At 60.9% G+C, this 57,671-nt stretch carries 49 protein-coding genes and 2 riboswitches (2 of these 51 only partly in view); of the genes, 28 read left to right on the top strand and 21 right to left on the bottom strand.

Annotated elements, in window-relative coordinates:
• Window positions 1–600, bottom strand: the 5' portion of a protein-coding gene (locus tag ACWKWE_RS01855; RefSeq protein ID WP_483849430.1) for a hypothetical protein. Its footprint begins 486 nt before the window's first position; 600 of the gene's 1,086 nt are visible here — the first part of the coding sequence; it begins with the start codon at window positions 598–600; the stop codon falls past the left edge of the window.
• A 71-nt stretch (window positions 601–671) separates the two neighbouring features.
• On the opposite strand from ACWKWE_RS01855, the gene ACWKWE_RS01850 reads away from it, so the two are divergent.
• Window positions 672–1,016, top strand: coding sequence for an MmcQ/YjbR family DNA-binding protein (locus tag ACWKWE_RS01850; RefSeq protein ID WP_483849429.1), 345 nt, complete (start codon window positions 672–674; stop codon window positions 1,014–1,016).
• Window positions 1,017–1,034: 18 nt separating this feature from the next.
• On the opposite strand, the gene ACWKWE_RS01845 is transcribed toward ACWKWE_RS01850, so the two are convergent.
• Both ACWKWE_RS01845 and ACWKWE_RS01840 read right to left on the bottom strand, forming a co-directional pair.
• Complete coding sequence (locus ACWKWE_RS01845) at window positions 1,035–1,469, bottom strand: DUF1294 domain-containing protein (protein ID WP_483849428.1); 435 nt, start codon at window positions 1,467–1,469, stop codon at window positions 1,035–1,037.
• A gap of 4 nt (window positions 1,470–1,473) precedes the next feature.
• Window positions 1,474–2,304, bottom strand: coding sequence for an undecaprenyl-diphosphate phosphatase (locus ACWKWE_RS01840; RefSeq protein ID WP_166598065.1), 831 nt, complete (start codon window positions 2,302–2,304; stop codon window positions 1,474–1,476).
• 336 nt (window positions 2,305–2,640) lie between these two features.
• Between ACWKWE_RS01840 and pnuC the strand changes: the two genes are divergently transcribed.
• Both pnuC and ACWKWE_RS01830 read left to right on the top strand, forming a co-directional pair.
• The gene (gene pnuC, locus ACWKWE_RS01835; RefSeq protein ID WP_483849427.1) at window positions 2,641–3,204 is read left to right on the top strand and encodes a nicotinamide riboside transporter PnuC; all 564 of its coding nucleotides are present in this window, start codon (window positions 2,641–2,643) and stop codon (window positions 3,202–3,204) included.
• Window positions 3,205–3,209: 5 nt separating this feature from the next.
• Window positions 3,210–3,734, top strand: coding sequence for an AAA family ATPase (locus tag ACWKWE_RS01830; protein WP_483849426.1), 525 nt, complete (start codon window positions 3,210–3,212; stop codon window positions 3,732–3,734).
• Window positions 3,735–3,988: 254 nt separating this feature from the next.
• Here the strand turns inward: ACWKWE_RS01830 and ACWKWE_RS01825 are convergent, their stop codons facing one another.
• Window positions 3,989–5,308 (bottom strand): sigma-54 dependent transcriptional regulator, encoded by a 1,320-nt coding sequence (locus ACWKWE_RS01825; RefSeq protein ID WP_483849425.1) that lies wholly within the window; start codon window positions 5,306–5,308, stop codon window positions 3,989–3,991.
• Window positions 5,309–5,696: 388 nt separating this feature from the next.
• Between ACWKWE_RS01825 and ACWKWE_RS01820 the strand changes: the two genes are divergently transcribed.
• Window positions 5,697–5,963 (top strand): hypothetical protein, encoded by a 267-nt coding sequence (locus tag ACWKWE_RS01820; protein WP_166598061.1) that lies wholly within the window; start codon window positions 5,697–5,699, stop codon window positions 5,961–5,963.
• 57 nt (window positions 5,964–6,020) lie between these two features.
• Here the strand turns inward: ACWKWE_RS01820 and ACWKWE_RS01815 are convergent, their stop codons facing one another.
• From ACWKWE_RS01815 to cobW, 4 genes are all read right to left on the bottom strand, one after another.
• Entirely contained in the window at window positions 6,021–6,683 is a 663-nt protein-coding gene (locus tag ACWKWE_RS01815) for a vWA domain-containing protein (RefSeq protein WP_166598111.1), read from the bottom strand.
• A 2-nt stretch (window positions 6,684–6,685) separates the two neighbouring features.
• On the bottom strand, window positions 6,686–7,696 hold the full coding sequence (locus tag ACWKWE_RS01810) for a magnesium chelatase ATPase subunit I (RefSeq protein ID WP_483849424.1): 1,011 nt from the start codon (window positions 7,694–7,696) through the stop codon (window positions 6,686–6,688).
• A gap of 183 nt (window positions 7,697–7,879) precedes the next feature.
• Window positions 7,880–11,653, bottom strand: coding sequence for a cobaltochelatase subunit CobN (gene cobN, locus ACWKWE_RS01805; protein WP_483849423.1), 3,774 nt, complete (start codon window positions 11,651–11,653; stop codon window positions 7,880–7,882).
• A gap of 2 nt (window positions 11,654–11,655) precedes the next feature.
• Window positions 11,656–12,726, bottom strand: a complete 1,071-nt coding sequence (cobW, locus tag ACWKWE_RS01800) for a cobalamin biosynthesis protein CobW (protein WP_401146752.1) — start codon at window positions 12,724–12,726, stop codon at window positions 11,656–11,658.
• A gap of 133 nt (window positions 12,727–12,859) precedes the next feature.
• Window positions 12,860–13,080, bottom strand: a riboswitch (cobalamin riboswitch).
• A 67-nt stretch (window positions 13,081–13,147) separates the two neighbouring features.
• A riboswitch (cobalamin riboswitch) is annotated at window positions 13,148–13,360 on the top strand.
• 97 nt (window positions 13,361–13,457) lie between these two features.
• On the opposite strand from cobW, the gene ACWKWE_RS01795 reads away from it, so the two are divergent.
• From ACWKWE_RS01795 to cobM, 4 genes are all read left to right on the top strand, one after another.
• A complete protein-coding gene (locus ACWKWE_RS01795) occupies window positions 13,458–13,643 on the top strand; it encodes a CbtB domain-containing protein (RefSeq protein WP_483849422.1) in 186 nt (61 codons plus the stop codon).
• An 11-nt stretch (window positions 13,644–13,654) separates the two neighbouring features.
• Complete coding sequence (locus ACWKWE_RS01790) at window positions 13,655–14,380, top strand: CbtA family protein (protein WP_483849421.1); 726 nt, start codon at window positions 13,655–13,657, stop codon at window positions 14,378–14,380.
• Window positions 14,380–14,781: a cobalamin biosynthesis protein gene (locus ACWKWE_RS01785; protein WP_166598055.1), complete on the top strand. Its 402-nt coding sequence runs from the start codon at window positions 14,380–14,382 to the stop codon at window positions 14,779–14,781. The genes ACWKWE_RS01790 and ACWKWE_RS01785 overlap by 1 nt, the downstream gene beginning before the upstream one ends.
• A 140-nt stretch (window positions 14,782–14,921) precedes the next feature.
• Entirely contained in the window at window positions 14,922–15,668 is a 747-nt protein-coding gene (gene cobM, locus ACWKWE_RS01780; RefSeq protein WP_483849420.1) for a precorrin-4 C(11)-methyltransferase, read from the top strand.
• 696 nt (window positions 15,669–16,364) lie between these two features.
• On the opposite strand, the gene nfuA is transcribed toward cobM, so the two are convergent.
• The 3 genes from nfuA to ACWKWE_RS01765 all read right to left on the bottom strand — a co-directional run bounded on the left by nfuA (window position 16,365) and on the right by ACWKWE_RS01765 (window position 20,775).
• Complete coding sequence (nfuA, locus tag ACWKWE_RS01775; protein WP_120126365.1) at window positions 16,365–16,958, bottom strand: Fe-S biogenesis protein NfuA; 594 nt, start codon at window positions 16,956–16,958, stop codon at window positions 16,365–16,367.
• A 121-nt stretch (window positions 16,959–17,079) separates the two neighbouring features.
• Window positions 17,080–18,102, bottom strand: coding sequence for an acyltransferase family protein (locus ACWKWE_RS01770; protein ID WP_166595538.1), 1,023 nt, complete (start codon window positions 18,100–18,102; stop codon window positions 17,080–17,082).
• Between the two features lie 357 nt (window positions 18,103–18,459).
• Complete coding sequence (locus ACWKWE_RS01765) at window positions 18,460–20,775, bottom strand: fatty acid cis/trans isomerase (protein ID WP_483849419.1); 2,316 nt, start codon at window positions 20,773–20,775, stop codon at window positions 18,460–18,462.
• A 173-nt stretch (window positions 20,776–20,948) separates the two neighbouring features.
• Here ACWKWE_RS01765 and metH point away from each other — a divergent pair, with 173 nt between their 5' ends.
• On the top strand, window positions 20,949–24,659 hold the full coding sequence (gene metH / locus ACWKWE_RS01760) for a methionine synthase (protein ID WP_483849418.1): 3,711 nt from the start codon (window positions 20,949–20,951) through the stop codon (window positions 24,657–24,659).
• A gap of 90 nt (window positions 24,660–24,749) precedes the next feature.
• Window positions 24,750–24,992, top strand: coding sequence for a DUF2970 domain-containing protein (locus tag ACWKWE_RS01755; RefSeq protein WP_166595535.1), 243 nt, complete (start codon window positions 24,750–24,752; stop codon window positions 24,990–24,992).
• 9 nt (window positions 24,993–25,001) lie between these two features.
• Here the strand turns inward: ACWKWE_RS01755 and ACWKWE_RS01750 are convergent, their stop codons facing one another.
• Window positions 25,002–26,090, bottom strand: a complete 1,089-nt coding sequence (locus ACWKWE_RS01750; RefSeq protein WP_483849417.1) for an ABC transporter substrate-binding protein — start codon at window positions 26,088–26,090, stop codon at window positions 25,002–25,004.
• 555 nt (window positions 26,091–26,645) lie between these two features.
• Between ACWKWE_RS01750 and ACWKWE_RS01745 the strand changes: the two genes are divergently transcribed.
• Together ACWKWE_RS01745 and ACWKWE_RS01740 are read left to right on the top strand one after the other, a co-directional pair.
• Window positions 26,646–28,304, top strand: a complete 1,659-nt coding sequence (locus ACWKWE_RS01745; RefSeq protein ID WP_166595533.1) for a nitrite/sulfite reductase — start codon at window positions 26,646–26,648, stop codon at window positions 28,302–28,304.
• Window positions 28,288–28,782, top strand: coding sequence for a DUF934 domain-containing protein (locus ACWKWE_RS01740; RefSeq protein WP_166595532.1), 495 nt, complete (start codon window positions 28,288–28,290; stop codon window positions 28,780–28,782). The genes ACWKWE_RS01745 and ACWKWE_RS01740 overlap by 17 nt, the downstream gene beginning before the upstream one ends.
• Before the next feature lie 215 nt (window positions 28,783–28,997).
• Here the strand turns inward: ACWKWE_RS01740 and sohB are convergent, their stop codons facing one another.
• Window positions 28,998–30,020, bottom strand: coding sequence for a protease SohB (sohB, locus tag ACWKWE_RS01735; RefSeq protein WP_166595531.1), 1,023 nt, complete (start codon window positions 30,018–30,020; stop codon window positions 28,998–29,000).
• A gap of 204 nt (window positions 30,021–30,224) precedes the next feature.
• Here sohB and ACWKWE_RS01730 point away from each other — a divergent pair, with 204 nt between their 5' ends.
• The 6 genes from ACWKWE_RS01730 (at window position 30,225) to ACWKWE_RS01705 (ending at window position 35,891) form a co-directional block, all read left to right on the top strand.
• Complete coding sequence (locus ACWKWE_RS01730) at window positions 30,225–30,935, top strand: histidine phosphatase family protein (protein ID WP_483849416.1); 711 nt, start codon at window positions 30,225–30,227, stop codon at window positions 30,933–30,935.
• Window positions 30,936–30,992: 57 nt separating this feature from the next.
• Window positions 30,993–31,307, top strand: a complete 315-nt coding sequence (locus tag ACWKWE_RS01725; protein WP_166595529.1) for an SCP2 sterol-binding domain-containing protein — start codon at window positions 30,993–30,995, stop codon at window positions 31,305–31,307.
• Between the two features lie 219 nt (window positions 31,308–31,526).
• A complete protein-coding gene (locus tag ACWKWE_RS01720) occupies window positions 31,527–32,594 on the top strand; it encodes a phosphotransferase family protein (protein WP_483849415.1) in 1,068 nt (355 codons plus the stop codon).
• A gap of 39 nt (window positions 32,595–32,633) precedes the next feature.
• Window positions 32,634–33,401, top strand: a complete 768-nt coding sequence (locus ACWKWE_RS01715) for an SDR family oxidoreductase (RefSeq protein WP_166595527.1) — start codon at window positions 32,634–32,636, stop codon at window positions 33,399–33,401.
• Between the two features lie 386 nt (window positions 33,402–33,787).
• Window positions 33,788–34,927 (top strand): Gfo/Idh/MocA family protein, encoded by a 1,140-nt coding sequence (locus ACWKWE_RS01710; protein ID WP_483849414.1) that lies wholly within the window; start codon window positions 33,788–33,790, stop codon window positions 34,925–34,927.
• 190 nt (window positions 34,928–35,117) lie between these two features.
• The gene (locus tag ACWKWE_RS01705) at window positions 35,118–35,891 is read left to right on the top strand and encodes a TSUP family transporter (RefSeq protein ID WP_483849413.1); all 774 of its coding nucleotides are present in this window, start codon (window positions 35,118–35,120) and stop codon (window positions 35,889–35,891) included.
• Here ACWKWE_RS01705 and nudC read toward each other — a convergent pair.
• A complete protein-coding gene (gene nudC, locus ACWKWE_RS01700) occupies window positions 35,847–36,701 on the bottom strand; it encodes an NAD(+) diphosphatase (RefSeq protein WP_483849412.1) in 855 nt (284 codons plus the stop codon). The two genes, ACWKWE_RS01705 and nudC, sit on opposite strands and share 45 nt — an antisense overlap.
• Before the next feature lie 102 nt (window positions 36,702–36,803).
• Window positions 36,804–37,616, bottom strand: coding sequence for a crotonase/enoyl-CoA hydratase family protein (locus ACWKWE_RS01695; protein WP_166595567.1), 813 nt, complete (start codon window positions 37,614–37,616; stop codon window positions 36,804–36,806).
• 297 nt (window positions 37,617–37,913) lie between these two features.
• Here ACWKWE_RS01695 and ACWKWE_RS01690 point away from each other — a divergent pair, with 297 nt between their 5' ends.
• A complete protein-coding gene (locus ACWKWE_RS01690) occupies window positions 37,914–39,398 on the top strand; it encodes an ATPase domain-containing protein (protein ID WP_483849411.1) in 1,485 nt (494 codons plus the stop codon).
• On the top strand, window positions 39,395–41,425 hold the full coding sequence (locus ACWKWE_RS01685; protein ID WP_483849410.1) for a response regulator: 2,031 nt from the start codon (window positions 39,395–39,397) through the stop codon (window positions 41,423–41,425). Before ACWKWE_RS01690 ends, ACWKWE_RS01685 begins: the two co-directional genes overlap by 4 nt.
• 94 nt (window positions 41,426–41,519) lie before the next feature.
• On the opposite strand, the gene ACWKWE_RS01680 is transcribed toward ACWKWE_RS01685, so the two are convergent.
• From ACWKWE_RS01680 to ACWKWE_RS01660, 5 genes are all read right to left on the bottom strand, one after another.
• A complete protein-coding gene (locus tag ACWKWE_RS01680; RefSeq protein WP_166595521.1) occupies window positions 41,520–41,897 on the bottom strand; it encodes a response regulator in 378 nt (125 codons plus the stop codon).
• Between the two features lie 167 nt (window positions 41,898–42,064).
• Window positions 42,065–43,246 (bottom strand): hybrid sensor histidine kinase/response regulator, encoded by a 1,182-nt coding sequence (locus tag ACWKWE_RS01675; RefSeq protein WP_166595520.1) that lies wholly within the window; start codon window positions 43,244–43,246, stop codon window positions 42,065–42,067.
• Window positions 43,240–43,857: a chemotaxis protein CheB gene (locus ACWKWE_RS01670; RefSeq protein WP_166595519.1), complete on the bottom strand. Its 618-nt coding sequence runs from the start codon at window positions 43,855–43,857 to the stop codon at window positions 43,240–43,242. Before ACWKWE_RS01670 ends, ACWKWE_RS01675 begins: the two co-directional genes overlap by 7 nt.
• Window positions 43,854–44,675 (bottom strand): CheR family methyltransferase, encoded by an 822-nt coding sequence (locus ACWKWE_RS01665; protein ID WP_166595518.1) that lies wholly within the window; start codon window positions 44,673–44,675, stop codon window positions 43,854–43,856. Before ACWKWE_RS01665 ends, ACWKWE_RS01670 begins: the two co-directional genes overlap by 4 nt.
• A gap of 48 nt (window positions 44,676–44,723) precedes the next feature.
• Window positions 44,724–48,218 carry a response regulator gene (locus ACWKWE_RS01660; RefSeq protein WP_483849409.1) on the bottom strand — a complete coding sequence of 1,165 codons (3,495 nt, stop codon included), beginning with the start codon at window positions 48,216–48,218 and terminating at the stop codon, window positions 44,724–44,726.
• A 272-nt stretch (window positions 48,219–48,490) separates the two neighbouring features.
• On the opposite strand from ACWKWE_RS01660, the gene ACWKWE_RS01655 reads away from it, so the two are divergent.
• Together ACWKWE_RS01655 and ACWKWE_RS01650 are read left to right on the top strand one after the other, a co-directional pair.
• The gene (locus ACWKWE_RS01655) at window positions 48,491–48,853 is read left to right on the top strand and encodes a response regulator (RefSeq protein WP_166595516.1); all 363 of its coding nucleotides are present in this window, start codon (window positions 48,491–48,493) and stop codon (window positions 48,851–48,853) included.
• Between the two features lie 91 nt (window positions 48,854–48,944).
• The gene (locus ACWKWE_RS01650; protein ID WP_483849966.1) at window positions 48,945–50,147 is read left to right on the top strand and encodes a glycosyltransferase family 4 protein; all 1,203 of its coding nucleotides are present in this window, start codon (window positions 48,945–48,947) and stop codon (window positions 50,145–50,147) included.
• A 223-nt stretch (window positions 50,148–50,370) separates the two neighbouring features.
• Here the strand turns inward: ACWKWE_RS01650 and cobF are convergent, their stop codons facing one another.
• Window positions 50,371–51,132, bottom strand: coding sequence for a precorrin-6A synthase (deacetylating) (gene cobF / locus ACWKWE_RS01645; protein ID WP_483849408.1), 762 nt, complete (start codon window positions 51,130–51,132; stop codon window positions 50,371–50,373).
• Window positions 51,133–51,286: 154 nt separating this feature from the next.
• Between cobF and ACWKWE_RS01640 the strand changes: the two genes are divergently transcribed.
• The 6 genes from ACWKWE_RS01640 to ACWKWE_RS01615 all read left to right on the top strand — a co-directional run.
• Window positions 51,287–52,192 carry an AraC family transcriptional regulator gene (locus ACWKWE_RS01640; protein WP_483849407.1) on the top strand — a complete coding sequence of 302 codons (906 nt, stop codon included), beginning with the start codon at window positions 51,287–51,289 and terminating at the stop codon, window positions 52,190–52,192.
• 239 nt (window positions 52,193–52,431) lie between these two features.
• Window positions 52,432–53,757, top strand: a complete 1,326-nt coding sequence (locus ACWKWE_RS01635; protein ID WP_483849406.1) for an ABC transporter substrate-binding protein — start codon at window positions 52,432–52,434, stop codon at window positions 53,755–53,757.
• 77 nt (window positions 53,758–53,834) lie between these two features.
• Entirely contained in the window at window positions 53,835–54,767 is a 933-nt protein-coding gene (locus ACWKWE_RS01630; RefSeq protein ID WP_166595511.1) for a carbohydrate ABC transporter permease, read from the top strand.
• Window positions 54,768–54,777: 10 nt separating this feature from the next.
• Window positions 54,778–55,611 carry a carbohydrate ABC transporter permease gene (locus ACWKWE_RS01625; protein ID WP_166595510.1) on the top strand — a complete coding sequence of 278 codons (834 nt, stop codon included), beginning with the start codon at window positions 54,778–54,780 and terminating at the stop codon, window positions 55,609–55,611.
• A 133-nt stretch (window positions 55,612–55,744) separates the two neighbouring features.
• Window positions 55,745–56,848, top strand: a complete 1,104-nt coding sequence (locus ACWKWE_RS01620; protein ID WP_166595509.1) for an ABC transporter ATP-binding protein — start codon at window positions 55,745–55,747, stop codon at window positions 56,846–56,848.
• A 33-nt stretch (window positions 56,849–56,881) separates the two neighbouring features.
• Window positions 56,882–57,671, top strand: partial view of a mannitol dehydrogenase family protein gene (locus ACWKWE_RS01615; protein ID WP_483849405.1) — the 5' portion only. 728 nt of this gene lie beyond the right edge of the window; the window shows 790 of its 1,518 coding nt (coding positions 1–790); it begins with the start codon at window positions 56,882–56,884; its stop codon lies off the right edge, out of view.

Raw genomic sequence — 57,671 nt, 5'->3', positions numbered from 1 at the left:
AAGCTGACCATAAACGCCGACCCCTTCGGCCGGGTACAGCGCGGGGTCCGCAAGGCGCAGGAGCGCGACCTTGTGTTCGGCGGGCACCAGCCCGGACTGGGCGACGTAGGTGATGAACTCCAACAGATCGCCCTGATCCATGTGAGCAATGCCCACCCCACCTACGCCATAGCTCATGAGGTGCTTGCCGGTGTTGGCGCTGGTCTGTGACTTCCAGTCATTCTGCACCGGGTCGGGGGGCAGGCCCGAGGGATCGTCGATCCCCCATTGTGCGACGCCAAGGGTCAAGGCAATCAGCCCTAATCCTTGTTGCGCCGTGGAATTCTGAGGGTTGTCGCGATAATCGAGCATCAGCGTTTTGACGAACCCGACGTCCAGGGTTTCCCCCTGAATGTTGTCGTCCGCCGACGGCGACCAGCCCCCTCGTTCGAGAATGTGTTCGATGGCCGCATCCGGCAGCCCGGCAGCTTGAGCGTGGCCGTCGCCCCCCGCCAGCAGCTCCGGCCATGTCGTCCAGTTAAAACCCACTGCGGCACTGGCCGCGCCCGGCAGGCACAGCGCTGCGCCACCCATCAGAAACCCACGACGTGTAAGAGGCATTGCGGTATCCCCCAAATTCACACTGATTCTGTTAAAACGTGCACCGGCAGAAGTTTTTCTACAGGAAGCCTATGGATATCGAAGACGTTTCCGCCTTTTGCCTGGCATTGCCCGGCGCAAGGGAGGACTACAAATGGGGTGGCGTGCGGGTGTTCTCCATCGCCGAGACCAAGATGTTCGCGGTCATGGGGCTGGCGGGGAACGACCTGGCGTTCAAGGTCGGCCCGGACCTGTTTTTGGGTTACGTCGACCGACCCGGCGTGCGCCCTGCGCCCTACCTCGCACGCGCGTACTGGATCACCCTGTCGCATCCCTACCCCATGGGTGATGAAGAATTGCGTGAATTATTGACCCGCTCTCACCAATTGGTGGTGAGCAAATTGCCGAAACGGCGGCAGGTCGCGCTCAAGCTCTGAACGCCCTCGACCGCGTTGTCAGTACAGGTGCCGGACCAAAAAACGTCCGCCCATCAGCACCCGGTCGACCCAGAACAATTCGTGCAGCAGCACGATCAGCCAGAACACCGCCTGATAGGACACTTTGCGTGTCTTGTGGCGGAACAGTTGCTGTGCGATCAATGCGCCCGGCCAACCGCCCAGCAGCTCGACGCCGTGCAGGACTTTCTCCGGTGTCCGCTGGCCTTGAGTGCGGGCCTGTTTCTTGTCGTAGCCGTACAACGCAACCGCCAGCAGGCTCATGAGCGAATAGACCGCCAGCGGCCACCACGATCCGCCGCGCACGCCCGACACGATCAGGCCGTACAGCGGCAAGGCGCACAGCACGGCCAGGACCGGCAGCTTGAATTTCAGCCCGCGAACCGGGCCGTTGTCGTTGCGACGGGAGACGTCGGGTTTGACGCGTTGGTTCACCGCATCAGCCCTGCACGCTGGACCAATCGACCCAACCGAATACCCAGGTCGCCAGAATCAGCAAACCAAACGCGATCCGGTACCAGGCAAACACCGCATAACTGTGGGTCGCGATGAACTTCAGCAAGGCACGCACCGCGATCATCGCGAAGATGAACGAGGTGATGAATCCGACGGCGAATACCGCGAAGTCATCGGGCTGGAACAGGTTGCGGTATTTGTAACCGGAGTACAGCGACGCGGCGATCATCGTCGGCATGGCGAGGAAGAACGAAAACTCCGTCGCCGTTTTGCGCGACAGGCCGAACAGCAGGCCACCGATGATCGTCGAGCCGGAACGCGAGGTGCCGGGAATCATCGCCAGACACTGTGCGAAACCCACCTTGAGCGCGTCGGACCATGTCATTTCATCAACGGTTTCAGCGTGCACTTCGTGCTGGCGGCGTTCAGCCCACAGCATGATGAAACCACCAATGACCAACGCCGCCGCCACCGTAATGGGGTTGAACAGGTATTCATGGATCAGGTCGGAAAACAGCACACCCAGTACCACCGCCGGCAGTACGCCGATGATCAGATTCACGGTGAAACGGCGGGCCTGGGGCTGGGTCGGCAGGCCGGTGACGACCTGGAAAATCTTGTGCCGAAACTCCCACATCACCGCCAGGATCGCCCCCAGCTGGATGATGATGTTGAAGGCCATTGCCCGTTCGCCGCCGAAGCCGATCAGGTCGGCGACGATGATCTGGTGCCCGGTGCTGGAGATCGGCAAGAACTCCGTCAACCCTTCCACGACACCCAGTATTAACGCCTGTGCGGCGGTCCAAAGATCCATCATTCCCCCAGAGTGGAGCCTGCTCGTGGCAGGGCTCTCTTGATATGTTTCCAGCACTGTTCAGGACACGATAAACGGTCCGATGTAAAAACAGCATCAACAGTCAAGATCGCGGCTCGAACACGCGAGCGGCGCGATCCTAACAGACCTTCACGACGAACGCTCTAGCCCGGATACGGGTGCGCAATCTTTCATGTGGAGGGGCAGTAAAGTGCATCTGACCGGTTGCTGGCGGGTCTTTGCCCGCCTTGAAATCTGCGCGCCACAACGGTCCTCAAACCGCTTACAATCGCAGGCCTTTTTTCTCTCTTCCCCTTTCCCTTCGCAGGAGTCTCCATGTCCGGGCTTGAACTGTTCGCCGCAGCACTCGGTGTCATTGCCGTCTGGCTGACAGTCAAACAAAACCCCTGGTGCTGGCCGATCGGGCTGGTGATGGTGCTGCTGTACGTCTGGATCTTCTTCGACGTGAAGCTGTATTCCGACATGCTGTTGCAGGGTGTCTATGCCGTGTTGCAATTGTATGGCTGGTGGCAATGGACCCGTCGCGGCGCCGTCGCCGAAGGCCGCCAGGTGACGGCACTGGGCGGCAGCGCGTTGGCCCTGAGCCTGGCCATCGGCGCGGTGGTCAGCCTTGCATTGGGGGCCGCGATGGCGCACTTCACCGACGCGGCGCAGCCGTGGCTCGACGCCGCCCTCACCGGCTTCAGCCTGGTGGCGCAGGTGTGGATGGCCCAGAAGCGCGTGCAATGCTGGCCGCTGTGGATCGTGCTGGATGTCATTTTCGTCGGGCTGTTCCTTTATAAGGCGCTGTACCTGACAGCAGCGTTGTACGCCCTGTTCACCCTGCTGGCCGTGCAAGGGTGGCGCGACTGGCGAGCCGACCCGGCGCTGGTGCGCTGATCATCATGAAAGTTCTGGTATTGGCAGGCCCCGAATCCAGCGGCAAAAGCTGGCTGGCCGATCATCTTCAACAGCGCTTCGGCGGCGAACTGGTGGGCGAATACGTGCGCCAGTTCATCGATGAGGAACAACGTGAGACCTGTTACGCCGACATCCCGGCGATCGCACGGGGTCAACTGGCGCAGGAAGACGCCGCCCGGGCACGTGCGCCTGAACTGCTGATTCTCGACACGCATTTGCTGAGCAACATCCTGTGGAGTCGCACGTTGTTCGGCGACTGCCCGCCATGGCTGGAACAGGCCCTGCTTGACCGGCACTACGACCTGCATCTGCTGCTCTCCCCCGAAGGCGTGGAATGGATCGGCGACGGCCAGCGTTGCCAGCCCTCGCTGGCCGAGCGTCAGGCATTCTTCGACGCCAGCCGGGAATGGCTGGACCGGCACGGCCAACGCTATGAAGTGATCGGCGGCAGTTGGAGCTACCGCAGGGACAGGGCGGTTGCGGCGTTGGAGCGGTTGTTGAACGGCTGATTCCGGTGGTGGCAGCAACCTGAGTTACCAAGTCGAACACCCTCCCACAGGACTTCGTGATCACCTTCACATCCGCGCCCGACGCGATCCCTACTGTGGGAGCGAATTCATTCGCGAACGGGCCGTACATTCAACACAGATGCGTCGTCCGTACCACCGCTTTCGCGAATGAATTCGCTCCTACAGATGATCCCCGTCACGCCAAGGCCTTCGGGCGTAACGGGGCTTGATTCCAACCCCTACTGTCAGGCCACTCACCGAATCTGATGCTTATGCAGCAACCGGTAAAACGTCGGCCGTGAAATCCCCAGGACTTTCGCCGCCACGCTGAGGTTGTCGCTGTGGCGTGTCAGCACGTCACACAGCGCCTGACGCTCCGCCCGGCATTTGTATTCGTCCAGCGTGCCCATGCTGGAGCTGATTTCCTCTTCCCCCAGCAACCCGAGGTCGAACGCTTCGATCTGCCGCCCTTCCGCCAGCACCAGCCCGCGTCGCACGCGGTTTTCCAGCTCGCGAACGTTGCCGGGCCAATCATGCTTGCCCATGGCGACCAAGGCGTCCTGGCTGAAATTACGCGGACGTCGACCGGTTTCCTGGCTGTAGAAATGCGCAAAATGGTTGGCCAGCAACGCCAGATCACCATGCCGCTCCCGCAGCGGCGCCGTGCCGACTTGCAGCACATTCAGCCGGTAATACAGGTCTTCACGAAACCGCTTCTTGCGAATGGCGGCCTCAAGGTCCACATGGGTCGCGGCGAGAATCCGCACGTCCACCGGAATCCGCTCGCCTCCCGTTTCGACATGACGCTCCTGCAAAAAACGCAGCAGATTGGCCTGGACGTCCAGCGGCAGGTCACCGATCTCGTCGAGAAACAGAGTTCCCCCATTCGCGGCCTCGATCCGACCGGGCTTGCGTTGCACGTTGCCGTTGGGGCCTTCGGATTCGTAGCCAAACAGCTCCGCCTGCAATTGATGCTCGGCGATGGCGCCACAGTTGATCGAGATGAACGGCTGGAGCCGTCGCTGGGATTGCATGTGCAGCGTGCGCGCCACCAATTCCTTGCCGGTGCCGGTTTCGCCGCGGATCAACACCGGCGATTCAGTCGGCGCCAACTTGGTCAGCAGGCGACGCAGCTCGCGAATCGGCCGACTTTCCCCGAGCATTTCGTGCTCGGCCCCATTCCCGTATCGGGCGCCTTGAGCCCTGAGACGGGCCATGCCATAGGCGCGACCCAGGGTCACCTGCACGCGGGCGACGTCGAACGGCAAGGTGTGGAAATCAAAAAACCATTCGCAGACGAAATCCCCGATCAACTCCCGCCGCAGGTCATCGGCGGTCAGCACAGCGATCCATTCCGTATGGCTGCGGATAATCAGGTCCTTGATGAGCTGAGGCTGCTCGAAATGCTGAGGCATCAAGCGAATCAGGCCGACGTCGCATTGGCGGGACGCGGCGGACGCGAGGGTGCAACTGTCCACTTCCCAGCCGGCTGTACGTAAACCGGGAATCAGACGCAAACATTCCTCGCAGGGTTCGACAATTAACAGGCGGCGGATCGATGCCATTTCATGCATGGGAGATTCCTTGGCGCCAGGATTCAAATAACATTTCAGAATAAAAAAAGTTTTAGAAACAGTGTCTTGGCGACCTCGGTTGTTACATTAGCAAATATTTGACACTCGCTTGGATTGTTTATCTATAAGCCTAAGAACTAAACGCGATTAGCATTGGCGAAATGGCACTAAAAGGGGTATCAGCCGACTGAATCAGGCCTTTAACACCCGTAAACGCCACGAAACACGGACATGCGCCGAAAAATAAATCGGTTCTTATGAAATAATTTGAAAAAAAGCGGCTCATCGTGTGACTCACCCCCCCGCGAAGGTCATCAGTACAAGTACGCACCGCTTGGGACGCCCGCCAACGGTGATTGAACTGATACGGGCACTTTGAGGACTTTCCATGAACGCCCCTTTGCGCTTTAACGATGCTCTCTTGATCGCCGGTCACGCCTTCGAACCTTTCCGTTGCGTCGCCTGGGCACCACAGGACGGTAACGGCGAGTTGAGCCTGACCGTGGTTGATCGCACCAGCACCCGTATTGGCCGCAAACAGATTCCAAGCAGCGCCTACTCCGATCCGAAGCAACTGGCGCAATTTCTTGAACAGGCCCGTGCAGAAATCAGCGACGAAGGCTACTGCCTCGAACCCTGGACCATGCCCGCCTGATCATCGGACGCGGCACTATACGGGCCGCCCTTTAGCTGCTTTTTATAGGGAGCAGCTTCAAGCGTCCGTCAATGCATCGATATGCCGGTATTCGGCGTTCAATTGACGGGCGAGTTCGACGGCCCTTCCCAGCCGGATGGGCCCACGCTCGATGTCGATCAACAGGCTCGGGCAGTGGAAGCCCGTGAGAGGCGGAATGTCCTTCACGCGGCCATCTGTCAGGATCAGCACCCGTTGCGATTCGCCCGGATGACGTTGCTGGCGTTTGCCCAGCCACTGCCCTGCCTCTTCGATGGCCTCGAACAGCGGCGTCCCACCCCCCGCCCCCAACGTTTCCAGCCACGGCTGCAACGCCGAGCCTGCTTTCAGGCCGTGATGCTGCCAGCGCGCCTGCGCACCGCCGGCGGTCAACAACGCCAACCTCGCCCGCTGGCGATACGCGTCATCGAACAGCTGCGCGAGAACGCCTTTGGCGAGGCTCAACGCTTGATGGCGTCGGGTCGAGGCCGAGGCGTCGACGATCACCAGCCACAGGGTCTGTTCACGCCGGGTTCGCGGCTGGCGAACCAGATCGGCGCGGCGCTGGGGGCGGCCTTTCAACAGCGTCGGCAGCCAGGCAATGGCGCCGTCGGTCCCGGAACGGGCAGCACCGCTTTTACCGCCGTTGAGTCGACCCGGTCGGGGGCTGGCATCCGCCCCCGTCTTAAGGCGAGGGCGAATGCCTAGGGCTTTTTTGGCCAGCTGGGCACTTCCCGGCGAGCACCGGTGGCGACAGTCTGGGCGGGCAGTTCACCCCATTGGCCGTCGCCCTGCTCTTTTTGCGTGTGGGGTGCGTGCGCGGGCGCGTCCGGTTGCGAGGCCGCTGGCGACTGGGGTGGCGGAGCCTCACGACGTCGATGGCGCAAGGCGAATTCGGCCACGGCATCGATGTCTTCGTCCGTAATGGCCGAAGCGCCCCGCCATGCCGCATGGGCACGGGCAGCGCGCAGCCAGACGAGGTCCGCCCGCAGCCCATCGACCCCCGCCGCGAAACAGCGCTCGGTGATAGCAGCGAGGCTGACGTCGTCCAGTTCGATGCCCGACAACAGGCCTCGGGCGTTTTCGCAACGGTCTTTGAGCTGTTGCTGTTGGGTTGCCCATTGCTGACAAAACGCTTCAGAGTCCGCGTCGAAGTCCAGCCGACGGCGAATGATCTGGCCACGCTGCTCGGGCAAGGTCTGGCCGCTCAACGCGACGTTCAGGCCGAAGCGGTCGAGCAGCTGTGGACGCAATTCACCTTCTTCCGGGTTCATGGTGCCGATCAGCACGAAGCGCGCCGGGTGACGATGGGAAATACCGTCGCGCTCGACCTGATTAATTCCGCTGGCCGCCACGTCCAGCAGCAGGTCGACCAGATGATCCGGCAACAGGTTGACTTCATCGACATAGAGCACGCCGCCATCAGCCTTGGCCAAGACCCCCGGCGAAAACCGCGCCCGCCCTTCCCCCAGCGCCGCGTCCAGGTCCAGCGTGCCCACCAGCCGCTCCTCGGTCGCACCCAACGGCAGCGTGACGAACTGACCGCTGGCCAACAGGTCAGCGAGCCCACGGGCCAGGGTGGACTTGGCCATACCCCGCGGCCCCTCGATCAACACCCCGCCGATTTTCGGGTCGATGGCGGTCAGGCACAGCGCCAGTTTCAGCGCGTCGGCGCCCACGACGGCGGCCAGGGGGAAATGAGGGGTGTCGGTCATGGTTGGGCTCTGGTCTGATTACAAATAGTCGGTGCGCTAGAAATACCCTGTGGGAATTCATTCGCGATGCGGTCGATCGACCGACACACATGTGGCGAATACACCGACGCCTCGCGAATGAATTCGCTCCCACAGTTTCTGTCCGCGCCCTGCCCCGACCGCTGCGGCGCACAGACGAAAACATCATGTCTCTTCAATATCCAACAACAGGTTTTCCAGCGCCGCGCGGTACTCGCCCGGTTCCTGCCACAACCCGCGCTGCTGAGCTTCCAGCATCCGCTCGGTCATGTCCCGCAGGGCATCGGGGTTGTGCTGCTGGATGAAGTCCCGCGTCGAGGCGTCGAGCAGGTAGGCGTCGGCCAGCAGCGCGTATTGGTGATCGTCGATCAGCTCGGTCGTCGCATCGAACGCGAACAGGAAATCCACGGTCGCCGCCATTTCGAACGCGCCTTTATAGCCGTGCCGTTTGACGCCTTCGATCCATTTCGGATTCGCCGCCCGCGAACGCACCACCCGGTTCAGCTCTTCTTTCAAGGTACGGATTTTCGGCAGGTCTGGCTGGCTGTGGTCGCCGTGGTAGCTCGCCACCTTGTCGCCGCTGAGGCTTTCCACCGCTGCCAGCATGCCGCCCTGAAACTGGTAATAGTCGTTGGAGTCGAGCAGGTCGTGCTCGCGGTTGTCCTGATTCTGCACCACGGCTTGGACCTGGCTCAGGCGTTTGGCGAAGTCGTTGCGCGCGGGGGTTCCTTCATCGGCGGCGCCATAGGCATAGCCGCCCCAGTTCAGGTACACCTCAGCCAAGTCTTGCCGCGTTTGCCACAGGCGGCCGTCAATGGCGTTCTGTACACCCGCGCCATAGGCCCCCGGCTTGGCACCAAAGATGCGCCAGCCAGCCTGTTTCGCCGCCTGTTCGACGCTCAAGCCTTCGCGCTCCAGTTGCTCGCGCTCCTGACGAACGCGGGCGGCAAGCGGATTCATGTCGTCGGGCTCATCCAGCGCGGCGACGGCTTGCACGGCGGCATCAAACAAGCGAATGAGATTGGCGAAAGCATCGCGGAAGAATCCCGACACCCTCAGCGTGACATCCACCCGTGGCCGGTCCAGCAAACTCAGGGGCAAAATCTCGAAATCGTCAACCCGCTGACTCCCCGCCGCCCACACCGGACGCACGCCCATCAGCGCCATGGCCTGGGCAATGTCGTCGCCTCCGGTGCGCATGGTCGCCGTGCCCCAGACCGACAAGCCCAGCTGACGTAAATAGTCACCATTGTCTTGTAAGTGCCTTTCCAGCAAGAGATTTGCTGATTGAAAGCCGATGCGCCACGCGGTCATGGTCGGCAGGTTGCGCACGTCCACCGAGAAGAAATTACGCCCTGTCGGCAGCACGTCCAGCCGCCCGCGACTCGGCGCGCCACTGGGGCCTGCCGGGACAAAACGGCCACTCAGCGCATCCAGCAAGCCTTGAAGTTCAGCAGGCCCACAGCTGTCGAGACGCGGTATTACGACCTGTGCAATTGCATTAACAACTTCGGTTAATTCGTTGTTTTTAAAAGAATAAACTTCTTGAATACCGCTCGTGATCTGCTCAATCAAACACGCTGCATACAGCTCCAGCCGCTCCCGTGTATCCCCTACCGTGCGCCACGGATCATCACTGACTTCATGTAAAACCTGAGGTGTCGGCCCCGCCCACGGCGCACCCAACTCGCAGTCCAACGGGTCAAAACCCAGCGCCAGCGCGTTGCTCAAGGTCCGCAGTAGACTGGCATTCGCCCCCCGGCCATCGCCACGGGGCACCCGCAGGATCGCCACCAAGGTATCAATACGCAGTCGCCCGCTCGGGGATTCGCCAAACACGTGCAGCCCGTCGCGGATCTGCGATTCCTTCAGATCACACAGGTACGTGTCCAGCCGGGGCAACCAGATCGCGGCATCGGCATCGCTGTCGAGGTCTTCGCTCAGCGCCAGTTCCCGGTCGATGTGGGTTTCGCGCACCAGCCTGAGAATATCCTTTTGCAGCTCACGGGCGCGGCGCGGATCGAGCATTTGCGCTTCGTAATACTCGTCCGCGAGCAATTCCAGATTGCGTAATGGGCCGTAGGTTTCGGCGCGGGTCAGGGGCGGCATCAGGTGGTCGATGATGACGGCCTGCGTGCGACGCTTGGCTTGGGCCCCCTCACCCGGGTCGTTGACGATGAACGGATAAATGTTCGGCATCGGCCCGAGGATCGCGTCCGGCCAGCACTGTTCGGACAGGCCGACGCCCTTGCCCGGCAGCCATTCGAGATTGCCGTGCTTGCCGACGTGAATGACCGCGTGTGCGCCATACGCCTTGCGCAGCCAGAAATAGAAGGCCAGGTAGCCGTGGGGCGGAACGAGGTCCGGATCGTGATAAACCGCGCTGTGATCGACGTTGTAGCCCCGAGCCGGCTGAATGCCGACAAAGGTCAGGCCGAAACGCAGCCCGGCGATCATCATTCGGCCGTTGCGACACATCGGGTCGCTCTGCGGTGAACCCCAGCGCTCGATCACGGCGTCGCGATTGGCCTCAGGTAGCGCATCAAAGGCGGCCAGGTAGTCGTCCATTGCCATGCTCTGGTGGCAAGGGCGCTGATCGAGACTGTCCGGGTCGTTGGTGACACCGCCCAGCAAGGCATGAATCAGCGCGGTGCCCGATGCCGGCAAGCCTTCGACGGGATAGCCCTCGTCTTGCAGGGCCTTTAGGATGTTCAGCGCTGCTGCCGGGGTGTCCAGGCCGACGCCATTACCGATGCGCCCGTCGCGGGTCGGGTAGTTGGCCAGAATGAGCGCCACACGCTTGTCGGCGTTGGCCGTGCGCGCCAGCAACACCCAGCGTCGCGCCAGTTCGGCGACAAAATCCATGCGTTCGGGTTGGGCGCGGTAGCAGACCACATCGGACTGACTGCGCTCGCTGTGCCAGGCCAGGTCCTTGAAGCTGATGGGCCGACTGATGATGCGCCCGTCCAGTTCTGGCAGCGCGATGTGCATGGCCAGATCCCGAGCGCCGAGGCCCTGTTCGCTGGCTTGCCATGCGGGTTCGTTGTCCTGGGCGCAGATCGCCTGAATCACCGGAATGTTGCGGCGAAACGGTCGCAGGTGCGGGGCTTCCGGGCTGGATTGGGCGAAACCGGTGGTGTTGAGGATGACTTCGCACTCGGTCTCGTCGAGCCAGTCCTGCACGGCGCTGAGGCACGCCGGTTCCTTCAGGCTGGCCACCGCAATGGGCAACGGGTTAAGGCCCTGGGCCAACAGCCGCTCACAGAACACATCGATGAACCCGGTGTTGGCCGCCTGCAAGTGCGAGCGATAGAACAGCACCGCCGCCACCGGTTGATCGACGTGCCAGTCGGCTTGCCAGTCAGCGAGGTCGGCGCTGGCCTTGCGCGGGTGATAGATGGCCACCCGGGGCAGCGTCTGCGGCTCGTCCCAGACGTAATCGCGATCCAGCCAGCGATTGGCCAGGCAATTGAACAGCTGTAACGCGTTGTGTTTTCCGCCCTGGCGCAGGTAGTGCCAAAGCCGGTCGCGGTCCTCGGCAGGTTCGGTGCTGAGGTCGCTGAGCTCCGGGTCCGGGCGATCGTCGCCAGGCACCAGAATCAGCTTCACCCCGCCGTGCTTTCGAGAGGCCAGCTCCACCAGCCGCTCGACACCGTAGCGCCAGTAGCCGATGCCGCCGTGCAGCGAGATGAGGATGACCTTGGCGTGCTGCAACACCTCTTCGACGTACAGGTCGACCGAGGCGTGGTTTTGCACCTGCATGGGGTTGGCCAGGCGCAGGCTGGGGTAATCGTCCGGCAGTTGCTGCGCGGTTTCCGCGAGCAACGCCAGATGGGAGTCACCGCTGCACAGGATCACCAGATCGGCGGGGGTCTGGCCGAGGTCAGCGATGCTGTCGTCGGGGACGAAGCCGCCGGGCTGGGTGCGCAGCAGGTGCATGGTTAGCCTTTGATCTCAAGCGCGGCGCGCAGCTGGGCTTCCAGCACGGCAGCGTCCAGTTCCTGACCGATCAGCACGAAGTGGCTGACGCGCGCTTCATCGGCTTTCCACGCGCGGTCGAAGTGTTTGTCGAAACGTGTGCCGACGCCTTGCACCAGCAGGCGCATCGGCTTGCCCGGAATCGCCGCGAAGCCTTTGACGCGCAGGATGCCGTGCTGCACGACGGCCTGGGTCAGCGCGTCGAGCAACAGCGCTTCGTCGGCCTGGGGCAGCGAGATGGAAATAGAATCGAAAGCGTCGTGATCGTGGTCGTCGTGGTCATCGCCGTCGTGATGATCATGGTGGGTCTTGCGGCCATCGATGTGCAGCTCGGATTCGGCACCCAAGCCCAACAGCACGCTGATCGGCAGCTGGCCGTTACTGGCTTCGATGACTTTCACCGCAGGCGGCAGTTCTTCGGCGACTTCAGCGCGCACGGCGGCCAAGGCAGCAGCGTCGAGCATGTCGGCCTTATTGAGGATGACAAGGTCAGCGCTGGCCAGTTGGTCGGCGAACAGTTCGTGCAGCGGCGATTCGTGGTCCAGGTTCGGGTCGAGTTTGCGCTGGGCGTCGACCTGATCCGGGAAGGCGGCGAAGGTGCCGGCGATGACGGCCGGGCTGTCGACCACGGTGATCACGGCGTCAACGGTGCAGGCGTTGCGGATTTCCGGCCACTGGAAAGCCTGGACCAGCGGCTTTGGCAGCGCCAGGCCCGAGGTTTCGATGAGGATGTGGTCCAGATCGCCGCGACGAGCAACCAGTTCCTGCATCACCGGGAAGAATTCTTCCTGAACGGTGCAGCACAGGCAGCCGTTGGCCAGTTCGTAGACGCGGCCGTTGGCTTCTTCCTCGGTGCAACCGATGGTGCATTGCTTGAGGATTTCACCGTCGATGCCCAGCTCGCCGAATTCGTTGACGATCACCGCAATGCGACGGCCTTCAGCGTTGTCGAGCATGTGGCGCAGCAGCGTGGTTTTGCCCGAGCCGAGAAAGCCGGTGACGATGGTGACGGGAAGTTTGGCCAGTGTTTTCATGGTTGCCCTCAGGCGCAGCGGCGGGCAAACAGGACGAGAACCGCGTTGCCCTCGCAGAAGACAGGCCCGCCGTTCGATTCGCCACCGGATCACCCCGCCCGGTTGTGTTGAGAATGCGTCGGGCTGTCTGAAAAACAGGCCCGTGTTCGAGGCAGGTCTCCTGGCTCACGGCGGCGAATGGCTGGCAGTGTTGCCAGATCAGACGCATTCATCGCGCCTTCCCGCTCGCGCAGTGGCTGTGCAATGAACATGACCGTTTACAGTTGCGGGGGCAGCTGTGGCTTGCACCACATTCCCTTCTTAGCGCCGCGTCCGACTCAAGCAGAGCAGCGAACCTCAAGTGCGCAAGGCTACGCAGTGGCCGGGGGAAGGTCAACGAGGAAACGGCGCTGCGATTGACTGCCAACCGGCTCCGTGGTCTCCTACACGCCTTGTTACGGGTGCCCTTCACAGGGTGAAACGGGAAACCGGTGCGTGCAGACCTCTTGTCTGTGCAAGTCCGGCGCTGCCCCCGCAACGGTAAGCGAGCGAAGAATCAGATCCACTGTGCCATTGCGGCACGGGAAGGTGATTCTTGACGGCAGGTCCACTGCCCCTCGCAAGCCCGGAGACCGGCCCGACACATTCACATAACAAACCCGCGGTGGGCGGGCGCTGTTGAGTTGGCTACTGACGTCGGTCAGTGGTTTGCTTTGCGCCTTCCCTTCGCTGAGACCTCAGAGGGAAGCGCCATGTCGATCAGCACCACATCCCAATCCGCAAGCACTGCCAGCACCCAAAGCCAACGCCTCACTGCCGCCATCAGCGCGATGATCCTTGGCGCGTCCCTGGTCTACTTCGCCGGGTTCTCGCACATCGCCGCCGTGCACAACGCCGCCCACGACACCCGTCACAGTTCCGCCTTCCCTTGCCACTGAGACCTGCCGCCATGTTCAAGCGAATCGCTCAAACGGCCGGTTTCACCGGACTGCTCGCCGCCCTGCTGCTGACCTTGCTGCAAAGCTTCTGGGTCGCGCCGCTGATCCTCGAAGCGGAAACCTACGAACACGCCCCCGCCGCTGCAGAAGTGCATGAGCACGCGCATGGCGACGGCGCCATGGCGGCTCACGTTCATGATGAAGAAGCCTGGGAACCGGAAGACGGCTGGCAGCGCGTGCTGTCGACGACCGGCGGCAACCTGGTGGTCGCGGTCGGTTTCGCGCTGATGCTCGCGGCGCTGTACACACTGCGCACGCCAAACAGCGTTCGCGAAGGCGCGCTGTGGGGCCTGGCCGGTTTCGCGGTGTTTGTCCTCGCGCCGACCCTCGGTCTGCCGCCTGAATTACCGGGCACCGCCGCCGCCGACCTGACCCTGCGCCAGACCTGGTGGGTCAGCACCGCAGCGTCAACAGCCGTCGGCCTGGCGCTGATTGTCTTCGCCCGCCATTGGCTGCTGAAAGTGCTGGGCGCAGCGATTCTCGTCGTGCCCCACGTGATCGGCGCGCCGCAACCGGAGGTTCATTCGGCTTTGGCCCCTGAAGCGCTGGAGGCACAATTCAAGATCGCTTCTCTGCTGACCAACGCGGCGTTCTGGGTCGCGATGGGCCTGATCAGCGCGTGGCTGTTCCGTCGTCACAACACGCAACTGACCGCCACCGAGCTGAGCCACGCCTGATGAACCCGGGCACTCGTGTGATCGGCCTCGGCTGCCAGCGCGACTGCCCGGCGTCGGTGCTGCAAGGGTTGATTGAGGTCAGCCTGCTGGAACATCGCCTGTCGCTGTCCGACATCACCGCCCTTGCCTCTATCGACAGCAAAGCGTCAGAGGCGGGGTTGCTGGAACTGGCTGAACGGCTCGGCCTGCCGCTGGCGTTCTTCAGCGCCGAAGAACTGGCAGCGTTCGAGCCGCAGCTGAGTCATCATTCGCAGATCGCGTTCGACAGCACCGGCTGCTACGGCGTGGCCGAAAGCGCAGCACTGGCGATGGCGGCGCGGTTGGGCGGGTCGTCGGCGAGGTTGGTGATCGAACGGCGAAACAGCTCACGGGCCACGTTTGCGTTGGCGGCCAGCCCATGACGCATTTGGCGATGCAGTCTCTGTAGGAGCGAATTCATTCGCGAAGCGGTTCGGGCGCTAGAGATGTATTGGCTGTACCGACCCTTCGCGAATGAATTCGCTCCCACAGAGGATCAACCCCGCTATACGTTGGAGATTCAATGACCGTTTACTTCATCGGCGCAGGCCCCGGCGACCCTGACCTGATCACGGTCAAAGGCCAGCGCCTGATCCGCACATGCCCCGTCATCATCTACGCCGGATCGCTAGTGCCCGAGGCCGTTTTAGAAGGTCATCAAGCCGTTCAGGTGACCAACAGCGCCGAACTGCACCTCGAACAGATCATCGCCTTGATGAAATCTGCTCATGCACAAGGCCAAGACGTGGCCCGCGTCCACTCCGGCGACCCCAGCCTTTACGGCGCCATCGGTGAACAGATTCGTCACCTGCGCGAACTGGGCATCCCCTTCGAAATCATCCCCGGCGTCACTGCCACCGCCGCCTGCGCCGCGTTGCTCGGCACCGAACTGACCCTGCCGGACATCTCGCAAAGCGTCATCCTCACTCGCTACGGCGACAAAACCGCCATGCCTGAAGGCGAAGACCTGGGCGAACTCGCGCGACACACAGCCACCATGGCGATTCACCTGGGCGTGAACAACCTCGGCAAAATCGTCGCTGAACTCACCCCCCACTACGGCCAAGACTGTCCCATCGCCGTCGTACACCGCGCCAGCTGGCCTGACCAGGACTGGGTCACCGGCACCCTCGCCGACATCGAAGGCAAGGTCGCCGCCAAAGGCTTTCGACGCACAGCACTGATCCTCGTGGGACGTGTCCTTGGCAACGACACCTTCAGCGAATCATCCCTCTACCGCGCAGGGCATGCGCATGTGTACAGGCCGTGATATTTCAGCTGCGGGCTGTGAAACGGGGGTTGTCTGATCGTCCGCCTTCGCTGCCGTCGTAACCTCCGGCGTCTCCCACGGGTGTTGAGGCGTACCATAATCCTGCGGACAGATGCCAACTCTGTGGGAGCGAATTCATTCGCGAAAAGGGTTCAGGCGATGGAGATGGGTTGGATGTACCGGCCATTCGCGAATGAATTCGCTCCCACAGGGGGATTGGGGTTAGAACAGGAATCGCGTTGCTATCCAGAGCCGCGAAGAGCGTTAGCTCCAGCCAGAAAAGCTCTTTTGCGCGCCAGTCCAGACACCGCAGAACGCGACTTGGGTGCAGGCCGAACGCAGGCGGCGCGGAGTGGGTCGAGCGGCATGGATGCCGCGAGAGCGCCGCAAGGACATGGATGTCCGTTCGGCGCGGGCCCACGGAGCGTCGCCGGAGTGAGGGCACCCGAGGAACGAGGGCCAAACCAGGAGCAGGGCCTTTTTGGTTACTTTTTCGTGGTCCGACTTTCGGCTCTTGGAAAAAGTGACCCGCCGTAAGGGCGGAACCTCAGCCAGCCCCGACGGAAAAACCGGATATGCCCCCATACCCAAGCACACAACACACTCGCCCTTACCGTACCCAAACCCCAATCCCCCAAACGCCACGCATAAAAAAGCCCCGACCAAATCGGGGCTTCTGACTACCGCGAAGACCACTCAGTAGTAAGCATTCTCTTTCTGAGTATGGTCCGTCACATCACGCACACCCGACAACTCGGGAATCCGCTCCAGCAACGTACGCTCAATCCCTTCCTTCAACGTCACATCCGCCTGCCCACAGCCCTGGCAACCGCCACCGAACTGCAACACAGCAATGTTTGCCTCATCTTCCTCAACCACATCAATCAGCGTAACCTGCCCGCCGTGACTCGCCAGGCCCGGATTGATCTCCGTCTGCAAGTAATAATTGATGCGCTCGTTGATCGGACTGTCAGCATTGACCATCGGCACCTTCGCATTCGGCGCCTTGATCGTCAGCTGGCCACCCATGCGGTCGGTCGCATAATCGACCACCGCGTCGTCCAGAAACGCTTCGCTGAACGAGTCGATCCACGCCGTGAAGCTCTTCAGGCCAATGGCCTTGTCTTCCGGCTTCTCTTCGCCCGGCTTACAGTAGGCGATGCAGGTTTCAGCGTATTGGGTGCCAGGCTGGGTAATAAACACGCGGATGCCGATGCCGGGGGTGTTCTGCTTTTGCAGCAGATCGGCCAGGTAATCGTGGGCGGCATCGGTAATAGTAATAGCGGTCATGAAAATTCCTCGCAGACGTGGGACGGAGTTTACGCCATTCCACGGCAACTGACAAAGTCCTAGTAAATCGGTCAGGTAATGCACCTGCGAGCCATTTTCATCCCGCCCGTCACGCCGCCCTTCACGACAACGCAGCCGCCTCCTTGAGCGCCCGGCGACTGTCCAGCCAGCCCTTCATCCGGCGATACAAGCCCTTCTCGATCCACTCGTAACTGAGCCACGCACCCAACGCGATGACCGGCACGCACACCGCGAATGCTGCATACGGGTTCAGCCCGAAACGCTCGGTCGCCAGCCAGCCGCCGTACAGCACCAGCACGTGCAGCAGGTACACCGAATACGAACAATCGCCCATGGTTTTCAGCAAACGACTGCCGCGCAGGTAGGGTTCGAGGGAAATGCACGCCACAACGATGACCGCGCTCGGCAGGCCCCAATTGATGATGCGCACGTCTGGCGGCAACTGCTTGATCGTCAGCAGCGCCCCGCCAATCGCCATCAACGGCAACCACAGACGCTCGGTGATCCAGCCACGGCGGTAGATGACGCCAATGCCGATCCCGAGCAGAAATTCGTAGACGATGTCGTTGGCATAGAACCGGCTGATCAGGCCGGAGCGGCCCAGCACGTCGGTTACTGCAAACAGCGCGGCGGCGATGATCAGCGGACGCAAACGCTGCTGAAACAGGAAGACCATCGAAAACAGCACGTAGAACAGCATCTCGTAATTCAGCGTCCAACCCACGTTCAGCGTCGGATACAGCCCATAGCCGCCAGGGTTTTCCGAGGGGATGAACATCAGCGACAGAATGAAGCTTTGCCAGTCGACCACCTGGTGCGGCAGCAGCGGATGCGCGACGACGACCAGCAAGCCCATGACCAGCGTGTAGAGCCAATAAGCAGGGACGATGCGGATGATGCGGTTAAGCATGAAGCGGCGGACGGGAATGTCTTTGTCCACCGTCGAGAGGTAAATCACCAGACCGCTGATGACGAAGAAGATGTCGACGCCGACGGCGCCTTTTTCAGTGAAAAACCGGCCGACCGGGCCGCTGGGATGAAAGTCGAAGAAAATCTGCATGAAGTGGTGACACACAACGACCCACGCGGCGAGTGCGCGCAGGGCTTGAACCGAAATCAACATCTATAACCTCTTGCTTGCTCGGGTTTGACCCACGCCCCTGGACATTAAAAACGCCCACGATGAAGGAACGGCTTACGGGGTCCGACTGCGTCATTTGCAAAAAGGTTCGGCAGGACTGACGGGCTGCATAATGGCTGCAGGCCATGTTTTATAAGGGTTTTTGGGTTTCGCCCTGCACTCACGGGAACGGGGCGGAGGTTGCGTCATGCACAAAATTGTAGGAACGAATTCATTCCGGGCGCTCGGACGGATGACTGAGACAGGCGATACATCTCCATCGCCTGAAACATCGCCTCGCGAATGAATTCGCTCCCACAAGTGATCGCGGGGTGTCAGGTTCTGCCGACATTCCGCGTATCACAGATTCTCATACCGGTTCATGTCCAACACCCCCGCCTCACGCGGTTCGGTCTCCTGAATGTAGCGGTCCAGGTCATGGAAGTAGGTCCAGAACAGCGGATGGCTGCGGCGCACGCCCCACCGCTCGACGATCTTCTCGAAAGCTGTCTTGTGCTCGCGGGCCTGCTCCATTGCGTCGACGAACGCGTTCACTTCGTTGGCCGGGATGTTGAAGATGAAATTCGGGTAGCTGCTCAACACACCCGGGTAGATCGTCAGCGTGTCCAGCCCCGGCTGGTAGCGGTACGCTTCGCCGAGCAGGAACGCGACGTTGCTGTGGGCGCGGTTGCGCAGCAGGCTGTAGACGACGCGTTTGCCGTTTCCGTCCTGAATCCGCAGCATCGTCGCTTCCGGCAGTTGATCAATGACCCGCAACCCGGCCGCCGGACGCGACACCAAGCGGCTCAACGACTGCTCCACATCGCTGAACACCGGCCCTAGACCCGGACGCGAGCAATACGCGCCGGTGCAGCGGTTGATCGGATCAGGGGCAGCGTTCAACGTCCCTGCCCGCTCGATCAGCTTGCGTTCGAAGTCGCGCTTGGGATCTTTTTCGTCCAGCTTCAGGCCGGTCGGCGTGTCGTCGTCGATGGCCTGATAATCCAGCCACATCTTCACTTTGCCGCTGTCCTGATACCAACTTCCGAGAATGTCGTCGCGCTTGTCGGCCGGCATCAGACGCAGGAAGTTAACCTCGGCACCGTTGCGGATCAGATCGAAGTACAGACGGGTCTGCACCTGATGGGACACGTTGCCGTAGACGTCGAAGTTGACCACCAACTGGTAATAGGTGCGCTCCAGCAGCGGGTAGTCGAACAGCCAGACCGTGGTCGGCAGGTCGCCGATGAGGCCCTTGTTAACGGTGGCGCTGTCGAAGTGACGGAAAATCGTGAGCAAGGCATTGTCGTTGCCCGCCCACAGCGTCGCCCAGCCCGGTGGCGGCATGTGCGCGTAGGCGTCGCTGCGCAGGTCTTCATAGGCGTTGCGCTTGTTGCGGTAGTCGTGCCACAGGCTCAACACGCTGCCGACGTCGTCGTTCTGCCCCGGCATCGCCAGCAACGGCGTGGCCTTGCCGCGATACACCGCATCGGTGATGTAGCGGTCATGGGCCGGTTCCTGGAACAGCGCCCAGAAATGGTCGCGAATCACGTCGGTGGCGATCTGACCCCGACAGACAGGCCCGCGAATGAAGGTGCGCACGAAGTATTCGGCGTTATCCAGCATGAACTGGTAACGCGCCACGGCCGGGATTTCCTTGAACGTGTCGAAGGGGTTGGCCCGACGCTGAGGGCCATAGCCCGGCAGCTGCGTGGCGTGCCAGTCGCCGCTGTAAAACAGCTGCTTCACCCGCGCCAGTTTCTGCGGCCCCATCGGGTAGGTGATGTGGGTTTTGTGCACGATGACGCCCTGAATGGGCATCAGGCGGTAATAGAAGGTGGTGCCCGGATCGTCATCGGGGCGACGGGTAGCGATGAGGTCCACCGGCTGGCCGCTTGGCGTCCGTGAACGCACCCACTGGAAGAAATGCCCCTGCTCGCCGTCAGTGAAATAGACGTGGGCCAGGAACAGGTGCTCGTACAGCCAGCGGGCCACCAGCGCCTCGGTCGAACCGGGCCGGTTGAACAGGTTTTCCCACTCGGTGATTTCCGCCGCCTCGCCTGCGCTCGGCTGCACCGGGGTTTGCTCGACCGGCGCGCCCTGGGCTAGCCAGGTTTGCAACGTGGTGTACTGCGCGTCGCTCAGGCCGGTGACCGCCAGTGGCATGCCCTGCCCAGGGTGCGACTTGGCGTAGCCGTCGAACTCCTGAGGCAATGGGCACATGTTCTCGCGATTAAGCCCCAGCACGATGTCGTCCGGCAGCTTGGCATTGGGGACCAGCGGCGCGCTGTGGCCGAATTCGAGCATCTTCGACAGCAACGCCGCCTGATTGCTCTGACCGTCCAGCACCGAATAGAAGCCTTTCTTGCGCCAGGCGTCAGGGCCTTCGGCGTCGTAGAAAATCCGCGTCGGTGCAATCGCCTGACTGCGCTCGCCCTGATACACGGGCACCTTGGACGCCCCGCGCAACACCCCTTCCCCGCTGCCCAGGTTCAACTGGCAGGCCGCGTCGTTGCAAGCATGGCAGGCCACGCATTTCTCGGTGAAGATCGGCTGGATGTCCCGGCTGTAGGAAATGGCGGGATGGGGAACAGAAGACGGCGGAAGAGGTGATTGCGCGAACGCCGCACCGCATAACAGAAGGGCCAACACCGTGGCGAACACGCGATGCAACATGGAACGGACGTCCTGATAGAAAAAACCTGCGACGATTCTACCCGTGGCGAGCCGCCATCAACATGAGCAGAATTCATCTAAATCCTGCGACGGTTTAAAACCGTACAGGTTTGCTATTATTTCGCACCTTTCAGCGTCCCCTTTTTTTCGTATTTCTTCGTCCGGGTAAGCCAATGTCAGATCGCAACGCGCGTCTTCAAGCACTTCAACAAGCTCTCAAGGAACGCATTCTGATTCTCGATGGCGGCATGGGCACCATGATCCAGAGCTATCGGCTGGAGGAAGAAGACTACCGGGGCAAGCGCTTCGCTGACTGGCCGAGCGACGTCAAGGGCAACAACGACCTGCTGGTCCTGACCCGCCCGGACGTGATCGGCGCCATCGAGAAGGAATACCTCGACGCGGGCGCGGACATTCTCGAAACCAACACCTTCAACGCCACTCAAGTGTCCCAGGCCGACTACGGCATGGAAGCGCTGGTCTACGAGCTGAACGTCGAAGGCGCACGCCTGGCCCGCAAGGTCGCCGATGCCAAGACCCTGGAAACCCCGGACAAGCCGCGTTTCGTCGCGGGCGTGCTCGGCCCGACCAGCCGCACCTGCTCGCTGTCGCCCGACGTCAACAACCCCGGCTACCGCAACGTCACCTTCGATGAACTGGTGGAGAACTACACCGAGGCCACCAAAGGCCTGATCGAAGGCGGCGCGGACCTGATCCTCATCGAAACCATCTTCGACACCCTGAACGCCAAGGCCGCGATCTTTGCCGTGCAAGGCGTGTTCGATGAAATCGGCTTCGAACTGCCGATCATGATTTCCGGCACCATCACCGACGCCTCGGGCCGCACCCTGTCGGGCCAGACCACTGAAGCGTTCTGGAACTCGGTGCGCCACGCCAAGCCGATTTCCGTGGGCCTGAACTGCGCGTTGGGCGCCAGCGAACTGCGCCCGTACCTGGAAGAACTGTCGAACAAGGCCGAAACCCAGGTTTCCGCGCACCCGAACGCTGGTCTGCCAAACGAATTCGGCGAATACGACGAGTCGCCTGCCGAGATGGCCAAGGTGGTCGAAGAGTTCGCCCAGAGCGGTTTCCTCAACATCGTTGGCGGCTGCTGCGGCACTACCCCGGCGCACATCAAGGCCATCGCCAACGCGGTGTCCAAGTACCCGCCGCGTGTCATTCCGGAGATTCCAAAAGCCTGCCGCCTCTCGGGCCTGGAGCCGTTCACCATTGATCGCAGCTCGCTGTTCGTCAACGTCGGCGAGCGCACCAACATCACCGGTTCCGCCCGTTTCGCCCGCCTGATCCGTGAAGACAACTACACCGAAGCGCTCGAAGTCGCCCTGCAACAGGTCGAAGCCGGTGCCCAGGTGATCGACATCAACATGGACGAAGGCATGCTGGACTCGAAGAAGGCCATGGTGACCTTCCTCAACCTGATCGCAGGCGAGCCGGACATCTCCCGCGTGCCGATCATGATCGACTCCTCGAAATGGGAAGTGATCGAGGCTGGCCTGAAGTGCATTCAGGGCAAGGGCATCGTCAACTCGATCAGCATGAAAGAAGGCGTCGAGCAGTTCATCCATCACGCCAAGCTGTGCAAGCGCTATGGCGCCGCGGTGGTGGTGATGGCGTTCGACGAAGCCGGTCAGGCCGACACCGAAGCGCGCAAGAAAGAAATCTGCAAACGCTCCTACGACATTCTGGTCAACGAAGTCGGCTTCCCGCCGGAAGACATCATCTTCGACCCGAACATCTTCGCCATCGCCACCGGCATCGAAGAGCACAACAACTACGCGGTTGATTTCATCAATGCCTGCGCCTACATCCGCGACGAGCTGCCGTATGCGTTGACTTCGGGTGGCGTGTCCAACGTGTCGTTCTCGTTCCGGGGCAACAACCCGGTGCGCGAGGCTATTCACTCGGTGTTCCTGCTGCACGCGATCCGCAACGGCCTGACCATGGGCATCGTTAACGCTGGTCAGCTGGAAATCTACGACGAGATCCCGGTCAAGCTGCGTGAAGCGGTGGAAAACGTGGTCCTTAACGTCAATGAGGAAGGCACTGAAAAGCTGCTGGCCATCGCCGACGAGTTCAAGGGCGACGGTTCGGTGAAAGAAGCCGAAACCGAAGAGTGGCGCGGCTGGGAGGTCAACGAACGCCTCAAGCACGCGCTGGTCAAGGGCATCACCACCCACATCGTCGAAGACACCGAGCTGTCGCGCCAGTCGTTTGCACGGCCCATCGAAGTGATCGAAGGCCCGCTGATGGCGGGCATGAACGTGGTCGGCGACCTGTTCGGCTCGGGCAAGATGTTCCTGCCGCAGGTGGTGAAATCCGCCCGCGTGATGAAGCAGGCAGTCGCGCACCTGATCCCTTTCATCGAAGCCGAAAAAGGCGACAAGCCGGAAGCCAAAGGCAAGATTCTCATGGCCACGGTGAAAGGCGACGTGCACGACATCGGCAAGAACATCGTCGGGGTGGTGCTGGGCTGTAACGGCTACGACATCGTCGACCTCGGCGTGATGGTGCCAGCGGAAAAGATCCTGCAAGTGGCCAAGGAACAGAAGTGCGACATCATTGGCCTGTCCGGCCTAATCACCCCGTCGCTGGACGAAATGGTCCACGTCGCCCGTGAAATGCAGCGTCAGAACTTCAGCCTGCCGCTGATGATCGGCGGCGCGACCACGTCCAAGGCGCACACGGCGGTGAAGATCGAGCCGAAGTACAGCAATGACGCCGTGATTTACGTTACCGATGCTTCACGCGCCGTTGGCGTGGCGACGCAGTTGCTGTCGAAGGAGCTGAAAGCCGGCTTCATCGAAAAGACTCGCGCCGAATACGTCGAAGTCCGCGAACGCACCTCGGCCCGCAGCGCCCGCACCGAGCGCCTGAGCTACAGCGCGGCCATCGCCAAGAAGCCGCAGTTCGACTGGGCGGCCTACCAGCCACACACGCCGACCTTCACCGGGGTCAAGGTGCTGGAAGACATCGACCTGAACGTGCTGGTGGATTACATCGACTGGACGCCGTTCTTCATCTCTTGGGACTTGGCGGGCAAATACCCGCGCATCCTTACCGACGAAGTGGTCGGTGAAGCCGCGACCTCGCTGTTCAACGACGCTCAGGAACTGCTGCGCAAACTGATTGACGAGAAGCTGATTCGCAGCCGCGCGGTGTTCGGTTTCTGGCCTGCGAATCAGGTGGACCACGACGACATTCAGTTGCTCGACGACAACGGCGAGCCGCTCGCCAAGCTGCATCACCTGCGTCAGCAGATCATCAAGACCGACGGCAAGCCGAACTTCTCCCTGGCCGACTTCGTAGCGCCCAAAGACAGCGGCGTGACCGACTACGTGGGCGGTTTCATCACCACGGCGGGCATCGGCGCTGAAGAGGTGTCCAAGGCGTATCAGGACAAAGGCGACGACTACAACGCGATCATGGTCAAGGCACTGGCGGACCGTCTGGCCGAAGCCTGCGCGGAGTGGCTGCACCAGCAAGTGCGTAAAGAGTATTGGGGTTACGCCTCTGAAGAGCAGTTGGACAACGAAGACCTGATCAAAGAGAAATACGTCGGCATCCGCCCTGCCCCCGGTTATCCGGCGTGCCCGGACCATACCGAGAAAGGTGTGCTGTTCGACCTGCTCGACCCGACCCAAGGTGACGGTAAACCGGGCATCAGCGGTGTATTCCTGACCGAGCACTACGCGATGTTCCCGGCGGCAGCTGTCAGCGGCTGGTACTTCGCTCACCCGCAGGCGCAGTATTTTGCGGTGGGCAAGGTCGACAAGGATCAGGTCGAAAGCTACAACGCCCGCAAAGGCCAGGAAATGCGCGTGACCGAGCGCTGGCTGGCGCCGAACTTGGGGTATGACGAGTAACGTCGCTCCCGCGCAAGCCTGCTTCTGCCGAAGGCGTAGATACCGCAGCGCGGACCGTGAGCTATCCTCCTTGGATACAAGGAGGATGTCATGGAACCCTCATCCAACGATTCCCCTCAACACCCCGAAGATCCCAAACCACCCACCTTCTGGCAGATGCTGCACAGCGTCATGGCGGCAGCCTTTGGCGTCCAAAGCCACAAGAATCGGGCGCGGGACTTTACCCATGGCAAGCCCTCGCATTTCGTGATCATGGGCGTGGCATTCACGGCGATTTTCGCGTTGGTGTTGTTGGGTATCGTGCAACTGGTGCTGTATTTCGCGCTGAACTGATAGCGGCGCTCAGTTGGACGTTTCCAGCCGCACGAAGGGGTACGTCACGCTCGGCGGGCTGTGACCCCCGACAAACTCACGCACGTCAATGTCGTAATCGTCGCGGGCATTGGCCTGCATGAAGTGCACGCTGTCGCGACGCTCCCTGATCTGCATCGCGCGCACGATCCATGAGCCGATGGCCTGACGGGTTTTGGGGTCAGCATGATCGTAATCATTCAACAGCACCAGCGCCCAGCCGCCCAGCGTGAAATGCCCGCCCGCCACCACCGTCAGACGCCCTTCCAGCAAGGCTTGCAAGGCTGCCGTGGAGTCGTTGATGGTGCCGAGCCAGATGTCCTTGCCAGGCTGCTTGCCCGCCTCGCGAACAGCATCGATGACACCAAACGCCATTTGATCGCTCGCCGTCCAGATGAGGTGCACATTGGGGTAGCGCTTGAGCAGCACTTGCGCCTGTTCATACGCACGGTCCCGGCGCCAGCCCCCAAGGACGATCTGCCGAAGACGTATCTCCGGGTGTTCGGCCAAGGCGCGATAAAGGCCGCGCTCGCGCTGCAACGACACCGGCGTGCTGTTGGTGCCGGAAAACGCCAGCATGTCGATGGTCTGGCCGGGCAGCACCGGAGGATGCGAGTCAATCAAACGCTTGGCGACGAGATACCCGCCCTCCTCGTCGTTGGCCACCACACTGCCGAGGAAATCTGGGTAGCGACTGTGCAGGTCGCCGAGAATGGCCAGTTGGTCGTCTGTGAACGTGTTGTTCACTGCCAGCAGTTTCACGCCGCTGCCCACGGACAGACGCAGCACTTCCGGCGCCACATTCAGCTCATTGGAAAACACCAGATAATCCGGACGCGGGCTGCCCTGCAACGCGTTGCGCGCGAGGGTCAGCAAGGTGCGCGTATCGCGATCGGTGTAATAGACGGTCAGGTCCATGCCCAGGCGACTGGCAGCCGCCTCCATGAATCGGGAATAGCTGTTCCAGTAAGGATCAGGCGTCGAACCCGGATTGAGAAACACAACCGACGCGGCCCAGGCACCGCCCAGCCACAGCCAGCCCACGACGCCAATGAGGCAGCCACTGAAAAACCTGATCATGGACACCGAGCCTCAACGCCATAAAGTATGCAGACGACCTTGCACAGGTCTGCTTATACCTTATCGGCAGCGGCCGGGTAAGTTGTACCCCGCGTCAGCCCGGAGTCCGCGCTACTGGTGACTGACCCAGAAAACGGCGGCCCCCACGACGAGTACGATGAGAAAGAAAATCGCCCAGGCATCTACATGACTGTCGGACTTGGCAGTTTTAGGGTGGTGGTTGCTCATTGCATCGCCTCTTGTCGGTCTTATGGGTGATTGCAGATCCAGCCCGCCGGAGACGGTTGACCCCGGCTGTCTCGTGAGTAAAGTTGAGGCGTGTCCTTATCACAAGGGGGACTGTGGGCAACTGACGAAGCGCTTAGCACGTTCGGTTCTTTGCTTATATTCAAACATCACTTTTGCGCATATCCACAAACTGGTAACCTCCGCCCGGCCTCGTTGAGGCTGCGCGACCGTGCGCGCAGATTTGTCGGGACATCCTGAATGCAGGCGGCATCGCATCGCCTCTCAGATCATCCAGACAGCAGTGAACCGCCTGAGAACAGGACCACCATGTACGTATACGACGAGTACGATCAGCGGATCGTCGAGGACCGCGTCAAGCAGTTCCGCGACCAGACCCGCCGCTATCTGGCCGGCGAACTCAGCGAAGAAGAGTTCCGCCCGCTCCGCCTGCAAAACGGCCTCTACATCCAGCGCTTCGCCCCGATGCTGCGCGTGGCGGTGCCTTACGGACAACTGACTTCGCGTCAGACACGGATGCTGGCGAAAATCGCCCGCGACTACGACAAAGGCTACGCGCACATCAGCACCCGCCAGAACGTGCAGTTCAACTGGCCCGCGCTGGAAGACATTCCCGACATCCTCGCCGAACTGGCGACCGTGCAGATGCACGCGATCCAGACCAGCGGCAACTGCCTGCGCAACGTCACCACGGACCAATTCGCTGGCGTCGCTGCTGACGAACTGGTTGACCCGCGCCCATGGTGCGAGATCGTGCGTCAGTGGACGACCTTCCACCCGGAATTCGCCTACCTGCCGCGCAAGTTCAAGATCGCGATCAACGGTTCGACGTCCGACCGCGCTGCCATTGAAGTGCACGACATTGGCCTTGAGCCGATCAAGAACGCTGCGGGCGAGCTGGGCTTCCGTGTACTGGTCGGTGGTGGCCTCGGTCGTACGCCGGTGGTGGGTGCGTTCATCAACGAATTCCTGCCGTGGCAAGACCTGTTGAGCTACCTCGACGCCATCCTGCGTGTGTACAACCGCTATGGCCGTCGTGACAACAAGTACAAGGCCCGGATCAAGATTCTGGTCAAGGCCCTGACCCCGGAAGTCTTCGCTGAAAAGGTCGAGGCCGAAATGGCGCACCTGCGCGGCGGCCAGACCACCCTGACCGAAGCCGAAGTGCACCGCATCGCCAAGCACTTCGTCGACCCCGAGTACAAGGCCCTCGCTGACCACAGCGCGGAACTGGCTCAGCTCGACAAAGAGCACCCGGGTTTCGCCCGCTGGCGCACCCGTAACGTCCTGGCCCATAAAAAGCCGGGCTACGCGGCCGTGACCCTGTCGCTTAAACCCACCGGCGTGGCGCCGGGCGACGTCACCGACAAGCAGCTGGACGGCATCGCCGACCTGGCCGACCGCTACAGCTTCGGCCAACTGCGCACCTCTCACGAGCAGAACGTGATTCTGGCCGACGTCGAGCAGAGCCAACTGTTCGCGATGTGGGGCGAGCTGCGTGAGCAAGGCTTCGCGACCCCGAACATCGGCCTGCTGACCGACATCATCTGCTGCCCTGGCGGTGACTTCTGCTCGCTGGCCAACGCCAAGTCGATCCCGATCGCCGAATCCATCCAGCGCCGTTTTGACGACCTGGACTACCTGTTCGACATCGGTGAGCTGGACCTGAACATCTCCGGCTGCATGAACGCCTGCGGCCACCACCACGTCGGCCATATCGGCATTCTGGGCGTGGACAAGAAAGGCGAAGAGTTCTATCAGGTTTCTCTCGGCGGCAGTGCCAGCCGGGACGCAAGCCTGGGCAAGATTCTTGGCCCGTCGTTCGCACAGGACGCCATGCCGGACGTGATCGAGAAGCTGATCAACGTCTACGTCGAAAAACGCAACGAAGACGAGCGTTTCATCGACACGTACCAGCGTATCGGCATCGACCCTTTCAAGGAGCGCGTCTATGCAGCGAATCATTAAGAACAACGAAGTCATCGACGAGACCTGGCACCTGCTGCCGAAGGACACCACCCTCGACGGCCTGTCCAACTGCGACGACCTGATCGTGCCGCTGGCGCTGTGGCGTGACCACGGCCATGCGCTCAAAGCCCGCGATGGTGGCCTTGGCGTGTGGCTGGACGCCGACGAAGAAGCCGAGGAAATCGGTGAGGACGCCAGCCAGTTCCAGGTCATTGCCCTGAACTTTCCGGCATTCACCGACGGCCGCAGCTACTCCAATGCGCGTCTGCTGCGCGACCGCTACGGCTTTAAGGGCGAACTGCGGGCCATCGGCGACGTGTTGCGCGATCAGCTGTTCTACCTGCGCCGTTGCGGCTTCGATGCCTTCGCCATTCGCGCGGACAAAGACCCGTATGAGGCGCTGGAAAGCCTGAAAGACTTCTCCGTGACCTACCAGGCTGCCACTGACGAGCCACTGCCGCTGTTCCGTCGTCGTTGATTCGACGCTGAAAAGCGAGCAACAAAAAGCCCCGGTTTCGTGAGAAGCCGGGGCTTTTTTGGGGGCAGACGCAGCCTATCTGGAGGCATGTGAAGAATCTGTGGGAGCGAATTCATTCGCGATGCGAGGGTACATCCGACAGAGACGTGTCGGTCATCACGACCTCTCGCGAATGAATTCGCTCCCACAGGGTTAAACGAACGCCCGAACTTTCCTTACCAGAACCGCTGCTGCATCAACCGGCTCCACCAACCTGTCACCAGACGATCCACCGAGCCGCTGGCCGCCAGGCCCACGCGCTCCTGCAAACTCTTGCGCTCGGCATAGTGCAAATGGAACACGTCGGCGGTCTTGGCCTTGTCAGCCAGGTATTCGTCGCTGGTCTTCAATTCATCTACCAATTGCTTATCCTTGGCGGCCATGCCCAGCCAGACTTCACCGGTGGCCACTTCATCGATCTGCAATTGCGGGCGGTAGCTGGCGACGAAGTTCTTGAACAGCTCGTGAGTAATGTCCAAGTCTTGCTGGAATTTTTCGCGGCCCTTCTCGGTGTTTTCGCCAAACACCGTCAGCGTGCGTTTGTATTCACCGGCGGTCAGCACTTCGAAGTCGATGTCATGCTTCTTCAGCAAGCGATTGACGTTCGGCAGTTGCGCCACCACGCCAATGGACCCCAGCACCGCAAACGGCGCGCTGATGATGCGATTGCCGATACAGGCCATCATGTAACCGCCGCTGGCCGCGACCTTGTCGATGCAGATAGTCAGCGGAATGCCCGCTTGGCGAATCCGCGCCAGTTGCGACGACGCCAGACCGTAGCTGTGCACCATGCCGCCGCCACTTTCCAGACGCAGCACTACTTCGTCCTTGTCGGTGGCAAGGGTCAACAGTGCCGTGATCTCATGGCGCATGCTCTCGGTGGCCGAGGCCTTGATGTCACCGTCGAAATCCAGCACATAGACGCGTGGCTTGACCACCGGCTGTTTCTTGTCCTTCTTCTGCTCCTTGGCCTGGGCCTTGCGCAGCGCCTTCAGGCGGGCCTTGTCCAGCAACGAGCCTTCAAGGCGGTCGCGCAGGCCCTTGTAGAAATCATTGAGCTTAGTCACGTGCAACTGACCACCGCCGCCACGACGACCGCGCCCGCGCATGGACGCGATGACGACCAGCACCACGACAATCGCGACCACCACCGTGACGGTCTTTGCCAGAAAGCTGGCGTAATCGAACATGAACTCCACAGAAACTCCTTACCTGTACGTCTGATCCGGGACAGGATCGCGAATGAGCCCAGCATACCGGCGTGCCTTGCGCCGGACCAGTCGCGCAACCGTCAAAGATCATGACAATCGACCAATTCAAACAAGCGTATGTTTTTTCATTGACAGACCCTGCACCGTCCTCATAACCTCCCAACACTTTCAACGTACCGGGACGACGCGGACGTGGGCAGCATCTATCTGATACGACATGGCCAGGCTTCCTTTGGTGCGAACGATTATGACGTTCTGTCGCCGACCGGTTATCGCCAGGCCGAAGTCCTCGGCGCGCACTTGGCGCAGTTGGGTCTGACGTTTGATCGCTGTCTATCGGGCAACCTGTTTCGTCAACGCCACACCGCCGAAACGGCGCTGGCGCAAATGGACGCCGCAGGGCTTACCACGGCCCCGCTGGAAACCGATACTGCCTTCAACGAATTCGACGCCGAAGCGGTGATCCGCGCCCTGCTCCCCGCGATGTTGAGCGATGAGCCGCACGCGTTGGAGATCATGCGCAATGCGGCGCACAACCGCGCTGAGTTTCAGCGCCTGTTTGCGCTGATCGTCGGTCGCTGGCTCGGCGGCGAGCACGACACCCCGGCGCTGCAAAGCTGGTTGGCGTTCGTCGAACAGGTGAAGGCAGGCCTCGACCGGATTCTTGAGAGCGCCAGCCACAACGACCGCATCGCCGTGTTCACCTCAGGGGGCACCATCACCGCCCTGCTCCACCTGATCACCCAGATACCTGCAACCCAGGCATTCGAACTCAACTGGCAAATCGTCAACACCTCGCTCAACCACCTGAAATTCCGGGGTCGCGAGGTGTCCCTGGCTTCCTTCAACAGTCTTGCGCACCTGCAACTGATGAAGGCGCCGGAGCTCATCACCTACCGCTGAGCCCGGCCAATCGCACCCGCAAGGTGCCAGCAATCACTCATATAAAAGGATGACCCCATGACCTCCGTAGCCGACGCCGTACAAGCCATGAAAGCCAAGTTCAACCCGGAAGCCGCTGCGGGCCTGGACCTGGTGTTCGGTTTCCGTATCGACGAAACCAAGAACTTCTCGCTGATCGTCAAGGACAAGACCTGCGAGCTGCAGGAAGGCGAAAACCCTGACGCCCAAGTGACCCTGGTCATGGACGGCGAAACCCTGGAAGGCATCGTCAGCGGCGAGACCGACGGCATGCAGGCCTTCATGGGCGGCAAACTGCGCGCCGAAGGCGACATGATGCTGGCGATGAAATTGAGCGAGCTGTTCCCGTCATAAACCTCAGGTTTCACTACGAGCTGCGATGTGAATCCTGAAAACCGAAGCTTCCGGGCTTCGGTTTTTTTTGCTCCATGGTTTCCGGACACCCGGATCAAAGCGGCTGATTGACCCGTAACACGCTCGCCAATAAGGCCCGCCATGGCTTGTCCGGCAGGCGGCGCGCGCATTAGATTAGTCAATGATCATGACCCTCCAAAATAAACAACAGGGATAAGCATGGCGCTCACCGACCAGTCCACCCAGGTTCGATCCGGCGAAGAACTCGACGCCGCGCTGATCGATCCGTACCTCAAGGCCCATATTCCGGGCCTGAGCGGCACCGCGCAGATCAGCCAGTTTCCCGGTGGCGCGTCCAACCTGACCTACCTGCTGAAATACCCCGAGCAGGAACTCGTCTTGCGTCGCCCGCCGTTCGGCCACAAGGCGAAAAGCGCCCACGACATGGGCCGCGAATTCCGCATCCTCAACCAGCTCAAAGACGCCTTTCCGTACTGCCCCAAGGCTTACGTGCACTGCACCGACGAATCGGTGATTGGCGCCGAGTTCTACGTCATGGAGCGGGTCAAGGGCATCATTTTGCGCGCCGAACTGCCTGCCGAACTGAACTTCGACGCCGCGCAGACCGAAGCGCTGTGCAAAAGCTTCATCGACAAACTGGTGGACTTGCATCAGGTGGATTACACGGCGTGCGGCCTTGGCGATCTGGGCAAACCGCAGGGCTATGTCGAGCGGCAGATTCGTGGCTGGGCCGAGCGCTATGAAAAGGCCCGCACCCCGGATGCGCCGAGCTGGGAAAAAGTCGCGCGTTGGCTCGACGACAAGAAACCCGCCGATCACCCGACCTCAAGCCTGGTGCACAACGATTACCGCTTCGACAACGTGATCCTCGACCCCGATAACCCGATGCAGATCATCGGCGTGCTCGACTGGGAGCTGACCACGTTGGGCGACCCGCTGATGGACCTGGGCAACAGCCTGGCGTACTGGATTCAGGCCGATGATCCCGCCCCCGTCCAATTGATGCGCCGCCAGCCGAGCCATGCACCCGGCATGCTGACCCGGGAACAGTTCGTCGCGTATTACGCCGAACGCTCCGGGATTCGCATCGATAACTTCGACTTTTACTACACCTACGGGCTGTTCCGTCTGGCAGGCATCGTCCAGCAAATCTATTACCGGTTTTTCCACGGCCAGACTCAGGACAAACGTTTCGCCCAGTTCATTCACATGAACACGCTGCTGGAACGCATGGCCTTGCAGGTGATTGACCGCTCTAGCCTCTGATGGCGCTTAACCCTTTCGCGACAGGATAAGGAAGACAATATGTCCAAGACTCAACTGTTCGACCTCGACGGCAAGATCGCCTTCGTGTCCGGCGCCAGCCGTGGTATCGGCGAGGCCATCGCCAAACTGCTGGCCCAGCAAGGCGCCCACGTCATCGTCTCCAGTCGCAAGCTCGACGGTTGCCAGCACGTGGCTGACGCAATCATCGCCGACGGCGGCAAGGCCACGGCGATTGCCTGCCACATTGGCGAGATGGAACAGATCAGCGGGGTCTTTGCGCGCATTCGTGAAGAGTTCGGACGCCTCGACATTCTGGTCAACAACGCGGCCACCAACCCGCAATTCTGCAACGTGCTGGACACCGACCTCGGAGCCTTCCAGAAAACCGTGGACGTGAACATTCGCGGTTACTTCTTCATGTCGGTGGAAGCGGGCAAACTGATGCGCGAACACGGGGGTGGCAGCATCATCAACGTGGCGTCGATCAACGGGGTCTCACCGGGGGTGTTCCAGGGCATCTATTCGGTGACCAAGGCAGCCGTGATCAACATGACCAAGGTCTTCGCCAAGGAATGCGCGCAGTTCGGGATTCGCTGCAACGCGTTGCTGCCGGGCCTGACCGACACCAAGTTCGCCTCGGCGCTGGTGAGTAACGACGCCATTTTGAAAACCGCATTGGCGCAAATCCCCCTCAAGCGCGTGGCTGCCCCGAGCGAGATGGCCGGGACCGTGTTGTACCTGGCCAGCGATGCGTCGAGCTATACCACGGGCGTGGCGCTGAATGTCGATGGCGGGTTCCTGTCCTGACCATCGCCTTCGACCCTGTCCGTGATCCCCTGTAGGAGCGAATTCATTCGCGAATGGTCGTCCAGACGATACACCTACGTCGGATGAACCGCCTTCGCGAATGAATTCGCTCCCACAGTTAAGTCCGCGTCAGACCGCACATTTTGTGGCGATATCGAACGCCCTGTGGGAGCGAATTCATTCGCGAAAAGGTTGGGCAGGCGATGCATCCGTGGCGCATGTACCCGTTGATCGAGCGTCAGGCCAGGCGATTCGCGGCAGTGTCGAACTCCCAGACGGTCATCTCGTGAGGCGAATCTGAGGTGTATTTGATGGAATAAAGATTCCATCAAACCCCATCTGCGAATACATTTTCCGCACAACAACATTCCCTCAAGGACGCTGTCATGCGCGAATCGTCGCTTCCGGATCTGGGCGTAGGCTTGATCGGTACAGGTTTCATGGGGCGGGCACACGCTCTGGCCTTTCACAATGCCCGCACCACCTTCGACCTGCCCGTCAACCTCAAACTCGCCGCACTGGCCGACGCCGATGCCACCCGCGCCGAGCAGTGCGCACGGTCCTGGGGCTTCGACCGCAGCCATGCCGACTGGCAGCAGCTGATTAGCGACCCCGCCGTCGATCTCGTGGCGATCACCACGCCCAACCACCTGCATTTCCCCATGGCCATGGCCGCGCTCGAAGCCGGTAAAGCGGTGTATTGCGAGAAGCCGCTGGCGGTGAGTCTCGAGCAGGCCCGCGAGATGCACAGTGCGGCGCAGAAGGCCGGGGTCGTGACCCGCGTCGGCTACAACTACCAGCACAACCCGATCATCGGCTTGGCCCGCGAAATGATTCAGAGCGGCGAACTGGGGCAGATTGTCAGTTTTCAGGGGGAGTTCAGCGAAGACTTCATGGGTAACCCGCAACAGCCATGGTCATGGCGCTGCGAACAGGCCCACGCCGGTGGCGCGCTGGCGGACCTCGGCAGCCATTTGCTCGCGATGGCGCGTTACCTGTTGGGCGATGTCGAAGCCGTGAGCGCAGATTCGCAGACCGTCCACGCGCAACGGCCAGCAACACAAGGGAGTCAGGAACAGCGCCCCATTGCCATTGACGACCAGACCTATGCCTTGCTGCGCTTCGCCAATGGCGCACGGGGTACATTTGGCACGAGCTGGCTCAAGCATGGCTACAAGAACCATCTGAGTTTCGAGATCAGCGGCACGTTAGGCACACTGGCGTTCGATCAGGAGCGTCTCAATGAGCTGCGCCTGTACCGGGCAGGCGCACCGGGGCGGGATGGATTTCAGCGAATTCTTGCGGGCCCCACTCAACCCGGCTACGCAGCGTTCTGCCCTGCACCGGGGCATCAGTTGGGGTACAACGAATTGAAGACACTGGAAGTCCACGCGCTGATTCAAGCGCTGACGGGCAAAGGCAATGAAGGGCCGGATTTTGCCGAGGCGCTGGAGGTGGAGCGCCTGGCCACGGCGATTCGCGTGGCGGCGAAGGAGATGCGTTGGGTGAAGGTTTCGGATATTTGAAACGCCCGATGTAACGAACCAAACGCATACCCGACCTGTGTGAGCGAATGAATTCGCTCCCAGGGTTCTGCATTTCAGAGCCGATATTCGGGCGGACACAAAGGAATCGGCCTGCAACTCGCTTGGCTTACCGGTAGAATGCCGCGCTTCCGGGCAGCCATTCTGCCCGTCTGCCCAGTAAGCCCTGCCCATGCCGTTCGAACTTTCCGTAGATCCCACCACCCTCGTGGTGCTAGCCCTTGTCGCTTTCGTGGCCGGGTTCATCGATGCCATTGCCGGGGGCGGCGGCCTGCTGACCACCCCTGCTCTGCTCACCGTTGGCCTGCCGCCGCATCTGGTGTTGGGCACCAACAAGCTCAGCTCGACCTTCGGCTCGGCCACGGCCGGGTTCACCTTCTACCGCCGCAAGCTGTTTCACCCCAGACAGTGGACCCGCGCACTGATCGGCACGGCCGTCGGTGCTTTGGTGGGGGCCGTCATTGCCCACTACCTGCCGGCCGAGCTGCTGAATCAAATGTTGCCGGTGATCGTCTTCGGCTGCGGCCTGTACCTGTTATTCGGCGGTACGCCCAAGGCGCCTCTGGACAGCAATGCGCCGATCAAAACCAAGTGGCAGCTTCCCCAAGGCCTGGGGCTGGGTTTCTACGACGGCGTGGCCGGCCCCGGCACCGGCGCGTTCTGGACGGTGAGCACGTTGCTGATGTACCCGGTGGATTTGGTGAAAGCCAGCGGCGTGGCGCGCAGCATGAACTTCGTCAGCAACGCGGCGGCGCTGAGCATCTTCGCCATCAACGGCTCAGTGGACTGGGCCATCGGGCTGGTGATGGGATCGGCGCTGATGGTAGGAGCGTTTCTGGGGGCAAGAACGGCTATCCAGGGCGGCGCCAAATTCATCCGCCCTGTCTTTATCACCGTTGTGTTAGGACTGACTGTCCGCCTGGCCTGGCAGCACTGGTTCCACTAGGCCCAAACGCTTGGCCAGATAGAGATCAATCAGATACCGCGCAATGGAACGACTGGCCGGCAACGGCGGCATGTCGTGGATGCTGAACCATTGCGCGTCTTCGATTTCGTCAACCTGGGGCACGATCTCGCCGCTGTCGTATTCGGCGTGGAAGCCCAGCATCATCGAGTGCGGGAACGGCCAGCATTGGCTGCCCTTGTACTCGATGTTCTTGACCTTGATCTGCACCTCTTCCATGACTTCGCGACGCACGCAATCTTCGGCCGACTCACCGGGCTCCGCAAACCCCGCCAAAGTGCTGTAGACCCCCGTCACGAAGCGCGGCGAACGGGCGAGCAGAACTTCGTCGCCCCGGGTGATCAGCACGATCATGCTCGGCGAAATGCGTGGATAGGCGCGCAAATCGCACTGGGTGCAGTGCATCGCACGCTCGCCGGGAATCTGCACGTTCGGGCTGCCGCAGTTTCCGCAAAAGCGATGTTCTTTGGCCCAAGTGCTGATTTGCGCCGCATAGCCCAGCACCTGAAACAGGTCAGCATCGTCGCCCAGCATGAATTGGCGCAGCGTCTGCCAACGCGTGCCTTCCCACTCAACCGGGTGTTCAAGCGCGTAAACGTAGACCGGCTCGCCATCAAAATGGCCGATACCGTGCTCGCTGATCAATGGCAGTTCCTGGCGCTTGAGCCATTCCCGGGGAAACATCGCACCGTTGTCGTCGAGCAGAAAACCCTGATCACTGTGGATCACGGCCCACCCGCCGGCTGCCTGAGTATCGAGCACAGCGGTGGTCCAACGCCTGGGGCGCGTCATGAAAACACTCCTCTGGCCAGCAACCTGCGCCACCCGCAGCCCGATTCAGCGTAGAGAATCAGGGCCCAGAGGCGGCAGGTGCGTGCCTGTTGAAAATCACGGTCAATTGTCGAAAACCGGCTTCTGCTTGCCCATGTGGGCGACCATCGCCAGCTTCAAGTCTGCCGATTGCAACATGGCAGCGTTCCAGGTGGCAACGTATTCAAGCCCGTCATCGACACTGTGATCGCGCATATAGCCGATCATGCGCTTGCTGCCGCTGACGGCAATCGGGGATTTGGCGGCGATTTCGCGGGCGATGGTGAACACACCGTCCAATAATTGCGCCTGATCGACGTACGTGCGATTGACCAGGCCGATGCGCAGGGCTTCGTCGGCGTTGACGTTGCGTCCGGTGTAGGCCATTTCCCGCATCATGCCGTCGCCGATCAGACGCGGCAGGCGTTGCAGGGTGCCGACGTCCGCGGCCATGCCCATGTCGATCTCGCGAATGGAGAACAGCGCGTCGTCCGCCGCATAGCGCATGTCACAGGCGCTGATCAGGTCGATGGCGCCACCGATGCAGTAACCCTGAACGGCCGCCAGCACCGGCTTGCTGCAACGGTCCACCACACTGAAGGATTCCTGCATCTGCAGAATCTTGCGCCGCAGCAAGCGCGCGTTGCGACCCACGTCCTTGCCCAACTCGTTGGCGACCGAGGCGAGCATCATCAAATCGATGCCCGACGAGAAATGCTTGCCCGCGCCACTGAGGACCACCACGCGCACGTCATCGGTGTCTTCGACCCACTGGAAAATGTCGATGATTTCGCTCCAGAATGCCGCATTCATGGCGTTGATCTTTTCCGGGCGATTGATTTGCACGTGGGCGATATGGTCGGTCAACTCGACCTTGAAAGCGCTGTAGTCGGACACGGCGATGATCCTTGAATGGCCTGCGATGGGTGAAAGCTCCAGACGCCGGACTATATCAAGACGATCAGGACGCAACAGGCTTCGGTTGCGCCATTTGCCGGACTCGAAAGCGGGCGGCGCGGGCTCCCCGGCGTTGCGCAACATCATGCTGCCATCCAGAAAAAGTGAACCGCCAAGTACAGCCATGGTCCAGAGACATGGCAGCCAAGCACCGCAATCACGCAGTGTTTGCCGTTGCCCAGGGTCATCGATCACTGATCGACCCCCACTCTTTTTTAGGTCGCAAGAGGGCGATTCTTGACTACATCAAAAGCGGCAACCGGCATCGTGGGCCTGGACGACATCCTTTCGGGTGGTCTTTCGCGCAGCCATGTCTTTCTTCTCGAAGGAGAACCCGGAACCGGCAAGACCACCGTGGCGCTGCAATTTCTGTTGGCAGGCGCAATGGCGGGTGAACGCTGTCTTTACATTACGCTGTCCGAGACCGAGCGTGAGTTGCGCGAAGGCGCCCGCTCCCATGCCTGGGAACTTGATGAACACATTGAGGTGTTCGAGCTCACACCTCCGGAAGACCTGCTCAACGCCGAGCATCAGCAGAGCCTGCTGTACTCGTCAGACCTTGAGCTGGGCGAAGCCACCAAGCAGATTTTCGAAGTGGTCGAGCGCGTGCGGCCGTCGCGGGTGGTCATCGACAGCCTGTCTGAAATCCGTCTGCTGGCGCAAAGCTCGTTGCGTTACCGTCGGCAGATTCTGGCGATCAAGCACTACTTCGCCCGCTACGACGCGACGGTGATCCTGCTCGACGACTTGACCACCGAATCCCTGGACAAGACCGTGCACAGCGTGGCCCACGGTGTCATTCGCCTGGAAGAACTGACCCCGTCCTACGGCGCCGAGCGCCGCCGCCTGCGGGTGGTCAAGTATCGCGGGCAGAAGTACCGCGGTGGCTATCACGACTTCAACATCATGGCCGACGGCATCCACGTCTTCCCGCGCCTGGTCGCGGCCGAACACCGCAACAGCTACTTGAGTTCGCAGCTGAGCAGCGACATTCCCGAACTGGACGCCTTGCTGGGCGGCGGCATCGACAGTGGCTCCAGCACGTTGATTCTTGGGCCGGCCGGGACCGGCAAATCGCTGATCGCGCTGGTGTTCGCAGCGGCCGCCGTGGCCCGTGGTGAAAAAGTCGGGCTGTTCATTTTCGATGAAGAAATGGGCCTGCTTTTCGAACGCATGAGGAAGATGGGCATCGATCTGAAGGCCTTGCAAGCGACCGGAAACCTGCTGATCGAGCAGGTGGACGCCGCCGAACTCTCCCCGGGCGAGTTCTCCCACCGGGTGCGCCGCAGCGTGGACGAGAAAGGCATCCGCACGGTGGTGATCGACAGCCTCAACGGCTATCAGGCCGCGATGCCGGAAGAAAATGCGCTGGTGCTGCACATGCACGAGTTGCTGCTCTACCTCAATCGCCAAGGCGCCTCGACGTTCATGACGGTGGCCCAACACGGTCTGGTGGGTGACATGCGTGCGCCGGTAGACATTACCTACCTCGCCGACACCGTGATTTTGTTGCGTTATTTCGAAGCGCTTGGCAAAGTCCGTCGCGCCATTTCGATCATCAAGAAACGCACCGGCACCCATGAGTCGACCATTCGCGAATACCGCATCAGTGGCTCTGGCATGACCATCGGCGCACCGCTGGAAGCCTTTCAAGGCGTGCTGCGCGGCGTGCCCCATTACTATGGCGAGAGCAATCCGCTGTTACGGGACGAGGACGTGTGAGTACACCGGGACAGCTGTCGGAACGCGCCATCATCCTGGCCCCTCGGGGCCGGGACAGTCAGATCGCCTTGAGAATCCTGCAAGAAGCAGGATTCCCGGCGCTCATCACCCATGACCTGACCGGTCTGTGCAAGGAAATGATTTCCGGCGCAGGTCTGGCCATCATCGCCGACGAGGCGCTGCGCGGGGTCGACCTGAACCCCTTGCTGAGCCTGTTGAGCAATCAGGCGCCGTGGTCGGACCTGCCCATTGTGCTGCTCACCCACCACGGCGGGCCGGAACAAAACCCCTCTTCGCGCCTCGGCAAGCTGTTGGGCAACGTCACCTTTCTGGAGCGTCCGTTTCATCCGGCGACGCTGGTCAGTCTGGTCACCACTGCCGTGCGCGGACGCCGTCGCCAGTACGACGCCCGCAGCCGCATGGAAGACCTGCTGGAAAGCGAGCAACGCTTGCAACACGCGCTCAAGGCCGGACGCCTGGGCTCGTGGCAACTGGAAGCCGAGTTTCTCGAACTGGATTGTTCGGACATCAGCAAAAGTCACTTTGGGCGCGACGAACACGCGCCCTTCTCGTATCACGAGTGGCTGGAGTCGGTGTACGCCGCCGACCAGCCGCGCATGCAGTCGGCATTGCAGCGCAGCCTGGACACCGGCGACGACTTCATTATCGAATACCGTAACGTCTGGCCCGACGACTCGCTTCACTGGGTCGATGTGCGTGCCCGCGCCCTTCGCGCACGCAACGGCCGGGTCAGCCTGCTGGCAGGCGTGACGTCGGACATTACCGAGCGCAAGCTCGCCGAGACCCAGCTGCGCCAGCTCAATGAAACCCTCGAACAGCAAGTCGAAGAACGCACCTCCCAGCTGCGCCACAACGAGGAGGTGTTGCGCCAATCGCAGAAGATGGAGGCCGTTGGCCAGCTCACCGGCGGCATTGCCCACGACTTCAACAACATGCTCACCGGCATCATCGGCAGCCTTGAATTGTTGCGGCGCCGCATTGCCAAGGGCCGGATCGACGACCTCGACGGACTGATCGACCTGGGCGTGACCTCGGCCAACCGCGCCGCCGCCCTGACCCATCGTCTGCTGGCATTCTCCCGTCGCCAGTCACTGGATTCGAAGCCGGTGGAGATGAACGAGCTGGTCCACTCCATGGGCGAGTTGCTGCACCGCAGCGTCAACGAAAGCGTGCGTCTGGACATGTGCCTTGCCCCGGCCCTCTGGACCGCCGAGGCCGACCCCAACCAGCTCGAAAGCGCGCTGCTCAATCTGGTGCTCAACGCCCGGGATGCCATGCCCAACGGCGGCATGCTGATGATCGAGACCTTCAACCGCAAGCTCGACCGCACCTTCACCAACGCCTACGAAAACCTGCTGCCCGGTGATTACGTGGTCCTCAGCGTGACCGACACCGGCTGTGGCATGCCCGAAAACGTAATCAACCGGGCATTCGACCCGTTCTTCACCACCAAACCCATTGGCCAAGGCACCGGTTTGGGGTTGTCGATGATCTACGGCTTCACTAAACAGTCGCGGGGCCACGTGTCCATCGAAAGCCACGTGGGCCACGGCACCACGGTGCAGCTGTTTCTGCCGCGCTTTCATGGCGACAAAGACGCGGAAGACCTGAACGACGATCAGAAGGCCGTGGAAGCCCGCGAAGGCGAGACCATTCTCATCGTGGAAGACGACCCCGCCGTGCGCGCGCTGGTCAGCCAGGTGCTGAGTGAATTGGGCTACGGGTATCTGGAAGCCGCGGATGCGGTGGGCGCCGTGCCGATTCTCGAATCTGGCCAGCGCATCGACCTGATGATCAGCGACGTCGGCCTGCCTGGCATGAATGGCCGCCAATTGGCGGACATCGGACGGCAGTTGCGGCCTGAGCTCAGGGTGCTGTTCATCACCGGTTATGCGGAAAACGCCGGCACGCGAGCCGGGTTTCTGGAAGACGGGATGCAGATGATCACCAAGCCGTTTGCGTTTGATCAGTTGACGGCGAAGGTGCGGGAGATTATCGAGGGGTGATCGGTCACGCCTGTAGCAGCACCGCTTGCGAGCAGTGGCGACAATGGACTCGCCAGCGCCAGCAAGCCGGAATGCTACGAAAGGCGCGCCCCGCTCAATTCAACAAACTCTGAATCTTCGAGTGCAGCGTTTCCATGGTGAACGGCTTCGCCAGGATCGGCACCTTGCCGACGATGGGGCTGCCGGTCTCGATGATTTCCGCCGGGTAGCCGCTGATGAAAATAACTTTCAGCTCCGGTCGCAGCTTGACCGCAGGCTCGGCGATCATCACCCCGGACACACCGCCTGGCAGGCGGTAGTCGGTGATCATCAGGTCCAGGTGCGGCTTGGTGGCGAGGATTTCGAAGGCCTGTTCGCCGTTTTCCGCCTGCAACACCCGATAACCCTCCCCTGACAGATAGTCGGACAGCAGCATCAGGATCAGCGGCTCGTCTTCGACGATCAGTACGACATTTTCAGCATCAGAGCTCATTGGAACGCCTTCAATCTTATAAATAGCTGCCATTACGACCATGGCCCGCTCTGGAGGTTGCGCAGAAAAATCAGATATTTACCCGGACGGTCGTCGCGCTTTCAACGCAAGCGTCAACATCCCTCAACACATCGCTCTGGCCCGCGGCTGGCGGGCCGAACGGGCGTTTACAACGGCAGGCTGACGCGGAAGGTCGAGCCGCAGCCCTCTTCGCTTTCCACCGTGATCGTACCGTTGTGGGCCGCGACGATCTGATCGGAAATGAACAGGCCCAACCCCAGCCCATTGACCGCGTGGCTGGCCGAGACGCGCTCGAACTGCTGAAAGATGCGCTTCTGGTTTTCAACGCTGATGCCGATGCCCTGATCCTTGACCTCAACCCGCGCCTCGCCGCCCTCGCTGTACACCCGAACTTCGATGGGCTTGTGCGCGCCGTAACGCAGGGCGTTGGTGAGCAGATTGGCCATCACCTGCTCGATGCGGAATTCGTCCCAGATGCCGATCACCGGTGTGGCGGCGTGCAGCGTAACCACGCTTTCCGCGGCCGCGATCTGCGCCGAGTAGCTTTCCACCAGATTGACCACCAGCTCGGACAAGTCGAACGCGCTGGTGCGGATCGACAGTTTGCCGGTGCGAATGCGCGACACGTCGAGCATGTCTTCGATCAAGCGGATGAGGCTCTGAATCTGCCGCTCGTCACGCTCGACCATGGCTTTGAGCTTGTCCATGGTGAACGCCGACGCGTTGTCCTTGGCCAGGTGCAACTTGCGCAGCTGGGTTTCCAGGATCAGCCCGTTGAGCGGCGTGCGCACTTCGTGGGACACGATCGACATGAAGTCGTCGCGCATGCGAATCGCGTGTTCCAGTTCGTTCTGGGTGGATTTCAATTCGCGCAGCAGCGCTTCCTGCTCCTGTCGGCTGCGCTCCAGTTCCTCGACCTGCTGTTTCATCGCCTTGCGCTGGCGATACAGGTCGACGAAGACGTTGACCTTGCTCTTCACCGCGTGGATATCCAGCGGCTTGTGCAGGAAGTCCACCGCGCCGCTCTCGTACCCCTTGAACGCGTAGTTCAGTTCACGGCCGGCGGCGCTGACGAACACGATGGGAATGCTTTTGGTCTTTTCGGTGCCGCGCATCATCTCGGCCAGCTCGAACCCGTTCATGCCCGGCATCTGCACGTCGAGGATCGCCATGGCGAATTCATGCTCCAACAACAGCGACAACGCTTCGTCGGCGGACAGCGCCTTGAACACCTGGCGGTCTTCGCGCTTGATCAATGCTTCGAGCGCCAGGAGGTTTTCCGGCAGATCGTCGACGATCAGCAACTTGGCTTTTATTTCACTCAGCATGCAATTCGTTCCAGCTCGACAAGCAACAGGCCAATGTCGGGCAAAGGCAGGAGAAAGTCCGGTGTGTGCAGGGCCAGCGCAGCGTCGGGCATCGTTCGCGCCAACGCGTCGGCAGGGTCCTGGACCACGGTAAGACCACCGTATTCCTTGATTCGTGCCATTCCCTTGGCACCATCGTTGTTGGCACCGGTCAACAACACCCCGGCAAGCCGCGCATCATAAGCGTCCGCAGCGGATTCGAAGAGAATGTCGATGCTGGGGCGTGAGTGATACACCCGTTCTTCCTGGCTGAACGAAAACGTCTTGTCCGCTTCCACCGACAGGTGATAACCGGGCCCGGCGAAGTAAAGCGTGCCGGGCGCGATGCTTTCCTTGTCATCGGCTTCCTTGACCGGAATCGCCAATTGCGCCGCGAACACTTCGGCCAACAGGCTGCGGCGCTCATCGGGCAAATGCAGCACCGCAACGATGGGCAGCTTGAAGCCCTTACGCAGCGGCCTGAATATCTTCAACAGCGCCTCGACCCCACCCGCGGAAGCGCCGATGACAATGGCATCGACCCTGGGTAACGCTGGCCAGTCCGACTGGGCGCCCAAAAACGTCGTTCTCATGATTTTCGATAAATCCGCTCTTGTTTGACCAAGGGTTCGAATTGATCCTTGAAACCGGAAAACTCCAGGGTTTCCTTGCTGCCCAGCACCAGAAAGCCGCGATGACACAGGGATTCGTGAAACAGGCCGAACGCTCGGTCTTGCAGCTTCTTGTTGAAGTAGATCAGCACATTGCGGCAGGAGATCAGGTGCGTCTCGGAAAACACGCTGTCAGTGGCCAGGCTGTGGTCGGCGAAGGTCACGTTCTCCCGCAGGGTCTTGTCGAAAATCGCGTAATCGTAGGCGGCCGTGTAGTACTCGGAAAACAGCCGTTTGCCGCCCGCTTTCAGGTAATTCTCGTTGTAGCCGCGAACGTTCTCCATGGAGAAAATCCCCTGCTTGGCCTTTTCCAGCGAGCGAGGGTTGATGTCGGTGGCGTAGATGATCGTGCGGTCCAGCAAGCCTTCTTCGCGCAGCAGGATCGCCATCGAATACACCTCTTCCCCCGTGCTGCACCCGGCAATCCAGATTTTCAGCGAGGGATAGGTCTTGAGCAGCGGCACGACTTCCTGACGGATTGCCAGAAAGTGCGACGGGTCACGAAACATCTCGCTGACCGGGATCGTCAGGAATTGCAGCAGCTGCATGAACGCCGACGGGTCATGCAGCACGCGCTCCTGCAGCGCGGAAATGGTGTTCAACTCAAAATGACGCAACGCATGAGCGACGCGTCGTTTGACCGACGCGCCCGAGTAATCGCGAAAATCATAGCTGTACTTCAGGTAAATCGCCTCGATGAGCAAACGCAGCTCGATCTCGGTGTTTCGCTCATGGGCCATCGGTCAAACCTGGTCTTTCTACGGGCGTGGTCAATTGATCCGATCCATTCAGATACGTTCCATTTTCGGCAGCCACACGCGAATCAACGAGAACAGGCGATCAAGGTCAATCGGTTTGGCCAGGTAGTCGTTGGAGCCCGCTTGCAGGCAACGCTCCTGATCGTCCTTCATGGCCTTGGCGGTCACGGCGATGATGGGCAGCTTGCGCCAGCGCGGGTCCTTGCGAATCTGCGTAGTGGCCTCGAAGCCGTCCATCTCGGGCATCATCACGTCCATCAACACCAGGTCGATGTCATCCACCGTGTTGAGCTTTTCGATCGCCTCGAAGCCATTGCGGCCCACTTCGACGATGGCGCCCTTGTGTTCCAGGGCACTGGTCAGGGCGAAGATGTTGCGCACGTCGTCGTCTACCACCAGGATCTTGCGGCCTTCGAACACCCTGTCGCGGCTGCGGGCGGTCTTGAGCATCTTCTGCCGTTCGTTCGACAGCTGCGACTCGACCTTGTGCAGGAACAGCGTGACTTCGTCCAGCAGGCGCTCAGGGGAGCGCGCACCCTTGATGATGATGGTGCGCGAGTACTTGAGCAGCTCGGCTTCTTCGTCCCGGGTCAGGTTGCGCCCGGTGTAGACGATGACCGGCGGGAACGCACAGATTTCATCGGTGGACATGCGCTTGAGCAGGTCGTTGCCCAGCATGTCCGGCAGTTTCAGGTCGATGATCATGCAGTCGTAGGCGTTATCGCGCAGCAGTTCCAGCGCGTCCTGGGCAAAGCCGACGGCGGTGATTTCGATGTCGTCGTCGCCGATCAGACGGGCAATGCTGTCGCGTTGTAGGGCGTCGTCTTCCACCAGCAGCACACGCTTCACTTTCTGGGTGAGCTTGGCTTCCAGGCGGGCGAACACATCTTTCAACTCTTCGCGGGTGGTCGGCTTGACGGCGTAACCGATGGCGCCCATCTGCAATGCCGCTTCCTGTCGGTCTTCGACGGAAATCACGTGGACCGGAATGTGGCGGGTCGTCGGCATCTCTTTCAGGCGCTGCAGCACGGTCAGACCCGAATGGTCTGGCAGGCGCATGTCCAGCAGGATGGCGTCCGGCAGATAACTCGACGCCAGGTCAAAACCTTCGTCGGCAGCGTGAGCGACCAGGCAGTGGTAGCCCAGTTCGTGGGCCAGGTCGTAGAGGATATGGGCGAAGCGCACTTCGTCCTCGATGACCAGAATGCAGCGTTTGCTGAACGGCGCTTTGTCGCGGTCGTCGGCGAAGCGTGGCACGGCCTCGGCAGGCGGTGCGGACTTGGCGGCAATCGTGGGCGCTGGCACGGAAGCCGGTGCGGCGTGAGCGGCGGCTGGCGGCTCTTCGACGAATTGCCCGTGCTCGACGTATTCCTCCGGCAGCACCAGGGTAAAGATACTGCCCTGCCCCGGCTCACTGGTGACCGAGATCGACCCGCCCAACAGGCGCGCCAGATCCCGGGAAATCGACAGTCCCAGGCCGGTGCCGCCGTAGCGCCGGTTGGTGGTGCCGTCCGCCTGACGGAAGGCCTCGAAGATGCTTTCCTGCTGGTCCGGGGCGATGCCGATGCCGGAATCGCGCACCGTGAAGGCAATGCCTTCGCCTGGCTGACGGGACACGGTCAGGCTGACCGATCCGTGTTCGGTGAACTTGATGGCGTTGGACAGCAGGTTCTTGAGGATCTGCTCCAGACGCTGGCGGTCGGTGTACAGCGAGACCGGCGCCCCCGGCTGAACCTCAACAGTGAATTGCAGCTGTTTGTCGGCAGCAATTGGCTGGAAGGTCATGCGCAGGCTGTCCACCAGACGGCTGACGCTGCTGTTTTCCGGGCGCATGTCGAGCTTGCCGGCTTCGACCTTGGAGATGTCGAGGATGTCGTTGATCAGGTTCAGCAGATCGTTGCCGGCCGAGTAGATCGACTCAGCAAAGGTCACTTGCTCATCGGTGAGGTTGTCCTGCGGGTTCTCGGCCAGCAGTTTGGCGAGGATCAACGAACTGTTCAGCGGCGTGCGCAGTTCGTGGGACATGTTGGCCAGGAATTCGGATTTGTACTTGCTCGAACGCTGCAGTTCGTCGGCGCGGGCTTCCAGCTCGACCTGCGCGATATTCAGCTCCTCGTTGTTGCGGTCCAGCGCATCGCGTTGATCGGCCAGCGCTTTGCTCTGTTCAGCCAGTTGCTCGTTGGTCTGCTCCAGCTCGGCTTGCTGGGTTTCAAGGTGCGCCTGGGACTCCTTCAGAATCCGCGACTGCTCTTCCAGCTCTTCGTTGGCGGTGCGCAGCTCTTCTTGCTGCACTTGCAGTTCTTCGTTCAGCTGTTGGGTCTCGGCCAGCACTTCCTGTAGACGCTGGCGATAACGCGCGGCCTCGATGGACGTGCCGACGTTGTCGGCCACCAGTTCGAGGAATTCGACGTCGCGCTCGGTCAGCTCACGCAAGAAGCCCAGTTCGATCACGCCGTTGACCTGATCATCGTTGCTGGTCGGCACAACGATCACGCTGCGTGGCGAGCCTTCGCCCAGACCCGACGAGACCTTGAAATAGTCCATCGGCACGTCGTTAAGGGTGATGATCTCATCCTGTTCGGCGGACTTGCCGACAACGCCTTCGCCGCTGTAAATCGATTGTTCCTGCAATTCTTGCTGGCGAGAGAAGCCATGAGACGCCACGCGGACCAGTCCACCGTGCTCCTGACGCACGTAAACCGCCGCCACCACCGCGCCCAGGTATTGAGCGAAGAATTGCAACACGTTGCGCCCTAACAGGTTCAGGGTCAGTTGGCCAATCACCTGCTCGGCCAGTTCACTCTGACCGTTGCGCAGCCAGGCCACGTGGGCCAGGCGCTCGGCGTCCTCTTGTTGGGCCTTGAGGTTGGCGGCGTACGTGGAGGACAGCGCCGTCATGTCGCGACGACCGACCCACGCCAGAACACCGCTGACGATCAGAATGAACGCGATGTACAGCGAGACCGACAGGATGGTCGTGTGGGTCACGTCGGTGTTACGAGTCAGGCGAAGTTGGTGCTCGATGTTTGCCGCTTGATCGTATTGATCACGAATCTCATCGGTCAGCCGCTTGCCGCGCCGGTTCTGGATCGGCGTCGCGTAATCGCCACCGTTGCGCCGCAGGGTGATCATCTCTTGGGCGAACTGGTTCCAGGACTCCTGCATGGCTGCGAGCCGTTTGAACCGGTCGACCTGATCAGGGTTGTCAGCGACCAGTTCTTCCAGGCCATTCAGCTCGGAGATGATGCTGGGCTTGGCGACCTCGTAGGGGTCGAGGAAGCGCTCATCACCGGTCAGGAGGAAGCCGCGCATGCCGGTTTCCATGTCTACCGACAGCTTCAACGAACGGTTGATGTTGTTGATCACTCGGTCCGTGTGCTCGACCCACTGGATGACCGAAAGCAGATAAGTGATCAGAATGACGAAGAAAGCGGCGCTAAGGACCCCGACGGCCAGGGGTAAACTGACGTTGCGGCTTAAAAGTTTGCGGAAACGTTGCTCATCGACTGCAGAGGTTTGGATCATCGCAAGGGCCCAGGGCGGATTCGGCTAAACCACGGAGTTTGCCGCAATGTTCAGAAAAAGACTCCAGTTTCTGACATACACGGCTGAATTTTCTGACTTTAGTCAGAAGGCAAAAGTCGGCGTACTATACGTTCGAGTGATTCCCTCGCGCTATCACACTCAACTGAATTGTGTTTTTGGCGCCTGGAACTTGTCACAATCACTGGCTTTATTTTTTAGCAGACCGGGTGAAAGTCGCCCGGTCCGTCTCTCGCCATTTGAAGGAAATTTTCATGTCCGACCCAACCAGCACGATTCTGGTGGTTGAAGATGATGACATCGTCCGGATGTTGATCGTCGACGTTCTCGAAGAGCTTGAGTACATCGTGCTCGAAGCGGCCGATGGCAGCGAAGCGTTGGCCTTTCTGAAGGACAGCGGCAACGTCATTGATTTGATGATGACGGACAAGGGCCTGCCGGACATGGATGGCACCGAACTGGCAAAGCAGGCGGCCGTGCTGCGCCCGACGTTGCCGGTGCTGTTTGCCAGTGGCTATGCGGAAAACATCGACGTGCCGCCCGGGATGCACCTGATCGGCAAGCCGTTCTCCATCGATCAACTGCGTGACAAGGTCAACGGCATCCTTGGCAAGTGACCTTCCCTCCCCGGCCACGCGCGCCCTTCATGTCCTGATCATCGGTTACGTGTGGCCGGAGCCACGCTCCTCGGCCGCCAGCGGCCATGTCATGCAACTGATCGACTGCTTTCTCGAACAGGGCTGGCGCATCACGTTTGCCAGCGCGGCGACCGAGGGTGAACGCCGCGCTGACCTGGCGAGCCTGGGCATCGATGAAGTGGCCATCGCCGTGAACGACAGCCGCTTCGACAGCTTCGTCGCCGAACTTCAACCTGAGGTGGTGCTGTTCGATCAGTTCCTGATGGAGGAGCAGTTCGGCTGGCGAGTCGAGAAACACGCGCCCAACGCGCTGCGCGTGATGGAAACCTGCGATGTGCAGAGTTTGCGCCATGCCCGGCACCAGATGCTCAAGGACGTGATCAAGGCGGGCGAGGACTGTTCCGATGCCCTGCTGGCCGAGCCCGACGCCGAGATGTTCAAGCGCATGGCGGTGTCCGATCTGGCCCAGCGGGAAATCGCCTCGTTTTATCGCTGCGACCTGAATCTGGTGGTGTCGGAGGTCGAAATCGATCTGCTGACCCGGCATTTCCGGGTGCCCGCCGAATTGCTGCACCTCTGCCCGTTGATGCTCCGCGACGTGCCCTCCCGTGGCCGGGGTTATGACGAGCGCGAACACTTCCTGACCATCGGCAACTTCCGCCATGCGCCCAACTGGGATGCCGTTTTGTGGCTAAAGAACGCGATCTGGCCGTTGATTCGCCAACGCCTGCCAAGCGCGCAGCTGCATGTGTATGGCGCGTACACGCCGCCCAAGGCCACGGCATTGCACAATGCGGCGCAAGGGTTTCACATCAAGGATTGGGCCGAGGATGCGTTTGAGGTGATGTCAGCGGCGCGGGTGTCCCTCGCTCCGCTGCGGTTTGGAGCCGGCATCAAGGGCAAGGTGATGGATGCGATGGCCTGCGGCACGCCGACGGTGACCACCCCCATCGGGGCCGAGGGGATGCATGGCGAGCTGCCGTTTCCCGGTGCCGTGGCGTGGAATGCTAAAGGGTTGGCCGCTGAAGCGGTTCGACTGTATACCGATCGGGCCGCCTGGGATCAGGCGCAGTCAGCGGGCTGGCATGTGCTGCAGTCGCGCTTTCGGTTCGAGGAGCACTGCAAGACGCTGATTGAGCGCATCCAACAGTTGCTAGGCGATCTGCCAGCCCACCGTGCCGCCAACTTCACTGGCGCGATGCTCCGGCACCATCAGCACAAAAGCACGCAGTACATGTCGCAGTGGATCGAGGCGAAGAATCGCAGGGAGTGAGACACCCCCTTGTTAAGCGCAAGTTGTTACGCGCAAGCCTTCGATCAGGGTAGATCTCGCTTGGGCTCTCCCTGCGGCGTGCCGGGTCTGGATGCACCCCAGAGATTGACTGTGGGAGCGAATTCATTCGCGAATCGAGAGAACAGACTATACATCCCTGTCGCCTGCACGATCTGTTCGCGAATGAATTCGCTCTCACGTTAGAACTGTGCCCGTGGCAAAGTCAGCGCATGTGACGCCGCAGCAGATAGGTGTCCATGATCCACCCCTTCCTCGCCCTCGCCGCTTCCCGCGTCTGCTTGATCCGCTCGCTCACGTCTCTCAATGGCCCCGAAATCAGGACCTCGTCCTCGGTCCCAAGGTACGCGCCCCAGTAGATGTAAAGGTCCTGCGCGACGAAGCGCTCGAACGTGCAGTGGGCATCGAGCATCACCACCACGTTATCAATGTCATCACCTGATGCCTGGGCCAGCCGCCGCCCTGTGGTGATCTGAATGGGTTCGCCGATCCGGTTCAAGGGAATCCCATGCTGCGCCACCAGGGCCTGCATGCTGGTGATCCCCGGAATCACCTCGACACCGAACACCTCGTTCCCCCGCGCCAGCACCCGGTCGAGAATCCGCAGCGTGCTGTCGTACAGCCCAGGGTCGCCCCACACCAGAAACCCACCGGTCTCGCCCGCCTTCACCTCATCAGTGATCAAGCGCTCGAACAACGCCGCGCGCTGCTCATGCCAATGCTCGATGCCGTTCTGATACGAAACAGGATCGTCCTCACGGCGAGGGTCCTGCACCTGCACCAGTCGATACGCGTCACCCTCGATATAGCGCTCGCAAATCTCCCGCCGCAGGCGCAGCAACTCGTCATCGGCATAGCCCTTGTCGAGAATGAAAAACACCGCCGCCCGGTTCAACGCCTTGATCGCCTGAACCGTGATGTGCTCGGGATTGCCCGCGCCGATGCCGATGACGAGGATTTTTTTCATGGGGTAACAGTCCGGATTGGCGCTAGAGGCTGTGGCTCAGGATAGTGACCGGCCTGGGCTGTCGTTGCAAAGCGCGGCCTGTGCTCATGGCTGTATTCCTGAGGGCAAATAGTGCACATTACCCCCACGCACGTCCCCGAACCCCGGCAACCGCATGACCAAAACAACAAGAATCACCGATCCGTCCTATGAGTTGATGGACGATCACAATGGCCTGTCGATCATCTACCGCGAGCATGGTTTTCCGTGCCCGCTGGTGCGCTGGCATTTTCACAAGGAATACGAGCTGCACCTGATTGTGGCGAGTTCCGGCAAGGTGTTCGTCGGTGATTACATCGGCAATTTCTACCCCGGCACGCTGTTTCTCACCGGCCCCAACCTTCCGCACAACTGGATCAGCCAGGTCGAAGAAGACGAGGTCGTGCCCAAGCGCGACATGCTGGTGAACTTCACGGAAGAGTTGCTGGAGAGCGGCAACCAGGTGTTTGCCGAGCTGAAGACCCTGACGCCGCTGCTGGAGCGCGCGCAGTACGGGATCGAGTTTCGTGACAAGCGCACGATCCGTCAGGCGATGAAGCTGATGCAGAAGATTGCCGATTCCAGCGGCATGACCCGGCTGGGGCATTTCTTCATTCTGTTCGAACTGCTGGCGGCCAGTGACGATTTCCAGCTGCTGTCTGGAACGACGGCATCCCAACTGTCAGACGACCATGCCGTCGAGCGCACCAACAAGGCCGTGGACTACATTTTTACCCACTACGCCCGGGAACTGACCCTGGAAGAAGTAGCGGACTACCTCGGCATGAAACCCACCTATTTTTCTCGCGTGTTCAAACAGGCCACGGGGCGGACGTTCGTCGAGTTCGTCAATCGGCTGCGGATCAGCAAGTCTTGCGAGCTGCTGGCGGACGGCGACAAGCCGGTCACCGACGTGTGTTTCGAATCCGGTTTCAACAACATTTCCAACTTCAACCGACGCTTTCAGCAGCTCAAAGGCATGACGCCGTCGCACTATCGCCGTTTGGCCGTGCAGCGCCTGACCGAACAAAACCTGTACTGATTCGCCCCCTCTACGCCCCCGTCGACTACGCTGGAACTGCGCCGCACCCTGCCGGAACGCAGTTTTGGTGTATTGCTGCCTGAACTCTCAGTGCAAGAAAGTATCAGTTCAAGTGCGCCGCAGGATTTGTCATTGGCCGTGCGGACCGTTGTAATCAACTGACTTCCTCCAGACTCCGGAAGGAACAACAACAATAACCAGGCTTCTGTCGTTCATTGGGCGCAGAAGAGGAGAGATACATGAAGACCTCTGCAAACGTTCTGCTCGCTGGCACCTGTCTCACTCTCGGCTTGACCCTCTGCAACAGCGCAGCGGCGGGCGACGTCACCATCGCCACCGTCAACAACAGCGACATGATCCGCATGCAGCGGCTGTCCAAGACTTTCGAAGAACAGCATCCCGACATCAAACTGAAATGGGTCGTCCTCGAAGAGAACGTGCTGCGTCAACGCTTGACCACAGACATCGCCACCAAGGGCGGCCAGTTCGACGTGTTGACCATCGGCATGTACGAAGCCTCACTCTGGGGTGCCAAGGGCTGGCTCAAAGAGATGAATGATCTGCCAGCGTCCTACGCGCTGGATGACGTATTCCCATCGGTGCGTGACGGTCTGTCGGTCGATGGCAAGCTGTTCGCCCTGCCGTTCTACGCCGAAAGCTCGATCACCTACTACCGCAAAGACCTGTTTCAGGCCGCTGGCCTGACCATGCCGGAGCGTCCGACCTGGACCCAGATTTCCGAATTCGCCGACAAACTCACTGACAAATCGAAAGAACAGTACGGCATCTGCCTGCGTGGCAAGGCGGGCTGGGGTGAGAACATGGCGCTGATCAGCACCGTCGCCAACTCCTTTGGCGCGCGTTGGTTCGACGAGCAGTGGAAGCCACAGTTCGACCAGCCCGAGTGGAAAAACGCGCTGACCTTCTACACCAACGTGATGAAGAAAGACGGCCCTCCCGGCGCCTCCAGCAACGGTTTCAACGAAAACCTGGCGCTGTTCAACAGCGGCAAGTGCGCCATCTGGGTCGACGCCAGCGTCGCCGGTTCCTTCGTGACCGACAAATCCCAGAGCAAGGTCGCGGACAGCGTCGGCTTCACTTACGCGCCGCACGAAGTCACCGACAAAGGCTCGGCATGGCTGTACTCGTGGGCCCTGGCGATTCCAACCAGCGCCAAGAACGACAAGGACGCTCGCGCGTTTACCGAATGGGCAACGTCGAAAGAGTACGCGGCCCTCGTCGCGAAAACCGACGGCGTGTCCAACGTACCGCCAGGCACTCGCGCCTCGACCTACACCGACGATTACAAGAAAGCGGCGCCGTTCGCCAACATCACCCTGGAATCCCTCAAGGCCGTGACGCCAAAAACGCCGACCCTGAAGCCGGTTCCGTACGTGGGCATTCAACTGGTGACCATCCCCGAGTTCCAGCAGATCGGCACCAACGTCGGTCAGCAATTCTCGGCGGCACTGGTGGGTTCGACCACCGTGGACGCTGCGCTGACCCAGGCACAAAGCGCGACCGAGCGTGACATGAAGCGCGCGGGCTACCCGAAAAAGGGTTGATCCCGTCTGTTTCAAGGCAGCAGCGGGGATTTTCTCCCTGCTGCCCCGCTTAGCTACTGCCCCGGTTCGGAGTCATCATGAACACCTCAACCCTTCCCCCTCGCACGGCCACGGCTGGCGATAAAGACCAACAGAAAGGCAGCGTCACCAAGCCTGGCTGGTTTCTGGTCAGCCCTTCGGTGCTGTTGCTGCTGGTCTGGATGATCGTCCCGCTGGGCATGACCATCTATTTCTCGCTGATCCGCTACAACCTGCTCAACCCCGGCGAGAATGAATTCGTCGGCCTTGAGAACTTTCAATATTTCGTCACCGATTCGGGCTTCTTCCCCGGTGCGATGAACACCTTGTTGCTGGTCGGCAGTGTGCTGGCCATCAGCGTGATCCTCGGCGTGCTGATTTCTGCGCTGCTGGAAGCCACTGAATTCCTGGGTCGCGGCATCGTACGCGTGCTGCTGATCTCGCCGTTCTTCATCATGCCCACGGTCAGTGCGCTGATCTGGAAGAACCTGATCTTCCACCCGGTCTCGGGGATTCTCGCCGCGGTCTGGAAGCTGTTCGGCGCGCAGCCTGTGGACTGGCTCGCCAATTACCCGATGCTGTCGATCATCATCATCGTGTCGTGGCAGTGGCTGCCGTTCGCCATCCTGATCCTGATGACCGCCATGCAGTCGCTGGATCAGGAGCAGAAAGAAGCCGCGCGGCTTGATGGCGCTGGCCCCATTGCGATCTTCTGGCACCTGACCCTGCCCCACCTGGCGCGCCCCATCGCTGTCGTCGTGATGATTGAAACCATCTTCCTGCTGTCAGTGTTCGCGGAAATCTTCACCACCACCAACGGCGGTCCGGGCTTCGCTTCGACCAACCTCGCGTACCTGATCTACAACCAGGCGCTGTTGCAATTCGACGTGGGCATGGCATCGGCGGGCGGCTTGATTGCCGTGGTCATTGCCAACATTGCCGCCATCATCCTGATCCGGATGATCGGCAAAAACCTCACCGACAAGTCTTGAGGGCAAGGTCATGATGACGCTCAAACAATCCCGTCGCCTGCAAAGCGTGCTCCTCGGCACCTTGTCATGGGCGATCGCGGCGCTGATTTTCTTCCCGATCTTCTGGATGGTGCTCACAAGCTTCAAGACCGAGATCGACGCGTTCGCCACCCCGCCGCAGTTCTTTTTCACGCCGACGCTGGAGAATTACCTGCACATCCAGGAGCGTAGCGACTACTTCCACTTCGCCTGGAACTCGATCCTGATTTCCTTTAGCGCGACGATTCTCTGCCTGCTGATTTCGGTCCCGGCCGCCTACTCCATGGCGTTTTTCGAGACCAAACGCACCAAGAGCACGCTGCTGTGGATGCTCTCCACCAAGATGCTGCCACCGGTGGGTGTGCTGATGCCGATTTACCTGCTGGCCAAGACGTTCGGCCTGCTGGATTCGCGCCTGGCACTGATCGCGATCTACACGCTGATCAACCTGCCGATCGTGGTCTGGATGATTTACACCTACTTCAAAGACATTCCGGGCGAAATCCTCGAAGCCTCGCGGCTGGACGGCGCCACCACACGCCAGGAAATCTTCAAGGTGCTGATCCCGATCTGCAAAGGGGGCCTGGCCTCGACGGCGCTGCTGTCGCTGATCCTGTGCTGGAACGAGGCATTCTGGTCGCTGAACCTGACCTCATCGAACGCCGCGCCGCTCACCGCGCTGATCGCCTCATACTCAAGTCCCGAGGGGCTGTTCTGGGCCAAGTTGTCTGCGGTCTCGACCCTGGCCTGCGCGCCGATCCTGATCTTCGGCTGGATCAGCCAGAAACAACTGGTCCGTGGTTTGTCGTTTGGTGCAGTCAAGTAACAAGACCCCTGTAGGAGTGAGCTTGCTCGCGATCGCGGTATATCTGAAACGAATATATCGCCTGACATCACGCAATCGCGAGCAAGCTCACTCCTACAACTGATGAATTTGAAGAATAAAACTGGAGCCCCACATGGCTAACCTGACAATCAGAAATCTACAAAAAGGCTTCGACGGCCACCAGATCATCAAAGGCATCGACCTGGACGTCAAAGACCGCGAATTCGTGGTGTTCGTCGGCCCGTCGGGCTGCGGCAAATCCACCCTGCTGCGCCTGATCGCCGGTCTCGAAGACGTCACCAGCGGCAGCATCGAACTCGATGGCCGCGAGATCACCCAAGTCACCCCTGCCAAGCGCGACCTGGCGATGGTGTTCCAGACCTACGCCCTGTACCCGCACATGACCGTGGGCAAGAACCTCTCATTCGCGCTGGACCTGGCCGGTACGCCAAAAGCCGAAGTCGAGAAGAAAGTCGCCGAAGCTGCACGCATCCTGGAACTCGGGCCGCTGCTGGAACGCAAACCCAAGCAACTGTCCGGCGGTCAGCGCCAGCGTGTGGCCATCGGTCGCGCCATCGTGCGCAACCCGAAAATCTTCCTGTTCGACGAACCGCTCTCCAACCTCGACGCCGCGCTGCGCGTGCAGACCCGCCTGGAGTTGTCGCGCCTGCACAAAGAGTTGGAAGCGACCATGATCTACGTGACCCACGATCAGGTCGAAGCCATGACCCTGGCCGACAAGGTGGTCGTGTTGAACGGCGGCCGCGTGGAACAGGTCGGCTCCCCTCTTGAGCTGTATCACCACCCCGCCAACCTGTTCGTGGCAGGCTTTCTCGGCACGCCGAAAATGGGCTTCCTCAAGGGCAAGGTCAGCCGCGTGGATGCCAGCGGCTGTGAAGTCACCCTCGATGCCGGGACGAAGATCAATCTGCCGTTCACCAACGCCCAACAAAGTGTGGGCGACGCCGTGACCCTGGGCATTCGTCCGGAGCATCTGGAGCTGGCCAATGCGGGTGACTGCCAGTTGCAAGTCGTCGCCGACGTCAGCGAACGCCTGGGCAGCGACACCTATTGCCACGTCCGCACGCAATCCGGCGAAGCGCTGACCATGCGTATTCGCGGGGACCTCGCCAGCCAGTACGGCGAAACCCTGAACCTGCACCTGGACAGCGCCCACTGCCACCTGTTCGACGCACAGGGCCAGGTCATCCGTAAAGCCTTGCAGGCCGCTGCCTGAGCAGGCGGCCCTCACAGAATCGGGAATGCAGTCATGAAACTGAACAAACAGAACCTGTCGAACCTGGGTGATGGCGTCAACCTGCCCGCCTACGCCCTCGAAGACCGCCGTCAGGGCATCGCCCACATTGGCGTCGGCGGCTTTCACCGCGCGCACCAGGCGTTCTACACCGACGCTCTGATGTCTCTCGGTGCCAAGGACCAAAGCGGCGAAGGCCTGGACTGGGCCATCTGCGGCGTCAGCCTGCGTGAAGAAGACCGTAACAATTTCGAAGCGCTCAAAGATCAGGACTTCCTCTACACCCTGTTCGAACTGGGCGACACGCCCGACACCGAGACCCGCATCATCGGCGCCATGAGCCAGATGCTGATGTCCACCGACAACGACCTCGCGCTGATCGACAAGCTCGCCAGCCCCGAGATTCGCATCGTCTCGCTGACCATTACCGAAGGCGGCTATTGCATCGACGACAGCACCGGCGAGTTCATGAGCCACCTGCCGCAGATCCAGCACGACCTCGCGCACCCCGCCACGCCGAAGACCGTGTTTGGTTACCTGTGCGCCGCGCTGGCCAAACGCCGCGCCGAGGGCACGCCTGCGTTCACCCTGATGTCGTGCGATAACCTGCCGCACAACGGCGCCGTGACCCGCAAAGCGCTGCTGGCGTTCGCCAAACTGCGCGACGCCGAACTGCACGACTGGATCGCCGCCAACGTCAGCTTCCCCAACGCCATGGTCGACCGCATCACGCCAATGACCAGCACCGCCCACCGCCTGCAATTGCACGATGCAAAAGGGATTGATGACGCCTGGCCGGTGGTCT

This window comes from Pseudomonas salicis (genome assembly GCF_057128705.1).
The sequence above is the reverse complement of the archived record's forward strand: the minus strand, read 5'-3'. Positions and strand labels throughout refer to the sequence as shown.

Excerpts from the sequence above, each read along its gene's own strand:
- ACWKWE_RS01850 (WP_483849429.1), top strand. The coding sequence starts at position 672 with ATGGATATCGAAGACGTTTCCGCCTTTTGCCTGGCATTGCCCGGCGCA.
- ACWKWE_RS01840 (WP_166598065.1), bottom strand. The coding sequence starts at position 2,304 with ATGGATCTTTGGACCGCCGCACAGGCGTTAATACTGGGTGTCGTGGAA.
- pnuC (WP_483849427.1), top strand. The coding sequence starts at position 2,641 with ATGTCCGGGCTTGAACTGTTCGCCGCAGCACTCGGTGTCATTGCCGTC.
- ACWKWE_RS01830 (WP_483849426.1), top strand. The coding sequence starts at position 3,210 with ATGAAAGTTCTGGTATTGGCAGGCCCCGAATCCAGCGGCAAAAGCTGG.
- ACWKWE_RS01825 (WP_483849425.1), bottom strand. The coding sequence starts at position 5,308 with ATGCATGAAATGGCATCGATCCGCCGCCTGTTAATTGTCGAACCCTGC.
- ACWKWE_RS01820 (WP_166598061.1), top strand. The coding sequence starts at position 5,697 with ATGAACGCCCCTTTGCGCTTTAACGATGCTCTCTTGATCGCCGGTCAC.
- ACWKWE_RS01810 (WP_483849424.1), bottom strand. The coding sequence starts at position 7,696 with ATGACCGACACCCCTCATTTCCCCCTGGCCGCCGTCGTGGGCGCCGAC.
- cobN (WP_483849423.1), bottom strand. The coding sequence starts at position 11,653 with ATGCACCTGCTGCGCACCCAGCCCGGCGGCTTCGTCCCCGACGACAGC.
- cobW (WP_401146752.1), bottom strand. The coding sequence starts at position 12,726 with ATGAAAACACTGGCCAAACTTCCCGTCACCATCGTCACCGGCTTTCTC.
- ACWKWE_RS01795 (WP_483849422.1), top strand. The coding sequence starts at position 13,458 with ATGTCGATCAGCACCACATCCCAATCCGCAAGCACTGCCAGCACCCAA.
- ACWKWE_RS01790 (WP_483849421.1), top strand. The coding sequence starts at position 13,655 with ATGTTCAAGCGAATCGCTCAAACGGCCGGTTTCACCGGACTGCTCGCC.
- ACWKWE_RS01785 (WP_166598055.1), top strand. The coding sequence starts at position 14,380 with ATGAACCCGGGCACTCGTGTGATCGGCCTCGGCTGCCAGCGCGACTGC.
- cobM (WP_483849420.1), top strand. The coding sequence starts at position 14,922 with ATGACCGTTTACTTCATCGGCGCAGGCCCCGGCGACCCTGACCTGATC.
- nfuA (WP_120126365.1), bottom strand. The coding sequence starts at position 16,958 with ATGACCGCTATTACTATTACCGATGCCGCCCACGATTACCTGGCCGAT.
- ACWKWE_RS01770 (WP_166595538.1), bottom strand. The coding sequence starts at position 18,102 with ATGTTGATTTCGGTTCAAGCCCTGCGCGCACTCGCCGCGTGGGTCGTT.
- ACWKWE_RS01765 (WP_483849419.1), bottom strand. The coding sequence starts at position 20,775 with ATGTTGCATCGCGTGTTCGCCACGGTGTTGGCCCTTCTGTTATGCGGT.
- metH (WP_483849418.1), top strand. The coding sequence starts at position 20,949 with ATGTCAGATCGCAACGCGCGTCTTCAAGCACTTCAACAAGCTCTCAAG.
- ACWKWE_RS01755 (WP_166595535.1), top strand. The coding sequence starts at position 24,750 with ATGGAACCCTCATCCAACGATTCCCCTCAACACCCCGAAGATCCCAAA.
- ACWKWE_RS01750 (WP_483849417.1), bottom strand. The coding sequence starts at position 26,090 with ATGATCAGGTTTTTCAGTGGCTGCCTCATTGGCGTCGTGGGCTGGCTG.
- ACWKWE_RS01745 (WP_166595533.1), top strand. The coding sequence starts at position 26,646 with ATGTACGTATACGACGAGTACGATCAGCGGATCGTCGAGGACCGCGTC.
- ACWKWE_RS01740 (WP_166595532.1), top strand. The coding sequence starts at position 28,288 with ATGCAGCGAATCATTAAGAACAACGAAGTCATCGACGAGACCTGGCAC.
- ACWKWE_RS01725 (WP_166595529.1), top strand. The coding sequence starts at position 30,993 with ATGACCTCCGTAGCCGACGCCGTACAAGCCATGAAAGCCAAGTTCAAC.
- ACWKWE_RS01720 (WP_483849415.1), top strand. The coding sequence starts at position 31,527 with ATGGCGCTCACCGACCAGTCCACCCAGGTTCGATCCGGCGAAGAACTC.
- ACWKWE_RS01715 (WP_166595527.1), top strand. The coding sequence starts at position 32,634 with ATGTCCAAGACTCAACTGTTCGACCTCGACGGCAAGATCGCCTTCGTG.
- ACWKWE_RS01710 (WP_483849414.1), top strand. The coding sequence starts at position 33,788 with ATGCGCGAATCGTCGCTTCCGGATCTGGGCGTAGGCTTGATCGGTACA.
- ACWKWE_RS01705 (WP_483849413.1), top strand. The coding sequence starts at position 35,118 with ATGCCGTTCGAACTTTCCGTAGATCCCACCACCCTCGTGGTGCTAGCC.
- nudC (WP_483849412.1), bottom strand. The coding sequence starts at position 36,701 with ATGACGCGCCCCAGGCGTTGGACCACCGCTGTGCTCGATACTCAGGCA.
- ACWKWE_RS01680 (WP_166595521.1), bottom strand. The coding sequence starts at position 41,897 with ATGAGCTCTGATGCTGAAAATGTCGTACTGATCGTCGAAGACGAGCCG.
- ACWKWE_RS01675 (WP_166595520.1), bottom strand. The coding sequence starts at position 43,246 with ATGCTGAGTGAAATAAAAGCCAAGTTGCTGATCGTCGACGATCTGCCG.
- ACWKWE_RS01670 (WP_166595519.1), bottom strand. The coding sequence starts at position 43,857 with ATGAGAACGACGTTTTTGGGCGCCCAGTCGGACTGGCCAGCGTTACCC.
- ACWKWE_RS01665 (WP_166595518.1), bottom strand. The coding sequence starts at position 44,675 with ATGGCCCATGAGCGAAACACCGAGATCGAGCTGCGTTTGCTCATCGAG.
- ACWKWE_RS01660 (WP_483849409.1), bottom strand. The coding sequence starts at position 48,218 with ATGATCCAAACCTCTGCAGTCGATGAGCAACGTTTCCGCAAACTTTTA.
- ACWKWE_RS01655 (WP_166595516.1), top strand. The coding sequence starts at position 48,491 with ATGTCCGACCCAACCAGCACGATTCTGGTGGTTGAAGATGATGACATC.
- ACWKWE_RS01650 (WP_483849966.1), top strand. The coding sequence starts at position 48,945 with ATGCAACTGATCGACTGCTTTCTCGAACAGGGCTGGCGCATCACGTTT.
- cobF (WP_483849408.1), bottom strand. The coding sequence starts at position 51,132 with ATGAAAAAAATCCTCGTCATCGGCATCGGCGCGGGCAATCCCGAGCAC.
- ACWKWE_RS01640 (WP_483849407.1), top strand. The coding sequence starts at position 51,287 with ATGACCAAAACAACAAGAATCACCGATCCGTCCTATGAGTTGATGGAC.
- ACWKWE_RS01635 (WP_483849406.1), top strand. The coding sequence starts at position 52,432 with ATGAAGACCTCTGCAAACGTTCTGCTCGCTGGCACCTGTCTCACTCTC.
- ACWKWE_RS01630 (WP_166595511.1), top strand. The coding sequence starts at position 53,835 with ATGAACACCTCAACCCTTCCCCCTCGCACGGCCACGGCTGGCGATAAA.
- ACWKWE_RS01625 (WP_166595510.1), top strand. The coding sequence starts at position 54,778 with ATGATGACGCTCAAACAATCCCGTCGCCTGCAAAGCGTGCTCCTCGGC.
- ACWKWE_RS01620 (WP_166595509.1), top strand. The coding sequence starts at position 55,745 with ATGGCTAACCTGACAATCAGAAATCTACAAAAAGGCTTCGACGGCCAC.